The sequence below is a fragment of the Lacrimispora sp. YZC11 genome, from assembly GCF_057543815.1.
Genome location: NZ_BAAJYQ010000014.1, coordinates 115,344 through 173,014, shown reverse-complemented (window position 1 = coordinate 173,014; position 57,671 = coordinate 115,344). Strand labels below are relative to the sequence as shown.

Annotated in this window: 53 protein-coding genes (2 of these 53 cut by a window edge); 46 read left to right on the top strand and 7 right to left on the bottom strand. The window is 45.7% G+C overall.

Annotation, left to right across the window (positions count from 1 at the left end; translation table 11 throughout):
- From AC27IJ_RS14610 to AC27IJ_RS14595, 4 genes are all read left to right on the top strand, one after another.
- Window positions 1-111, top strand: the 3' portion of a protein-coding gene (locus AC27IJ_RS14610; protein WP_487149507.1) for a hypothetical protein. 63 nt of this gene lie to the left of the window's left edge; 111 of the gene's 174 nt are visible here — the last part of the coding sequence; the start codon falls outside the window, past its left edge; its stop codon occupies window positions 109-111.
- Between the two features lie 140 nt (window positions 112-251).
- Complete coding sequence (locus AC27IJ_RS14605) at window positions 252-1,334, top strand: CPBP family intramembrane glutamic endopeptidase (protein WP_312445102.1); 1,083 nt, start codon at window positions 252-254, stop codon at window positions 1,332-1,334.
- A gap of 271 nt (window positions 1,335-1,605) precedes the next feature.
- Window positions 1,606-2,901 carry a LysM peptidoglycan-binding domain-containing protein gene (locus AC27IJ_RS14600; protein WP_487149504.1) on the top strand — a complete coding sequence of 432 codons (1,296 nt, stop codon included), beginning with the start codon at window positions 1,606-1,608 and terminating at the stop codon, window positions 2,899-2,901.
- 470 nt (window positions 2,902-3,371) lie between these two features.
- Window positions 3,372-4,742, top strand: a complete 1,371-nt coding sequence (locus AC27IJ_RS14595) for a glycoside hydrolase family 18 protein (protein ID WP_312502246.1) — start codon at window positions 3,372-3,374, stop codon at window positions 4,740-4,742.
- An 85-nt stretch (window positions 4,743-4,827) separates the two neighbouring features.
- Here AC27IJ_RS14595 and AC27IJ_RS14590 read toward each other — a convergent pair whose 3' ends face one another.
- From AC27IJ_RS14590 to AC27IJ_RS14580, 3 genes are all read right to left on the bottom strand, one after another.
- Window positions 4,828-5,538, bottom strand: coding sequence for a hypothetical protein (locus AC27IJ_RS14590; protein WP_312445107.1), 711 nt, complete (start codon window positions 5,536-5,538; stop codon window positions 4,828-4,830).
- Window positions 5,522-7,063 carry a DUF1538 domain-containing protein gene (locus AC27IJ_RS14585; RefSeq protein ID WP_312445109.1) on the bottom strand — a complete coding sequence of 514 codons (1,542 nt, stop codon included), beginning with the start codon at window positions 7,061-7,063 and terminating at the stop codon, window positions 5,522-5,524. Before AC27IJ_RS14585 ends, AC27IJ_RS14590 begins: the two co-directional genes overlap by 17 nt.
- A gap of 177 nt (window positions 7,064-7,240) precedes the next feature.
- The gene (locus AC27IJ_RS14580) at window positions 7,241-8,215 is read right to left on the bottom strand and encodes a substrate-binding domain-containing protein (RefSeq protein WP_487149501.1); all 975 of its coding nucleotides are present in this window, start codon (window positions 8,213-8,215) and stop codon (window positions 7,241-7,243) included.
- A gap of 242 nt (window positions 8,216-8,457) precedes the next feature.
- On the opposite strand from AC27IJ_RS14580, the gene modA reads away from it, so the two are divergent.
- The 4 genes from modA (at window position 8,458) to AC27IJ_RS14560 (ending at window position 11,560) form a co-directional block, all read left to right on the top strand.
- Complete coding sequence (gene modA, locus AC27IJ_RS14575; RefSeq protein ID WP_312445112.1) at window positions 8,458-9,351, top strand: molybdate ABC transporter substrate-binding protein; 894 nt, start codon at window positions 8,458-8,460, stop codon at window positions 9,349-9,351.
- 29 nt (window positions 9,352-9,380) lie between these two features.
- Window positions 9,381-10,079: a molybdate ABC transporter permease subunit gene (modB, locus tag AC27IJ_RS14570; RefSeq protein ID WP_312445114.1), complete on the top strand. Its 699-nt coding sequence runs from the start codon at window positions 9,381-9,383 to the stop codon at window positions 10,077-10,079.
- Window position 10,080: 1 nt separating this feature from the next.
- On the top strand, window positions 10,081-11,133 hold the full coding sequence (locus AC27IJ_RS14565) for a sulfate/molybdate ABC transporter ATP-binding protein (protein WP_312445115.1): 1,053 nt from the start codon (window positions 10,081-10,083) through the stop codon (window positions 11,131-11,133).
- 217 nt (window positions 11,134-11,350) lie between these two features.
- Window positions 11,351-11,560, top strand: a complete 210-nt coding sequence (locus AC27IJ_RS14560) for a TOBE domain-containing protein (RefSeq protein WP_312445116.1) — start codon at window positions 11,351-11,353, stop codon at window positions 11,558-11,560.
- Window positions 11,561-11,641: 81 nt separating this feature from the next.
- Here AC27IJ_RS14560 and AC27IJ_RS14555 read toward each other — a convergent pair whose 3' ends face one another.
- Window positions 11,642-13,192 (bottom strand): oligosaccharide flippase family protein, encoded by a 1,551-nt coding sequence (locus tag AC27IJ_RS14555; protein ID WP_487149497.1) that lies wholly within the window; start codon window positions 13,190-13,192, stop codon window positions 11,642-11,644.
- Between the two features lie 252 nt (window positions 13,193-13,444).
- Between AC27IJ_RS14555 and nifS the strand changes: the two genes are divergently transcribed.
- The 6 genes from nifS to AC27IJ_RS14525 all read left to right on the top strand — a co-directional run bounded on the left by nifS (window position 13,445) and on the right by AC27IJ_RS14525 (window position 18,942).
- Window positions 13,445-14,629: a cysteine desulfurase NifS gene (gene nifS / locus AC27IJ_RS14550; protein WP_312502237.1), complete on the top strand. Its 1,185-nt coding sequence runs from the start codon at window positions 13,445-13,447 to the stop codon at window positions 14,627-14,629.
- Window positions 14,630-14,698: 69 nt separating this feature from the next.
- On the top strand, window positions 14,699-15,136 hold the full coding sequence (gene nifU / locus AC27IJ_RS14545; RefSeq protein WP_487149495.1) for a Fe-S cluster assembly scaffold protein NifU: 438 nt from the start codon (window positions 14,699-14,701) through the stop codon (window positions 15,134-15,136).
- Window positions 15,137-15,183: 47 nt separating this feature from the next.
- Window positions 15,184-16,263: a tRNA 2-thiouridine(34) synthase MnmA gene (gene mnmA, locus AC27IJ_RS14540; RefSeq protein ID WP_312445120.1), complete on the top strand. Its 1,080-nt coding sequence runs from the start codon at window positions 15,184-15,186 to the stop codon at window positions 16,261-16,263.
- A complete protein-coding gene (locus AC27IJ_RS14535; RefSeq protein WP_312502235.1) occupies window positions 16,260-17,399 on the top strand; it encodes an N-acetylmuramoyl-L-alanine amidase family protein in 1,140 nt (379 codons plus the stop codon). The genes mnmA and AC27IJ_RS14535 overlap by 4 nt, the downstream gene beginning before the upstream one ends.
- 133 nt (window positions 17,400-17,532) lie before the next feature.
- On the top strand, window positions 17,533-18,420 hold the full coding sequence (locus AC27IJ_RS14530) for a patatin-like phospholipase family protein (protein ID WP_312445122.1): 888 nt from the start codon (window positions 17,533-17,535) through the stop codon (window positions 18,418-18,420).
- Window positions 18,421-18,468: 48 nt separating this feature from the next.
- Window positions 18,469-18,942 carry a GNAT family N-acetyltransferase gene (locus AC27IJ_RS14525; RefSeq protein ID WP_312502233.1) on the top strand — a complete coding sequence of 158 codons (474 nt, stop codon included), beginning with the start codon at window positions 18,469-18,471 and terminating at the stop codon, window positions 18,940-18,942.
- 75 nt (window positions 18,943-19,017) lie between these two features.
- Here the strand turns inward: AC27IJ_RS14525 and AC27IJ_RS14520 are convergent, their stop codons facing one another.
- Window positions 19,018-20,244: an argininosuccinate synthase gene (locus tag AC27IJ_RS14520; RefSeq protein WP_312445126.1), complete on the bottom strand. Its 1,227-nt coding sequence runs from the start codon at window positions 20,242-20,244 to the stop codon at window positions 19,018-19,020.
- Between the two features lie 273 nt (window positions 20,245-20,517).
- Here AC27IJ_RS14520 and argC point away from each other — a divergent pair, with 273 nt between their 5' ends.
- From argC to AC27IJ_RS14420, 20 genes are all read left to right on the top strand, one after another.
- A complete protein-coding gene (gene argC / locus AC27IJ_RS14515; protein WP_312502232.1) occupies window positions 20,518-21,558 on the top strand; it encodes an N-acetyl-gamma-glutamyl-phosphate reductase in 1,041 nt (346 codons plus the stop codon).
- A gap of 36 nt (window positions 21,559-21,594) precedes the next feature.
- Window positions 21,595-22,041, top strand: coding sequence for a GNAT family N-acetyltransferase (locus AC27IJ_RS14510; RefSeq protein WP_487149490.1), 447 nt, complete (start codon window positions 21,595-21,597; stop codon window positions 22,039-22,041).
- 15 nt (window positions 22,042-22,056) lie between these two features.
- Window positions 22,057-22,449, top strand: a complete 393-nt coding sequence (locus tag AC27IJ_RS14505; RefSeq protein ID WP_487149488.1) for an ACT domain-containing protein — start codon at window positions 22,057-22,059, stop codon at window positions 22,447-22,449.
- A 1-nt stretch (window position 22,450) separates the two neighbouring features.
- Window positions 22,451-23,674, top strand: a complete 1,224-nt coding sequence (gene argJ, locus AC27IJ_RS14500; RefSeq protein WP_487149486.1) for a bifunctional glutamate N-acetyltransferase/amino-acid acetyltransferase ArgJ — start codon at window positions 22,451-22,453, stop codon at window positions 23,672-23,674.
- 93 nt (window positions 23,675-23,767) lie between these two features.
- Window positions 23,768-24,664 (top strand): acetylglutamate kinase, encoded by an 897-nt coding sequence (argB, locus tag AC27IJ_RS14495; protein WP_312445134.1) that lies wholly within the window; start codon window positions 23,768-23,770, stop codon window positions 24,662-24,664.
- Window positions 24,654-25,853, top strand: a complete 1,200-nt coding sequence (locus tag AC27IJ_RS14490) for an aspartate aminotransferase family protein (RefSeq protein WP_487149484.1) — start codon at window positions 24,654-24,656, stop codon at window positions 25,851-25,853. Before argB ends, AC27IJ_RS14490 begins: the two co-directional genes overlap by 11 nt.
- 327 nt (window positions 25,854-26,180) lie before the next feature.
- A complete protein-coding gene (locus AC27IJ_RS14485) occupies window positions 26,181-27,017 on the top strand; it encodes a PRD domain-containing protein (protein WP_312445137.1) in 837 nt (278 codons plus the stop codon).
- Between the two features lie 309 nt (window positions 27,018-27,326).
- Window positions 27,327-29,192 carry a glucose PTS transporter subunit IIA gene (locus tag AC27IJ_RS14480; protein ID WP_487149482.1) on the top strand — a complete coding sequence of 622 codons (1,866 nt, stop codon included), beginning with the start codon at window positions 27,327-27,329 and terminating at the stop codon, window positions 29,190-29,192.
- Window positions 29,193-29,258: 66 nt separating this feature from the next.
- On the top strand, window positions 29,259-30,728 hold the full coding sequence (locus AC27IJ_RS14475) for a glycoside hydrolase family 1 protein (RefSeq protein WP_487149480.1): 1,470 nt from the start codon (window positions 29,259-29,261) through the stop codon (window positions 30,726-30,728).
- A gap of 20 nt (window positions 30,729-30,748) precedes the next feature.
- The gene (locus AC27IJ_RS14470; protein ID WP_487149478.1) at window positions 30,749-31,453 is read left to right on the top strand and encodes a glucosamine-6-phosphate deaminase; all 705 of its coding nucleotides are present in this window, start codon (window positions 30,749-30,751) and stop codon (window positions 31,451-31,453) included.
- A gap of 514 nt (window positions 31,454-31,967) precedes the next feature.
- Complete coding sequence (locus tag AC27IJ_RS14465) at window positions 31,968-33,095, top strand: BMP family lipoprotein (RefSeq protein ID WP_312445145.1); 1,128 nt, start codon at window positions 31,968-31,970, stop codon at window positions 33,093-33,095.
- 138 nt (window positions 33,096-33,233) lie between these two features.
- Window positions 33,234-34,751, top strand: a complete 1,518-nt coding sequence (locus AC27IJ_RS14460) for an ABC transporter ATP-binding protein (protein ID WP_487149628.1) — start codon at window positions 33,234-33,236, stop codon at window positions 34,749-34,751.
- Window positions 34,748-35,779: an ABC transporter permease gene (locus AC27IJ_RS14455; protein ID WP_487149476.1), complete on the top strand. Its 1,032-nt coding sequence runs from the start codon at window positions 34,748-34,750 to the stop codon at window positions 35,777-35,779. The genes AC27IJ_RS14460 and AC27IJ_RS14455 overlap by 4 nt, the downstream gene beginning before the upstream one ends.
- A 14-nt stretch (window positions 35,780-35,793) precedes the next feature.
- On the top strand, window positions 35,794-36,726 hold the full coding sequence (locus AC27IJ_RS14450) for an ABC transporter permease (RefSeq protein ID WP_312445148.1): 933 nt from the start codon (window positions 35,794-35,796) through the stop codon (window positions 36,724-36,726).
- A 15-nt stretch (window positions 36,727-36,741) separates the two neighbouring features.
- Window positions 36,742-37,680: a nucleoside hydrolase gene (locus AC27IJ_RS14445; protein WP_312502227.1), complete on the top strand. Its 939-nt coding sequence runs from the start codon at window positions 36,742-36,744 to the stop codon at window positions 37,678-37,680.
- Between the two features lie 5 nt (window positions 37,681-37,685).
- Complete coding sequence (locus AC27IJ_RS14440) at window positions 37,686-38,969, top strand: M20 family metallopeptidase (RefSeq protein ID WP_487149473.1); 1,284 nt, start codon at window positions 37,686-37,688, stop codon at window positions 38,967-38,969.
- Entirely contained in the window at window positions 38,962-39,708 is a 747-nt protein-coding gene (locus AC27IJ_RS14435) for a glutamine amidotransferase (protein WP_312445152.1), read from the top strand. The genes AC27IJ_RS14440 and AC27IJ_RS14435 overlap by 8 nt, the downstream gene beginning before the upstream one ends.
- A gap of 10 nt (window positions 39,709-39,718) precedes the next feature.
- Complete coding sequence (locus AC27IJ_RS14430; protein WP_487149471.1) at window positions 39,719-40,894, top strand: M20 family metallopeptidase; 1,176 nt, start codon at window positions 39,719-39,721, stop codon at window positions 40,892-40,894.
- Window positions 40,878-41,909 (top strand): LacI family DNA-binding transcriptional regulator, encoded by a 1,032-nt coding sequence (locus tag AC27IJ_RS14425; RefSeq protein WP_312445154.1) that lies wholly within the window; start codon window positions 40,878-40,880, stop codon window positions 41,907-41,909. The genes AC27IJ_RS14430 and AC27IJ_RS14425 overlap by 17 nt, the downstream gene beginning before the upstream one ends.
- Window positions 41,906-42,793 (top strand): ribokinase, encoded by an 888-nt coding sequence (locus AC27IJ_RS14420; protein ID WP_312445155.1) that lies wholly within the window; start codon window positions 41,906-41,908, stop codon window positions 42,791-42,793. The genes AC27IJ_RS14425 and AC27IJ_RS14420 overlap by 4 nt, the downstream gene beginning before the upstream one ends.
- A gap of 57 nt (window positions 42,794-42,850) precedes the next feature.
- Here the strand turns inward: AC27IJ_RS14420 and AC27IJ_RS14415 are convergent, their stop codons facing one another.
- Entirely contained in the window at window positions 42,851-43,390 is a 540-nt protein-coding gene (locus AC27IJ_RS14415; protein ID WP_487149468.1) for an ECF transporter S component, read from the bottom strand.
- 308 nt (window positions 43,391-43,698) lie between these two features.
- Between AC27IJ_RS14415 and AC27IJ_RS14410 the strand changes: the two genes are divergently transcribed.
- The 10 genes from AC27IJ_RS14410 to AC27IJ_RS14365 all read left to right on the top strand — a co-directional run bounded on the left by AC27IJ_RS14410 (window position 43,699) and on the right by AC27IJ_RS14365 (window position 54,899).
- Window positions 43,699-44,370, top strand: a complete 672-nt coding sequence (locus AC27IJ_RS14410; protein WP_313257165.1) for an AroM family protein — start codon at window positions 43,699-43,701, stop codon at window positions 44,368-44,370.
- Between the two features lie 161 nt (window positions 44,371-44,531).
- Window positions 44,532-45,701 carry a M20 metallopeptidase family protein gene (locus tag AC27IJ_RS14405; protein WP_487149465.1) on the top strand — a complete coding sequence of 390 codons (1,170 nt, stop codon included), beginning with the start codon at window positions 44,532-44,534 and terminating at the stop codon, window positions 45,699-45,701.
- Window positions 45,702-45,809: 108 nt separating this feature from the next.
- The gene (locus AC27IJ_RS14400) at window positions 45,810-47,435 is read left to right on the top strand and encodes an ABC transporter substrate-binding protein (protein ID WP_487149463.1); all 1,626 of its coding nucleotides are present in this window, start codon (window positions 45,810-45,812) and stop codon (window positions 47,433-47,435) included.
- Between the two features lie 89 nt (window positions 47,436-47,524).
- Entirely contained in the window at window positions 47,525-48,478 is a 954-nt protein-coding gene (locus AC27IJ_RS14395; protein ID WP_312445159.1) for an ABC transporter permease, read from the top strand.
- The gene (locus AC27IJ_RS14390; RefSeq protein WP_312502214.1) at window positions 48,479-49,375 is read left to right on the top strand and encodes an ABC transporter permease; all 897 of its coding nucleotides are present in this window, start codon (window positions 48,479-48,481) and stop codon (window positions 49,373-49,375) included. It begins immediately after the preceding gene.
- A gap of 9 nt (window positions 49,376-49,384) precedes the next feature.
- Window positions 49,385-50,572: a M20 family metallopeptidase gene (locus AC27IJ_RS14385; protein ID WP_313257168.1), complete on the top strand. Its 1,188-nt coding sequence runs from the start codon at window positions 49,385-49,387 to the stop codon at window positions 50,570-50,572.
- Between the two features lie 13 nt (window positions 50,573-50,585).
- Entirely contained in the window at window positions 50,586-51,599 is a 1,014-nt protein-coding gene (locus tag AC27IJ_RS14380; protein ID WP_312445164.1) for an ABC transporter ATP-binding protein, read from the top strand.
- The gene (locus AC27IJ_RS14375) at window positions 51,592-52,578 is read left to right on the top strand and encodes an ABC transporter ATP-binding protein (protein ID WP_487149460.1); all 987 of its coding nucleotides are present in this window, start codon (window positions 51,592-51,594) and stop codon (window positions 52,576-52,578) included. The genes AC27IJ_RS14380 and AC27IJ_RS14375 overlap by 8 nt, the downstream gene beginning before the upstream one ends.
- 22 nt (window positions 52,579-52,600) lie before the next feature.
- Window positions 52,601-53,854 carry a M20 family metallopeptidase gene (locus AC27IJ_RS14370; protein ID WP_487149458.1) on the top strand — a complete coding sequence of 418 codons (1,254 nt, stop codon included), beginning with the start codon at window positions 52,601-52,603 and terminating at the stop codon, window positions 53,852-53,854.
- Between the two features lie 85 nt (window positions 53,855-53,939).
- Window positions 53,940-54,899 (top strand): DUF1177 domain-containing protein, encoded by a 960-nt coding sequence (locus tag AC27IJ_RS14365; protein WP_487149456.1) that lies wholly within the window; start codon window positions 53,940-53,942, stop codon window positions 54,897-54,899.
- A gap of 3 nt (window positions 54,900-54,902) precedes the next feature.
- Here AC27IJ_RS14365 and AC27IJ_RS14360 read toward each other — a convergent pair whose 3' ends face one another.
- On the bottom strand, window positions 54,903-56,534 hold the full coding sequence (locus tag AC27IJ_RS14360) for a PucR family transcriptional regulator (protein WP_312445170.1): 1,632 nt from the start codon (window positions 56,532-56,534) through the stop codon (window positions 54,903-54,905).
- 164 nt (window positions 56,535-56,698) lie between these two features.
- Here AC27IJ_RS14360 and AC27IJ_RS14355 point away from each other — a divergent pair, with 164 nt between their 5' ends.
- Window positions 56,699-57,331 (top strand): cyclodeaminase/cyclohydrolase family protein, encoded by a 633-nt coding sequence (locus AC27IJ_RS14355; RefSeq protein ID WP_312445172.1) that lies wholly within the window; start codon window positions 56,699-56,701, stop codon window positions 57,329-57,331.
- A gap of 17 nt (window positions 57,332-57,348) precedes the next feature.
- Window positions 57,349-57,671, top strand: the 5' end (the start) of a protein-coding gene (locus AC27IJ_RS14350; protein ID WP_487149453.1) for a bifunctional 5,10-methylenetetrahydrofolate dehydrogenase/5,10-methenyltetrahydrofolate cyclohydrolase. The gene runs 514 nt beyond the window's last position; only the first 323 of its 837 coding nucleotides appear in the window; its start codon is at window positions 57,349-57,351; the stop codon falls past the right edge of the window.

The following is a 57,671-nucleotide window of genomic DNA, read 5'->3' as shown; positions in this document are numbered from 1 at the left end:
GATCCAGAGCATGAACTTAACGACGATATCTATAGAAGCCAAAAGGGCGGGAATATCAATCCTAAAGAGTATTACCGAAAGATATGCCTGCTTAGAGAAGAAGAACATTGAGTCTGGAAAACAGAGAATGTCGTTTATATGTGATAAGTAATGTGGTAAAATGGAGGTAGGACATGTATTTGGCGAGGTGATAGGAATGTCGAAGCAAAACTTTGGATTGGTCATACAATTAAATTAAAAAGGAGAATGAAATGGAACGTCAAAAAAATTATGAGAAAACTCAGATGTTTATTTTTCTAGGTGTGGCTTTTGCATTACCTTATATGCTAGGGATTTTAATGGGCATTGGCTATACGAAGGGGCTTGATGTATCGGTTTTCCCCTCAGCCCAAATGTTCTACCCGGCTTCGGGGGCGATACTGGCCGCTTTAATTACACACAGAGAAGATCATCTGCTTCCTAAGAGATTTTTTATTGGTTTTTTAATACTTACTTTACTGTTATTGGTTTGTACAGTGGCAAGCATTATAGTGCCTGGATTGGGTTGGAACGTTATTTCTCAATATCTAATGATACTTGGTTCTGTTATAGCATGGATTTTATTGCTTACCGAGAAGAAAGATAAGCGTATTGCCTATGGATTGAGAGGCGGGCGTTGGAAAACAGCTGCTCACATCATTCTGCTATATTTAATTCTTTACTTTGGTAGAACCGTTATCATGTATATCTTAAGTGGTCAAATACAAACCATGACTGAAATTATGCAAAAGCCTGTTACTTGGCTGATGTTATTAACATTGCCCATAAACTATTTTTTAATATTTATTGCATTTTTGGGAGAGGAGTACGGTTGGAGGTACTTTCTTCAGCCTATATTGCAAAAAAAATTTGGAATGGTTCGCGGTGTGTTAGTTCTTGGAATCGCTTGGGGAGTGTGGCATTTACCCATTAACTTCTTTTATTATTCATCTCCATCCGTTGGTATTATTAGTTTGACTGGACAATTAATTACATGTGTTACATTGGGAATATTTTATGGTTGGGCTTATTTAAAAACCGATAACATATGGACGGTTGTTATTTTACATTTTGTCAATAATAATTTGGTCCCGATTATTACCGGAAATTATACGGAGGAAGTTCTTCAAAATCAAGACGTAACATGGAATAGTGTAATTATATTACTAGTGGTCAATACACTGTTGTTTGCAAGTGTTATTTTTACAAGTTATTATAGAGACGATAGTCGGAGACTTCCAACAATGGATGAACGAGTTGATCGTCAAATGAGGAAATTGGAAGAGCAGGCACAATGGCAGGATGCGAAAGAATGAGAAAAAATAATTAATGCTTATTGAACTGGGATGATTTGAATGACTGCTTAGCAAAAGGTAAAAAGCACTAATGGACTTTGCTATTGAACACAGCATTAAGTCACAAGATAAACAATTAGGCTGAATGTATATGATATATACTTGCCATAAGGTTGTATGAAAATGTGGTTTTAGATATAAATAATTGAGATACATATAATTTTATACTATAATGTTATGAACAAGCAAGAGTCGCATATAATAGAATTAATAAGATCATTTGAGGAAAGCCATGATCATACATATTGTTCAACCAGGTGAAACCATCTATTCAATATCAGAGTATTACAGCATCCCTGTTGACAGATTGATTTTGGAAAACGGAATTACAAACCCTGCCAATTTAGCAATAGGCCAAACTATAGTGATTGTTCAGCCTGAAACGCTCTACACCCTCCAGGCCGGCGATACTTTGGAGAGTATTGCGTTGCAGCATGGTACTACGCCAATGGAATTATTAAGAAACAATCCCTATCTTTCCGATAGAGATATTATTTACGCCGGTGAAACTATAGTCATAAGATATCAAACGAATAAAATAAGAACAATTGCTACGATTGGTTATGCCTTTTCTTATATAGATAAATCTGTTTTAATAAAAACACTTCCTTTTTTAACTTATCTGACTATATTTAATTATAGGGTTACTAGTGAAGGAGAAATTATCTTCAGAGCTGACGACACTGAACTTGTCAATCTGGCAAAAATTTATGGTGTTTCACCCATGATGTTTGTTTCCACTATGGCGGAAGATGGAATAGTCAGCCGTGAAGTGAGCTATGATATTTTAATTAATCCTGCGGTACAGGACCGCCTGATTGATAATGCTCTTAACATAATGAAAACGAAAGGTTTTTATGGTATAAATATATATGTCGAAAACATCACCTATGACAACATAAATGTCATTGCAGAATATTTGAAAAGAGCCTCTGAGATATTTCATTCTCAAGGTTATAAGATACTGATTACCATAACACCGGCTACGAATATTGATACTCCTAACGTTAGTTTTGAAAAAATAGACTATTCAAAATTATATGGTTTTGTTGATGGAATCATATTTTCATCTTATGATTGGGCAAGGTCTTACAGCTATCCAAACGCAATTTTTCCGGTTAATATCTTAAGTGGGTTTTTAGATTACATAGTTAGTATTATTCCGCCTGAAAAAATTTTTCTAGGAGTTACTGCTTTAGGTTATGATTGGACACTTCCCTATGTTCCCGGTGCCACAGAAGCTACTATAATATCTTATAACAGTGCAGTACAAATTGCAGCGGAAAATGGTATACCAATACAATTTAATGAAGCAGCACAGTCACCCTTTTTCTACTATATGAATAGTGATGGGAATCTGCATGTAGTATGGACTAAAGATGCAAGAAGTTTTGACGCAAGAGCTGGGCTGGTGGAAGAATATAATCTCCAAGGTCTATCTTTTTGGACGATTATGAGATTTGATGCCCAAATGTGGTTTGTTATTAATACTCAATATTACATAGAGAAGCTTATGGTTAATGGCTAAGCAATCATGTATTTTTAATATTCGATGTAGTTGTGGCATTTTAACTGAAATCTAAATTGCAAGCCAAGGGTCGGGCCAAAGATGTGAATGGTCTATTCAATGGGGAGTGGGGTGCGGACAACTGCCAGATAAATATCCTATGCAAAATGATGTAAACAATATCCCCACTTCTTTTGTTATTTTGGTTCACTTTAAGTAATCATACCATACATAAAAGAATGTTCCAATCGACTAAGAGCAGACTATATTTTTTGGAATTTCAGATCCTAAATAAAGTTCGAATGCCTGTAATAATTCCGGCATGCGGGCTTTTTTCTGCATGACAGGTAATGCGTCTGGAAATAACAGGAACGCAAATATTGAGGATAAATCTATCCATAAATATACATTTGATCCATTTTTTGCGCATTGTTCAAAGAATAACCAACATGTTATACTTGTAAAAACCAAAGAGAGAAAAGGATCATGTGATGAATAAAAGTAATATGAAGAAAATATTTCTGTCTGCTTCCGTTTTTGTGCTGATCATTTTTGGGTGGTTCTTAAGCTGGGTAGTATTTGCTGAAAAGCCTGACAGAATTTCTCTGGAATCGTCCCAAAGCCCCACAACGGTCACTCTTGCAGACACACCGGTTCCCCTTTCCCCGGAAACCATTGCAGATAATCTTGAAACGGCTGCCGTCTTTGCCGCAGCGGAATCATCTGCCCCACCCGCAGCAGAACCGTCTGCTCCGACTGCAGCGGAATCATCTGCTCTGCCCGCTACGGAACCCTCCCCTTTGCAGTCTGGTAAATTAGTTGGGTATTATGCGGCATGGGCGGCCTATTATAATTACTATCCAAACCAGATCGATGCCGGTAAGCTGACCCATATTAATTATTCTTTTGCCAACATTGGTTCTGACTTAAAGATTGCCCTGGGATATCCTGACGTGGATACTTCTAACATAAAGCTTTTAAATTCCTTAAAACAGACCAATCCGGATTTAAAAACCTTAATTTCCGTTGGAGGCTGGAACTGGTCGGGGAGATTCTCGGATGTGGCCCTGACAGAGGAGACCAGAACTGCATTTGCAGTCAGCTGCGTTGATTTCATTAAAAAATACGGCTTTGACGGAGTTGACTTAGACTGGGAGTATCCGGTCAGCGGAGGTCTTGCGGCAAATGCCAGGCGTGGGGAAGATAAACATAATTTTACGCTGCTTCTTAAAAAGATTCGAGAAAAACTGGATGCTCAGGGTACTGCTGACAATAAGCATTACTTACTGACCATTGCAGGAGGAGCGGATACTTCTTACATAAACAATGTGGAGCTGTCAAAGCTGGCTCAGTATCTGGATTATGCAAATGTCATGACCTATGATCTGCATGGATATTGGGATTCTAATACAGATCTCCTTGCTCCTTTATATGACAACAGTGATTCTTCTCCCCAGTATAAAGCGAGTGTGGATAAGGCTGTTACTGCCTGGCTGGGTGCATCTTTTCCAGCGGAAAAGATGGTATTGGGTATCCCGTTTTACGGGTATTTATATTCTTCTGTAAATAATTCAAACAATGGATTGTATCAGACCTTTAGCGGTTCCAATTCCATTGGTTATCAGGATATTATAGAAAATTATTTAAATAAACCAGGCTATTCCAGTCATTTCCATTCCCAGTCAAAGGTTCCCTGGTTATTTAACGGTACGATCTTCATAAGCTATGAAGATCCGAAATCCATAGGGTATAAAACAGATTATATCAAATCTAAGAAATTAGGAGGCGCTATGATTTGGGAGTTGAGCCAGGATCCAAAGGGGGAACTTCTCAGTGCACTGTATCATGGATTGAAGCAATAGAAGAAAGGCGCCAGTCCCATATCCCAGTCAGGGAATATGGGACTGGCGCCTGTTTTGTCTCCGGCCGGTCAATATGAGGATTTTCTCACTTTTTCAGAGTGCTGAGTCCAGCCACTTCATCTACGGGAAGAGAGAAAGCGATGGCATGTTCTCCAGTTTCCTTTAATACCGTTTCGCAGATGGATTTAAGAACCGCCTGCTTATCCGTAAAGGGAACCAGGATGAGGAGAATTTCCTTCTCACTGGAAAGAGTCAGACCAAAAAGCTTTTTTGAATCATCCGCAAGAGCTTCTCTGGCTTTAACCAGGGTTCCTCCCTTGCAACCGGCATTTCTGGCAGCTTCCATAATGGGAGCGGAAAGGTCGGTATTGATGACAGCAGCAATTAGTTCGTATCTGATCGTATCTGGCATAGAGCGATCCTCCTTGTGATAATCTGTGGATGTGGGCATATCCCCGCCTGACGGGGCATTTTCTAATATACAGGAAGCTGCGGCGCTGATCCCTGACAGGGGGATGGTAAATACGATGCCATAGCCTGGTTTTTCAAGCTCCAATGTTTCATGCAGAGCGGATAATAAGCGCCCGGTAGACGCTTCTTCCACAATTCCGATAACCAGATCCTTTTCCGGCTCATCAAACCCCAGGCAGTCCCTGATCGCAGAGCTTGCAGTTCCATGTCCTCTGGTAATGAGAAGCAGTTCCTGATGATGTTCTTTAAAAACGGAAGCTGCTTTTTCGCCCTTTCCCCTGGCTACGATAACCGTGATCCAGTTTATTTTACGATTGGAAGTCATCAGCCTCCTCCTTTCCTAAGTCAATAAATTCTAATTCCATATTAAGCAGCGGCTCACTCACCGGAACATTTGCTTTTTTAGTCTTGTAATTATAGGATACACCAATGAGCTGTATTATGATCAGTGGCGTCATGGCGACCATGGCCACGATGCCAAAGGCGTCGGTCACTATATTTCCTCCCAGGGCTTCACAGGCCCCCATAGCAAAGGGAAGCAGGAAGGTGGCCGTCATAGGGCCGGAAGCGACACCGCCCGAGTCAAAGGCAATGGATGTAAAAATCGGCGGAACCACAAAAGAAAGGCCAAGGGCCAGGGCGTAGCCGGGAAGCAGCAGAGCCAGTAAGGGAAGACCTGTCATGACCCTTAGGATTGACAATCCAAGGGAGATAGACATGCCGATGGATAATCCGGTCATCATGGTTTTTTCCGAGATGGAGCCTCCTGTAATTTCCTCTACCTGCCTATTTAAAACCTGTACGGCAGGTTCGGCTTTCACGATATAGTACCCGATAAGCATACCGATGGGAATCATGACCCAGTTGTAGGGAAGAGAGGCCAGCTGCTGTCCAAGATAATTGCCGGCAGGCATAAAGCCTACATTGACGCCGGTAAGGAAAAGCGTCAGTCCGATGTAGGAGTAAATAAGCCCCACCAGGATTTTGATCAGCTGTCTTTTCCTCAGCTTCAAAAAGAAGATTTGGAATACGATAAAGAACAGCAAAATGGGTAAAAGAGCCAAAAAGACCTCCCAGGCATAGTCAGGAAGCTCATGCTGAAAGGCCAGCCAGAGATCCTGGGAATTGTTTATGGAAGGAATTATCATGGGTTCATAATCAGTTGCAGAGGATTTATAAGCCAGCCCCAGGATCATAACGGAAAGAATCGGTCCAACGGAACATAAGGCGACTAACCCAAAACTGTCGCTGTCAGAATTCTTACCCCGGCCGATCGTTGAGAGGCCAACACCAAGAGCCATGATAAAAGGTACTGTAATAGGGCCTGTTGTAACGCCGCCGGAGTCAAAGGCCACAGCCAGAAATTCTTTGGGAACAAAAGCGGACGTAACAAAGAGTACGGCATAGCAGATCATAAGGATACGGGATAAGCTCCAGCCAAGCAAGGTTCTTAAAAATGCAATTGCCAGGAACAAGCCCACTCCTGCGGCCACAGAAAGGATCAGGATCATGTCAGGAACTGCCGGGGTCTGACCGGCCAGGACCTGAAGATCCGGTTCTGCTATGGTAATAATAAAACCAATGATAAAACAGGCAAAAACAATGATCGGCAGCTTTTTGGATTTTGCCAGTTGGGCGCCCGCTTTTTCCCCGATGATCATCATGGACATATCAACACCAAGTGTGAAAAAGCCCATTCCAACGGTTAAAAGGGTCGCACCTACCAGAAACAGCATCAGTGGGTCAAGAGGCATGGGAGTGATGGTTATGCACAAGATCAACACGATACATGTAACGGGCAGGACAGATGATAAGGATTCTACAATTTTTTCTTTTAACTTTTGATTCAAAGAGATACCTCCTGTTGTCCGTTTTTTATGATAGGGATTCTTAAGAATGATAATTTGCACAGAATTGTGCGTGAGCCTGCAGACTCTTTTTAGATCATTAACTAGTTTAACACATAAATAGTTGCGAGTGCAACTAAAATTTTTATGAATAATTGTCATCCCTGGAAAAAACTGCCTTTAGCAGTTCACAAACGTACATTTACCGGTCTTACCAATTTCATATCCTTTAAAAGGAAGAAGGCTGTTTTTAAATTCCTGGGAGTTTACCGTGTCAGCAATGCTTTGAAAGGCCCGATGGTTCAAAACCTCCTTAGAAAAGACCAGATCCATGGAGACGGCGGACAGAGGGATAAAGTCAAGCTGGGGATAAGCAGCCAGGTGGGAGATATCGCCGATGCCTGCATCAGCAGTTCCCGATGCGACCGCATTTGCGGCTGACATATGGGAGAGACATTCCGTCTGGTAACCGGGAATCCCGGCCTTTTCAATGTTATGGGATGAAAGGATGGAATCCATATAGATCCGGTACCCATTTCCCTTCTCCCGGTTTATGAACCGGATATCCGGGCGGCATAAGTCCTTTACGGTGTGTAAGCCCTTTGGATTGCCTTTTCTGATGTAAAAGCCTGCTAAAAGGCTGCAGATATGGAGGACTGCAGCTTCCTTTCCGGGCAGCAGGCTCTCAATCTGCCGGATTTCCTGCCCTTCCCGGCTGGTGCAGAAGGAGGTTAGGGCCATATGGGTCTTTTCATAGTATAGGGAATAAAGACTGTTATAATCATTCATATAGGAATGCAGGATGGGAAGGCTTTCCGGGCGCTGGCTCAGCTGGCTTCCAAGCAGCTCCACAACTCTGGATTCCTGGCTGCTTATAATCAGGCCGCTGGCGTTAAGAAGGTAATCCATCTGCCGGATTGCGGAATCAGCGGTAAACAGAGGGATATCCATGATCCTGGGAAGAGGCTCCTCTGCCTTGGAAGCACTGCTGGTGTCTGGAGCTTTTAAATATTCATCCAGTTGTTCCTGACTGACCCGTATCTGCTTGCCTACCTTGGTTGCCTTTAATTCTCCCCGCTTTATCAGTTCATAAACTGTGGATTTTTTAATTTTAAGCTGGTCAGCCACTTCCTGGGTGGTGTATACTTTTTCCATACGGTTTCCTCCTTGCTTCCTGTGGTTTCGATCATTTATAAATAGTTATAGCATATTTCATTTCATTGTCAATGAAAGGCTGTGAGAGCGGTCTTAATTCCCGATGTAATTATATAAATAGATTGGCATTGACTTTCCGAAAGATATCATCTAAAATGAATTGGTAATTACCAAACGGGGCAAAACCCAACAAAACTTAATTAAAATGAACAATATTGTTCGAAAAACCAGGAGGAAGTATTATGAAACAAGGAAAAAAATTACTTGCAGTAATGTTGGCGGCAATGTTTACTGCCGGTACGGTAGTGGGGTGCGGTTCAACCGGTACAAAGGCTACCCAGGCGGATCAGACAACTGCAAAAGAGGAAGCCACTAAGGCCGAAGAAACTACGAAGGCTGAAGTAACAACAGCTGCAAAAGCAGAGAAGGAAGACCTTTATGTTTTTATTGCAGCCAGCTTGAAAAACACAATGGAAAAGATCAAGGAAACTTATGAAAAAGATCATCCCAATGTAAACATCATTTATAATGCGGACAGCTCAGGAACCCTTCAGACCCAGATCGAAGAAGGCGCCCAGTGTGACATTTTCTTTTCTGCGGCAACCAAGCAGATGGACGCGTTAAAGGATGGCGGATTCGTAGTAGACGGTTCTATCTCCAACTTACTTGAGAATAAAATTGTCTTAATCAAGCCAAATGGCGGAAAAACTGAGGTAACGGGTTTTGACAACATCACAAAGGCATCAAGCCTTGCCCTTGCGGGAGAGGATGTACCTGTAGGCCAGTATGCAAGAAAGCTGTTCACCAACTTAGGAATCCTTGATCAGGTAATGAAAATGGAAATTAACGAAGGCGCCAATGTTACCGCTGTTTTAACAGCCGTTGCAGAGGGAAGCAATGAAGTGGGCGTTGTCTATGCAACCGATGCGGCTTCCATGGCGGACAAGGTTGAAATCATAGCAGAAGCAGATAAGAGCATGATCGATCCTGCTGTTTATCCGGTGGGCCTGATCATCGACAAGGAGGCATCAGAGGAGCAGGCAAAGGCAGCTGCTGAATTTAAAGAATATCTGGTTAGCGATGAGGGCGTTATGAAGCTGTTTACTGATGCCGGATTTGCAAACTCTTCAAAATAAATAATACATAAAAAAGGGGGTGAAAATCTATGTTGGATCTGATGAAAACGATAGATTGGAGTCCCCTTTTTATTTCTCTTAAAACGGGGATTCTGGCAACGGTGCTGACCTTTTTCCTGGGGATAGGCGCCGCGAGGCTGATCATGAAACTGAATAATACGGCAAAATCCATCGTAGATGGAATCTTGACATTGCCGCTGGTACTTCCGCCTACTGTGGCCGGGTTCTTTCTTCTTTTGATCTTCAGCCTTCGCAGGCCCTTCGGCAAATTTCTTTTTGAGGAATTTAATATAAAAATGGTGCAGACATGGCCCGGCTGTGTCATAGCCGCTTTTGTTATCGCATTTCCTTTGATGTACCGGAATGCAAGAGCAGCCTTTGAACAGGTGGATGTTGACATGATCCATGCGGGAAGAACCCTGGGGCTGTCGGAGAGGAAGATCTTCTGGAAGATCATCGTTCCCATTGCGGCTCCTGGACTGGCTTCCGGGACAGTGCTGGCCTTTGCCAGAGCCATCGGAGAATACGGGGCAACTGCCATGCTGGCAGGAAATATTCTGGGAAAGACCAGAACGGTTTCTGTTGCTATTGCTTCCGAGGTGGCGGCAGGAAACTGGGATACGGCTGCATTCTGGGTATGCGTGATTGTTATCTTGTCTTTTTTTATTGTTGCTGTTATAAATTATATATCCGGAAAAAATATGAAACATGTGAACAGGTGGATTTAGTATGGCACTGCAGGTAAACATCCGAAAAAAATTTACAGGATTTGAATTAAATGTGGAATTTGAGACTGACGGCGGCTGCATGGGGATCCTGGGTGCCTCAGGCTGCGGGAAAAGCATGACCTTAAAATGCGTGGCAGGAATTGAAAAGCCGGATCACGGCCGGATCGTTTTAAACGGGAAGGTGTTGTTCGATTCGGAGAAAGGGATCAATTTACCCGCCAGAGAACGTCGTGTCGGCTACCTGTTTCAGAATTATGCCCTGTTTCCTACCATGACAGTAGAGGAGAACTTAGCAATTGTGCTTCCGGGAAAGAAAAAGGACAAGCTTTCCCTTGTTGCAGAACAGCTGGGGCGATTTCAGCTGGAAGGGCTGGAAAAGAGGTATCCCTCCCAGTTGTCGGGAGGGCAGCAGCAAAGAGTGGCCCTTGCCCGCATGCTTTTATACAGTCCGGATATCATTATGTTGGATGAACCCTTTTCCGCATTGGATGGATTTTTAAAGGATACGCTTCAGATGGAAATGCTGGAGCTGATCAGGGACTATGCCGGAGACGTGCTCATGGTATCCCATTCCAGAGATGAAATCTACAAATTTTGTGACCGCATGATACTCCTTTCAGATGGAAAGACCATATTAAAAGGCAGCACAAAAGACATTTTCCGGAGGCCGGAAAGAATGGAGGCAGCAAAGCTGACCGGCTGCAAGAATATTTCATCCATAGAGAAAATAAGCGATTATGAGCTTTATGCCTGTGACTGGAAGATAAAGCTTAAGACAGAGGAGAAAATCGGAGATTCCATCCGGTACGTAGGAATAAGGGGCCATAACCTGATTCCGGTCCTGGGGATGGAGGAGGAAAACGTCATGGGAATTGAACTGGCCGGGTTCGCCGATACGCCTTTCCAAAGGCAGTATCTGTTCCAGAACACAGACGATAAAACTTCCTCAAAGATCTGGTGGATCCAGGATAAAACAGATTTTGAGGACGGAATGCTAAAAAACATTCCGTCATTTATCCGGTTCCCAAAGGAAGACCTCCTGCTTTTACTTTAGTGCTTCTGATAACCGGTTGACATTGAAGGCTAAAATGCTTACAATCAATTTATTAAAAGCAGTATAATCTTTTGGTAAACAATCCATAATTACTGCTATATATTTCCTGCTTTCAGCCCATGCTTTCTGGGGTGGAGCCCACTCCGTTTTATCGGGCATAAAAGGAATACCCTGAGGGTTTCCATGGATCAGGATTGGATGAGAGGAGGCATATGAGATGAAGCTCAGTGCAAGAAATCAGTTTAAGGGAAAAGTTATAGGAATTGAACCAGGTGCGGTAAATGCCATTGTTACCATTGATATCGGCGGCGGCAATATCGTATCTGCCACAGTTTCCATGGCAGCGGTAAAGGACTTAGGACTGGAAGTCGGAAAGGATGCCTATGCCATCATTAAAGCGACTTCTGTAATGGTCGGGATTGATTAAAAGCAGAAATTCCAAAAAAACGGACTTTTGAGGGTCCGTTTTTTATTTATGTAACTATGGATGTTCATCTAAGACAAAAACTTAAAGGTCCCTGGGTTTCTCCCCTTTCATAATATGGGCGCCAAGGAGGAGCACCAGATAGAATATGCTTAAAACGGTAATATGGAATGCCGTTTTTATAAATAAAGACATCCCCTGAAACGGATCTGCCACGGAAAACAACGCAAAGTAGATTCCAATGGCGAGCACCATCAGTGCCGCCGGCTTTGCGATCATATCCCATGCGCTCCATATAAAATCCACCTTTTTCCGCAGGGCAAGCACATGCATCATAGCCAGAAGCAGTTCGCTGGCCAGCATTCCAACCAGATAGGCTAAGATCCCATATTTGGGAATCCCAAAGAGAACAAACCCCAAACGCATTAGCAGCGCAATGGCATTCTGGACAAAGGTGACAGAGGTTTTCCCCAGGCCGTTTAAAATGCTTCCCATGGTTGTCACCAGATAGAGGAAGGGACAAAGCCAGGCTAAGATGGTCATATAGGTTCCGGCGGTATTATCTTTAAATACGCTGACGCCTAAGTCGTCTCCAAACAGAGTGAATATGCCGATGCACAGGATTCCCACGTACAGGCAGTAGCGAAGTGACATGGAAATGGCATCACCGATCCTCCGGTTATTTCCCTCTGACTGGGCTTCGGCTACCGTTGGCAGCAAAAGGACGGCAAGGGAATTAAATATGGTGGAAGGGAACAGAATAAAGGGCAAAGCCATTCCGGTAAGAACTCCGTATACGGAAAATGCCGCCGAATCGTAAAGCCCTGACATCTGCAGCCTGCTGGGAATCAGGATGGCTTCTGCGCTTGCAAGGATATTTAGGACCAGACGGTTTCCCATAAGAGGCAGTGCCAGCTGCATAAGCCCGGGAGCAGTTTCATGAAAGGAAGAGGCAACTGCCGTAACGCCTGCAGGCATCTTGGGTGAAAAAAAGCGATAGGCCACAACCGTATAAAGTGAGGAAACGATTTCTCCTATCAGATGGCCCAGGACTGCCAGCTGTACAGTGATTTTGATCCCGGATTCCATCATGATATCCGCAATAAGGAACACGGCCCCGATTCTTATGGTTTGTTCGATCACCTGTGCAAATGCCGGGACATGGGGGCGCTGCATACCATAATAATATCCATTGATGCAGGCGTGAACGGCCGAACAGGGGACGGATACCGCAATAAAGAGAAGAAGAGGGGCACAGCGGGGTTCCATCAGGATATTGGTGGCCAGGAAGTCCTTAAAACGGATGATGGCGTATGACAGGACTATGGAAATAGCCACTGAAATAATAAGGCCGGTTCGGAAAATGGAACGGCCTTTTCTCACATTAGCGGCTACGGACTGGGATATGGCAGTCTGGATGGAACCTGCGCATAAGGCAAAGCAGACGCCAAACACCGGATGGACCAGGTTAAAGATTCCAAGTCCTTCTGCGCCAATGGTCCGTGAGAGAAAAATCCGGTAAAAAAAGCCTAACAACCGGGTGATCAGCCCGGCAGAAGTCAAAAGAAGGGTGCCGGTGAGAAGCGCATATTTCCTTGGCGAAAGTTTTTGAGGAAATTTTAGAGAATCATTCATGCAATCTCCTGAAAAAGAGAATTATTATAAATATATGGAAGGGGTTTCTTCTTCATGACATCAGTTACAGTTCAGCCATGCCATTCATGATTTGGAGGATAGAACATACCTCTATTGCACAAATTTATATGCATAGCGGAACTATGATTATAATGAGAATCATTCCTATTGAAATTCTAGGAAATGTGTGTATAATAGAATTTGTAGATGAAGCTTTTAACTTTAGGACTACAGAAAGGCGGAACTAACAATATGAAACAACTGATTTATCTTGACAATGCAGCGACTACCCAAACACGGCCCGAGGTCGTGGAAGCCATGCTGCCTTATTTTACGGAGTATTATGGAAATCCATCCTCCGTATACGAGTTTTCCGGCATCTCAAAAAAAGCTGTCTCAGGAGCCAGAGAAACCATTGCAAATACTCTGGGTGCCAAGACCAACGAGATCTATTTTACAGCAGGCGGTTCAGAATCTGACAACTGGGCGCTGATTGCAACGGCACAAGCCTATGCTTCAAAAGGAAAACACATCATCACCAGTAAAATCGAACACCATGCCGTGCTTCACACCTGTGAGTATTTGGAGAAGCAGGGCTTTGAGGTAACCTATTTAAATGTAGATGAAAATGGGGTTATAAAGCTGGAGGAGCTTAAAAAAGCCATCCGCCCTGACACCATCCTCATTTCCATCATGTTTGCTAATAATGAGATAGGAACCATAGAACCGATCAAAGAAATCGGAGAGATTGCAAAAGAACGGGGAATATTATTCCACACAGATGCGGTCCAGTCATTTGGCCATGTGCCCATTAACGTGGATGAATACCATATCGATATGCTCAGTGCCAGCGCCCATAAGATCAACGGGCCCAAAGGCATTGGCTTTCTCTATATCAGAAGCGGCATCAAATCCCGTTCCTTCATTCATGGAGGCGCACAGGAAAGAAAACGCCGGGCCGGAACGGAGAATGTGCCGGGAATCGTAGGCTTTGGCAAGGCTGTGGAGCTTGCGGTTGCAGGCATGGACGATAGAGCAAATAAGGAATACGAGCTACGGAATTATCTGATGGACCGGGTTATGGCAGAGGTTCCTTTTACAAGAATTAACGGACACAGGAAAAACAGGCTGTCCAACAACGTAAATTTTGCTTTCCAGTTTATTGAAGGAGAGTCCCTGCTGATCATGCTGGATATGAAAGGTATATGCGGCTCCAGCGGTTCTGCCTGTACTTCAGGCTCCTTGGACCCATCCCATGTACTGCTCGCCATTGGCCTTCCTCACGAAATCGCCCATGGTTCCCTTCGTCTGACCTTAGATGAGCGCAACACAAAGGAAGAGATGGACTATGTTGTGGAATCCATTAAGGAGATTGTGGAAAAACTGCGCAGTATGTCCCCGCTTTATGAGGATTATATTAAGCATCAGGCGAAATAATTCATAGCACCGCCTTTTGGCGGCCGGAAACAAAGCAGATTGATTACCTGGAAATGGAGAAAATAAATTATGTATACAGAAAAAGTAATGGATCATTTTGAGCATCCAAGAAATGTAGGGGAAATTGATAACCCCAGCGGTATGGGTACCGTAGGAAATGCCAAATGCGGCGATATTATGAGAATTTATCTGGATATTGATGGAGATCAGATCATCCGTGATGTAAAATTTAAAACCTTTGGCTGCGGAGCCGCGGTTGCTACAAGCAGCATGGCTACGGAGATGGTAAAGGGAAAATCCGTTCAGGAGGCCATGGCTGTGACGAATATGGCCGTGTGCGAAGCTCTTGATGGGTTACCTCCGGTAAAGGTTCACTGTTCCCTGCTGGCAGAGGAAGCGATTCACGCTGCCTTATGGGACTATGCAAAGAAAAACGGACTTGAGATTGAGGGCTTAAAGAAACCCAAGTCTGATATCGGTGAGGAAGAAGTGGAAGAAGAATATTAAGATGCCGGGCTTTTGCTTATCCGGCTAGAAAGTGGAAACATAAAGCTATGAGCAAAGGGAAAGTAGTAGTAGGAATGTCTGGAGGTGTAGATTCTTCTGTGGCGGCATGGCTCCTGAAAGAACAGGGGTATGAAGTCATAGGTGTTACCATGCAGATATGGCAGGATGAGGATACCAGGACCCAGGAGGAAAACGGAGGCTGCTGCGGCTTAAGCGCCGTGGACGATGCCAGGCGGGTGGCCTGGGACCTGGGGATCCCCTATTATGTCATGAATTTTAAAGAAGAGTTCAAATCCCAGGTCATTGATTATTTTGTAGGAGAATACCAGAAGGGGCGTACTCCCAATCCGTGCATTGCCTGCAACCGATATGTCAAGTGGGAGTCTCTTTTAAAGCGCAGCCTTGATATAGGAGCAGATTATATTGCCACAGGCCATTATGCCCAGATCGATCAGCTCCCCGGCGGTAGATATGCATTAAAGAAGTCCGTGACAGCGGCAAAGGACCAGACGTATGCCCTTTACAATCTGACACAGCATCAGCTGTCCCATACCCTGATGCCTGTGGGGGCTTATTCTAAGGACCAGATCCGTGAGATCGCGGACAGGATCAACCTGATGGTTGCCCATAAACCGGACAGTCAGGAGATCTGCTTTATTCCTGATAATGATTATGCAGGATTCATTGAAGAAAATGCAGGGGAAAAAGCGCCGGAAGGGAACTTTGTGGATCTTTCCGGCCAGGTGATCGGCAGGCACAAGGGAATTACCCATTACACCGTAGGCCAGAGAAAGGGACTTAACTTATCCATGGGCCACCCGGTTTTTGTGGTGGAGATACGGCCTGAAACCAATGAAGTAGTAATCGGAACGGGCGATGACGTTTATGACCATACCTTGCAGGCCAACCATATTAACTGGATGGCAATTTCCGGGCTTCATGGTGAAAGCATGCGGGTGTCGGCAAAGATCCGCTACAGCCATAAGGGTGCCATGTGTACCATACAGGAAGTGGAGGATGGTGTGGTGGAATGCAAGTTTGACGAACCTCAGCGTGCCATCACTCCGGGACAGGCCGTTGTATTCTATGATGGAGACTATGTTGTCGGAGGAGGAACTATAATTTGAGTAATTTAAGAAAAGGCCGTGGGTGGTTGTTATTGGCCTCTGTCCTTCTTTGCACATTTATGCTTGCAGGCTGCGCCAGGAAATATGAAGCCGTAAAAGCACCTGCTCTGGAAGAAGCTCAGGGCGGTTTGGGCCAGGAGGAGGGAGAGGAGACGGCTCCCGTGTCCATTGCGGAGGATAAAACCGGAGAAACTGAAAGCGGAAAAGCAGCGGAGACAAGCTCCCATGAAGCCGCAGTGACCATGGAGACGGCTCCCGCCTTTGAGGCGGCCGACGAAACAGTTTATGTTACCGGCTCCCAGGTGAATATAAGAAAATTTCCTTCTGCCGGCGGAGAAGTCTTAGATAAGCTGGATAAGGGAGTTGCCCTTAAACGGACCGGATACAGCGATAGCTGGAGCCGGGTGGTCTACAAGGACAAGGAATGCTATATTTCCTCCCAGTACGTGTCAAAGGATAAGCCGGTACAGGAGACGGCGGGTGCTGTTCCTTCTGTTTCCGGAAATGGGACAGGTAAGATGATTGCCATAGACCCAGGCCATCAGGCAAAGGGTAATTCCGAAAAGGAACCCATCGGACCAGGTGCTTCTGAGATGAAGGCAAAGGTGGCTTCCGGAACACAGGGAACGGCAACCGGTATCCCGGAATACCAGCTCACTCTTGCGGTTTCTTTAAAATTAAAGCAGGAGCTTATCACCAGGGGCTATCAGGTCTATATGATCCGGGAAACCAATGATGTGAACATCAGCAATGCAGAACGTGCCCAGATGGCGGATAAAAGCGGAGCGGACATCTTTGTCCGGGTCCATGCCAATTCCTTAAATGACAGCAGCATTCAGGGTGCCCTTACCATGTGCCAGACAGCTAAGAATCCTTACAATGGAACCCTGTATAGCAAAAGCCAGTCTCTTTCCAAGGCCGTTGTGGATGGAATCTGCAATCAGACCGGATTTAAGAACCGGGGAGTACAGGAGACGGATTCCATGAGCGGCATCAACTGGTGTAATATACCGGTGACCATTGTGGAGATGGGATTCATGAGCAACGCGGACGAGGATAAGAAGATGGCTACCGAGGAATACCGTGATAAGATCGTAAAAGGGATTGCCGACGGAATTGATGCATATTATAAATAAAATCAAAGAAGAACAGTGGTTTTGAGTCTGACTCAAACCCTGTTCTTTTTTGAATTGCCGGGCCAGGCATAAATGAATAAGAAATGGCATACATTTTCCTGAAATGCGGCTGAGTAGCAAGGAGAATGGAATCATGGCAGATTATGGACTGGCGATGGCAGGCGGCGGAACCAGGGGGGCAGCTCATGTGGGAGTATTATCGGCGCTGGAAGAAGCAGGACTTCTTCCTGACAGGGTAGCGGGGGCCAGTGCCGGAAGTATTGTCGCCGGACTTTATGCAGCAGGCATGACAATAGGGGATATGCGGGAAACGGTGCGGTGGCTGTCAAGACACGGAAGAAGCCTGATTGATCCGGATATTTTAGGGATTGCCTTATTTTTGCCCCAGTTCCTGCTGGGCAGGGAGACAACGCTTCAAGGGCTTATAAAAGGGAACCGGCTTCAGCGTTTTCTCTGCGATTTAACAGATGGGATGGAGATACAGGGAAATTGCAATGGCCTGTTGGTTCCTGCGGTGGATGTTAACAGCGGGGATACGGTTGCGTTTACCAACCTGTTTCAGGCTGAAATTCCCCTTTCCGCATTAAGGCAGGAGCATGTGAAATGGGAGCGGAGCGGACTTCTTTGTGACATCATGATGGCAAGTTCCTCAGTTCCTGCTGTATTCCGTCCCAGGCAGATGAACGGCTTTTTGCTGGTGGATGGGGGAGTGACGAACAACCTTCCTGTGGACCTTTTAATCGCGGCAGGAGAAGTAAAAGTTATTGCAGTTGACATTGGAGAAGAATATGAAATGCCTCACGATCATTCCATCATTGAGACCGCATTCCATTCCTTTTCCATTATGAGCAGAGAGCTTAAGGATTGCCGTTCCAGTGGTGAGATCTTTCTGCTGAAACCGCCCATGCCCAGAGGAGCGGGACTTTTGACCTTTGATTGCATGGAAAAATGTATGGAAAACGGTTACCTTTACACAAAAAGAATGATGCCCCGGATTAAACGGGCACTGGATAAAAAATAGGATTCATAGTATTCTTTAAATAACAAATTACGGTCAGGAGGAAAAGAAATGGAATTGACATTCCGATATGCTGAAAGAAAAGATACGGCTCTTATATTAAAGTTTATTAAAGAACTGGCAGAATACGAAAGAATGCTTGATGAGGTGGTGGCTACGGAAGAACTGCTGGAAGACTGGATTTTTAACAGGCAAAAGGCTGAGGTGATCTTTGCCCTGGCTGATGGGAAAGAGGCCGGATTCGCGCTTTTCTTCCATAATTTTTCAACATTCTTAGGGAGAGCGGGAATTTATCTGGAAGATTTGTATGTAAATCCGGAGTACAGAGGTTGTGGGATTGGAAAGGCGTTATTAAAGAAGCTTGGAGCGGTCGCGGTAGAACGAGGCTGCGGAAGGCTGGAGTGGTGGTGTCTGGATTGGAACAAACCCAGTATCGATTTCTACCTTTCCATGGGAGCGGAACCTATGGAGGACTGGACGGTTTACCGGATAGCCGGTAAGGAGTTAAAGGATCTGGCGGATTAATTTAAGATGTTTGCTTTATGGTAATAAAAAAAGGACGTACCCGGAAAATGTATCTGTGTACGTCCTTTTGCTCACTTATTTATTAGCTTTTTCAATTTCCTGCATCTTCATAGCCCGCACCTTTAAGGGAAGTCCAAACAGAGTGATAAAACCATCTGCGTCATGGTGGTCATATAAATCACCTGTTGTAAAGGAAGCAAGGGACTCACTGTACAAGGAGTAAGGGGAGGTCGTTCCTGCCTTAATGATATTTCCCTTATAAAGCTTTAATTTCACTTCACCGGTCACATACTTTTGTGTGGATTCTACAAATGCCTGAACTGCTTCACGGAGAGGGGTAAACCATTTGCCTTCATAAACGATCTGTGCAAACTTATTGCCCATATCTTTCTTCACTTCCATGGTAGCACGGTCTAATACAAGTTCTTCTAACTGCTGATGAGCCTCAAGGAGGATGGTTCCGCCGGGAGTTTCATAAACGCCGCGGGATTTCATTCCCACAACCCGGTTTTCCACGATATCCACGATACCGATGCCGTGCTTGCCGCCCAGTTCATTTAACTTGGTGATGATATCAGAAACCTTCATCTTTTCCCCATTTACGCTGGTAGGAATGCCTTTTTCAAAGGTCATGGTTACATATTCCCCTTCATTCGGAGCATTTTCAGGAGATACGCCCAATACTAATAAATGATCATAATTTGGCTCATTTGCCGGGTCTTCCAGCTCCAGGCCTTCATGGCTGATGTGCCATAAGTTACGGTCACGGCTATAGCTGTTATCAGCGGAGAAGGGAAGGTCGATTCCGTGCTGCTTGCAGTATTCGATCTCATCTTCCCTGGACTGCATCGTCCATACATCGGTCATACGCCATGGCGCAATGATCTTTAAATCAGGGGCAAGAGCCTTGATTCCCAGCTCAAAACGGATCTGGTCGTTTCCTTTGCCCGTAGCGCCGTGGCAGATGGCGGTAGCGCCTTCTTTCCTTGCGATCTCCACCAGTCTCTTTGCAATGGCCGGACGGGCCATGGATGTGCCTAATAAGTACTTGTTTTCATAAACCGCATTTGCCAGTACGCATGGAATGATGTAATTGTCGCAGAAGTCATCTACCAGATTTTCAATATATAATTTGGAAGCACCGGATAATTTGGCTCTTTCCTCCAAACCGTCTAATTCATTACCCTGACCGCAGTCGATGCAGCAGCAGATTACCTCATAATCAAAATTTTCCTTTAACCACGGGATAATGGCTGTGGTATCAAGGCCGCCGGAATAAGCTAAAATAACTCTCTCTTTCATTTATAGATCCTCCTCGATTTTTATTGGATTTTTTTCGTTGAACTTTCATAAATATACACCAAAACCATGAATAATGCAAGGGAAAAATAAAAAATATAAAAAAAACTTGCATAATATACGTTATCAATGTATAATTATGAACTATCAGTAATTGAAAAACCTGGAAGGGCCTTTCTTTTGGAGGAAGAGCCTGTATAAATAAGGTATAAAGTGCCGGAATCCGGCAGAAATGAAAAACAGATCACACATGAAAGAATATAAGGAGAGATGATTATGATTAAGGCGGGAATAATAGGGTCTACCGGATATGCAGGCGGCGAGCTTGTAAAGCTTTTGCTCCAGAGAGACGATGTGGAGATCATATGGTACGGATCCAAAAGCTATGTGGATCAGAAATACGCTTCTGTTTATCAAAACATGTTTCAGATTGTGGATGATTCCTGCCGGGATGACAATGTGGAGGCCTTGGCAGAAATCGCAGATGTGATTTTTACTGCAACACCCCAGGGCTATTGTGCTTCTCTCATGAATGAGAATATATTAAAGAAAACAAAGGTCATTGACTTAAGCGCTGATTATAGGATCAAGGACGTGGCTGTCTATGAAGAATGGTATAAGATGGAGCACAAGACGCCTCAGTTTATAAAGGAAGCGGTCTACGGGCTTCCGGAAATCAACCGGGTGGATATTAAAAATGCCAGGCTTATCGCCAATCCCGGCTGTTATCCCACTTGCTCCACCTTATCCATTTATCCATTGGTAAAGGAAGGGCTTATAGATCCCGATACTATCATCATTGACGCCAAGTCAGGAACCTCAGGCGCCGGAAGAGGAGCCAAGGTGGATAATTTATACTGTGAGGTCAATGAAAACATCAAGGCTTATGGCGTAGGCGTCCACAGGCACACGCCGGAAATCGAGGAACAGCTGTCCTATGGAGCCGGCCGTCCGCTCACCGTAAGCTTTACCCCGCATCTGGTGCCCATGAACCGTGGTATTCTCATAACTGCCTATGCAACTCTCATCAAGTCTGTTTCCTATGAGGAAGTAAAGGCAGCCTATGATAAATATTATGCAGACGAATACTTTGTCCGGGTATTGGAAAAGGATGTTGCCCCCCAGACCAAATGGGTGGAAGGGAGCAATTTTGTGGATGTGAATTTCAAAATTGATCCAAGGACCAACCGTGTGGTCATGATGGGCGCTATGGATAACCTGGTAAAGGGGGCCGCGGGACAGGCGGTGCAAAATATGAATATCCTGTTTGGATTGCCGGAGAATAAGGGACTTAAGCTCATTCCCATGTTTCCGTAAGGTCTGTAAATGAATACTTAAATAAGGGAAAATACTATGATGATTCGTGGAATGACATTAGAGGATTATGACCAGGTTTATGTACTGTGGTCAGGTATTAAAGGTTTTGGAATCCGAACTGCAGACGATTCCAGGGAAGGTGTGGAAAGGTTTATCGGGAGAAATCCCGGAACCTGCGTGGTGGCGGTAGAGGGGGGAAGGATCATTGGTTCTGTTCTCTGCGGCCATGACGGGCGGCGGGGCTGCATGTACCATGTGTGCGTGGCAGAGGAATACCGGCAGCAAGGCGTTGGGCACAAGTTAGTCCTGGAAGCCATGGAAAGGCTAAGGAAAGAAGGGATCAATCAGGTGAACTTAGTTGCCTTCCGGTCCAATGCTGTAGGCAATGAATTCTGGAAAAAGAACGGTTGGGTCTTTCGGGAAGACATCAATTACTACGAATTCAGCTTAAATGAGAATAATATCGTAAGGTTTATTGGATAAACAGGGGGTATGAAAATGAATCTAAAAAGAATATCTGCAGAATTTTCCGTCTGCAAGCTGTCCGGTCCGGCGGATCTTGGAACACTTGACATGACCTCCGGATTCTGGTTTCTGGGAAAAACAGACGAGGAGATGTCTCTGGTATGCGAGACTTCCTCAGTGCCCGAAGATACCATGGAACGGGAGGACGGTTTTTCAGCATTCCGGATAGAAGGAATCCTGGATTTTTCCCTCATCGGAATTTTATCGAAAATATCGACGGTACTGGCAGATCACGGAATCGGAATATTTGCAGTATCCACATTTAATACGGACTACATTCTTGTGAAAAAGGAAAATTACGAAAAGGCGTTAAAGCATCTGGAGGCCGCAGGGTATACGGTCACCGGAACTAAGGAGGAAATTTGACATGAAGCATATAGACGGCGGTATAACAGCGGCAAAAGGATTTAAGGCGGCATCTGCGGCGGCGGGAATTAAATATAAAGACAGAAAAGACATGGCAATGATTTACAGTGAAGTGCCCTGTAAGGCAGCGGCAACCTTTACCACCAATATTGTAAAAGCAGCCCCTGTAAAATGGGATAAAGTGATTGTGGAAAATTCTCCTTACGCCCAGGCAGTCATTATCAATGCGGGAATCGCCAATGCCTGCACCGGAGAGGAAGGGCTTCGTTATTGTATGGAAACGGCAGAAGCAGCGGCGGAGTGCCTTTCCATCTCTGTTAGTTCCGTTCTGGTGGCCTCCACCGGAGTGATCGGCAAACAGCTTCCCATGGACCACATTGTGGCAGGCGTGAAGGACATGGCCCCGGTTCTTGACGGCAGCCAGGAAAGCGGGACGGACGCAGCCATTGCCATTATGACCACGGATACCGTAAAAAAGGAAGTTGCAGTTCAGTTTGAAGCAGGGGGAAAGACCATTACCATGGGCGGCATGTGCAAGGGCTCCGGCATGATCCATCCCAACATGTGCACCATGTTAAGCTTTGTTACCACAGATGCGGCTATTTCCAAAGAGCTTTTGCAGGAAGCCTTGAGAGAGGACATCAAAGACACCTACAATATGATTTCCGTAGATGGGGACACATCCACCAATGACACTGTGCTCCTCCTTGCAAACGGCATGGCAGGGAATGAGGAAATCCAGTCGAAGAACGAAGATTATGAGGCATTTTGCAAGGCGCTCAATTTCATTAATGAAACCCTCGCAAAGAAGATGGCAGGTGATGGGGAAGGCTGTACTGCATTGTTTGAGGTAAAAATCGTCGGAGCGGAAACAAAGGAACAGGCTGTGACCCTTTCAAAATCCGTCATCACTTCCAGTCTTACGAAAGCCGCCATTTTCGGCCATGACGCCAATTGGGGACGGATCCTTTGTGCCATGGGTTATTCCGGAGCCATGTTTGACCCGGAAAAGGTGGATTTGTATTTTGAAAGCACAGCAGGAAAGTTGAAAATCATTGAAAACGGTGTCGCCCTTCCCTATAGCGAAGAGGAGGCCACAAAGATCTTATCAGAACCGGAAGTGACCGCAACTGCGGATATTAAAATGGGAGAAGCAACTGCTACGGCCTGGGGCTGCGACCTGACATTTGACTATGTGAAGATCAATGCGGATTACCGCTCATAAGACCAATGGGGTTAACTGCCGTGAGTAGGAAACACCTTACAGGTATCCCTTTATGCCAGAAAGCAGGCAAGAAAGAGGAAAGGAGAAATTCATATGGAACTGGATCACAGCATTATGGAAAAAGCGGAGGTACTGATTGAAGCCCTTCCATATATACAACGTTTCAACCGCAAAACCATTGTGGTGAAATACGGCGGAAGCGCCATGGTGGATGAGGAATTGAAAAAGCAGGTCATACAGGATGTGGTGCTTTTAAAGCTGGTCGGCTTTAAGCCAATCATCGTCCATGGCGGCGGAAAGGAAATCAGCAAGTGGGTGGAAAAATCGGGCATGGAGCCACATTTTGTCAATGGCCTCCGGGTAACTGATGAACCAACCTTGGAGATCGCAGAAATGGTGCTTAACCGGGTCAACAAAAGTTTGGTGCAGTTGGTCAATGAGCTGGGAGTAAAAGCCGTTGGAATCAGCGGAAAGGATGGCATGATGTTAAAATGCCAAAAGCGCTATTCTAACGGAGAGGACATTGGATATGTGGGAGATATTACGGAGGTGGATCCTCAAATCATATATGATTTACTGGAAAAGGATTTTCTTCCTATCATCTGTCCTGTGGGCTTTGACGGGGATTTTGAGACCTACAATATCAACGCCGATGATGCGGCCTGTGCCATTGCCACGGCAATGGAAGCAGAGAAGCTGGCTTTTTTGACGGATGTTGAGGGAGTTTATAAGGATTTTCAGGATAAGGACTCCCTTATTTCAGAAATGTCCATGGAAGAAGCGCAGGAATTTGTGGAAAGCGGGATGCTTGGAGGGGGTATGCTCCCCAAGCTTCAGAATTGCATTGATGCCATGAAGCAGGGAGTATCCAGGGTACATATCATGGATGGACGGATTCCCCATTGCCTGCTTTTGGAGATATTCACGAACAAGGGAATCGGAACAGCCATTATAAGTGCGGGAGAGGAGCGATTTTATCATGCGAAGTAAGCAGGAATACATTGAGAAAGTGGAATCAGAGATTTATAAGATTTATAACCGTTTTCCTATTGTTTTTGACCATGGGGACGGTGTCCGTCTTTATGACACGGATGGAGAGGAATATCTGGATTTTGGAGCCGGGATCGCGGTGATAGGCCTGGGTTATAATGATCCGGAATTTAATAAAGCGTTAAAGGAACAGGTGGATAAACTTCTTCATACTTCCAATTTATTTTATAATGTTCCGGCTATGGAAGCGGGAGAGCTGATCTTAAAGGCATCCGACATGGATAAGGTATTTTTTACCAACAGCGGGACCGAAGCGGTGGAAGGTGCTTTAAAGATAGCCAGAAGATTTGCTTACAATAAGGACGGCAGCCACGACCACGAAATAATCGCCATGAAACACTCCTTCCACGGCAGGAGCTTTGGAGCTCTTTCCGTAACAGGAAACGACCATTACCAGGAACCTTTTAAGCCATTGCTTCCGGGAATCAAATTCGCTGAATTTAATGATCTGGACAGTGTAAAGAAGCTGGTAAATGATAAGACCTGCGCCATAATCATGGAAACAGTCCAGGGTGAAGGGGGCATCTATCCGGCCAGCGAGGAATTTTTAAAGGGTGTAAGAGCACTTTGTGATGAGCATGACATGCTGCTGATCCTGGATGAAATCCAGTGCGGAATGGGGCGGACCGGTACCATGTTCGCCTGGCAGAAATACGGAGTAAAGCCGGATGTGATGACTGTGGCAAAGGCTTTGGGAAACGGCGTGCCAGTGGGAGCGTTCCTGGCAGCAGGTAAGGCCGCGACAGCCATGTCCCCCGGTGACCATGGAACTACCTACGGCGGAAATCCTTTTGTTACAGCTGCAGCGTTCAAGGTACTGGAATTGTTTGAAAAGCGGAAGATCGTGGACCACGTAAAAGAGATGGGAGAGTATCTTGCAAAGAAGCTTAATTCCCTGTCGGAGCGGTATGATATCATAACCGGTCAGAGAGGCGTGGGGCTGATCCGGGGCCTGGAGTTTTCTGTGCCGGTTGCCCCCATTGTGAGTCAGGCCTTGTTAGAGCAAAAGCTGGTGCTCATCAGCGCCGGGACGAATGTGATCCGCTTTGTTCCTCCCCTGGTGATCGAAAAGGAACATGTGGATGAGATGGTGGAGAAGCTGGAGGCGGTACTGAAGGGTCAACTATAACGATTCTGCCGGAGTTTTAAAGACTCCGGCTTCATGCGTGATGATATCACAGAGATTAATCATGTGATCGTTGATAAGAAACGTGATATGAAACTGTGCTATGTGCACAAAAAAATAGTATATAATAAAATAATATGATAATTATGCCTTAAAAATCTTGACGAATTATTTTTGGTTTAGTATAATAAACAAAAAGAATGAAATATAATTTTACTGGAAGTGTTACTGTTTGGCAGGCCTGACCAGGATGATGTAATGTTGCAGATAATAATGTTTAACTGCGATTTTACATGATCTTGGTCTTTTTTATTTGGGAAGGTGAACTTTTTGCATGTAGAAAAGCGTATCAATAATAATGTACTATTGGCGTCAGAGGATGGACAGCAGATGGTTCTGGTGGGGAAAGGTATTGGTTTTCAGGTTTACCCTGGCAATGAGGTTGATAAAAGCAAGATTGAGAAAACCTTTTATCCTACGAACAACATGTCCTTTACTCAAATGGCAGCCCTTATGACCGGTTGTGGACCAAATGAACTAAAGGCAGTGTTCAAAATTGTAAATATGGCCAAGGAGATTTTTAAAGAATTAAATGACAATATGTTCTTTTCCTTACTTGACCATTTATCCTTTGCCCTGAAACGCCGCGAAAATCAGATGGATATTGTAAATCCATTGGAATGGGAGATAAAGAAGTTCTATTCCAGAGAATACCAGATGGGTATTAAGGCATTAGAAATCATAAAGGTTGATTTAGGAACACAGCTTCCTGACAGCGAAGCAGCATTTTTTGCACTTCACATTGTAAATGCACAGATAGATAGTGTAACGGGTGATGAGATTTTTGGAATCACTGAAATGACAAATTCCATTTTAAAACTGGTCAAGTATTTCTATCAGTGCGAGTTTGATGAGGACAGTGTGTTCTTTAACCGTTTTATAACTCATGTAAGGTATTATCTGATGAGACGGTTAAAAGGAGAGAAAGTCGCCCCTACAGAGAGGGGGATTATTGACTCGGTCCGTAAGGCGGATTCTCAGGCTTACGAATGTGTAAACAGGATTGCACAGTATATTTATGAGAAGCAGAGATGGGAAACTTCAGAAACAGAGAAGATGTTTTTAATGCTGCATATTATTAATTTAGTTAAAAAGGTGAATAAATAAGGGATTCGTTACAGTTCGGCTGGCAAGACCCAAAACTGTCTGACGGCAATCCATTCGTCAGGTAGGTTTGGGTCTTTTGTTTTATAGGCACATTTCAGTGCCCGTAGATATATCATGTTCTGTATCTTCCTGCACTCTGCGCAGAGGAAGTTCGGCCACATAAGGCATCTGGCATTTATAAACAGCAAGATGTGGCCATGCTCCGGCGGGGATTTGACGGAACTGAGAATCTGCTGTTTTAGCTGTATAAGCGCGCGGCAGCCTGGCAGATAGAAAGAAGCAATTTCATGATGCATAAGGAGGAAAAAGATGGAACGAGATGAATTATCGAGAAAAATTATAGAGCATGTAGGTGGGATAGGAAATATCAAGTCTCTGTCTCATTGTATGACACGGCTACGCTTTTTCTTAGTGGATGACAATAAAACCAATAAATTGGAATTAAAAAAACTTTCTATACTTGGCGTACAGAAGCAGGGCGGTCAGTACCAGGTGATTGTCGGGAATGACGTATCCAGGGTTTATAAGGAAATCATAAAGCAGTATCCAAGGATTGCAGGGGGAGAAAATATCTCAGTTGATACCGGAGAGAAAAAGGGGAGTATTTTTAACCGTATGCTTGCAACCTTGACTGCAATTCTGGTTGCGCCGCTTTCCGCTATTATCGGTGGTGGCTTAATCTTGGGTATCCGGTATATGTTTACTACCCTGCACATTTTTCCGGGTGACAGCCCGCTGGTTTTCCTGCTTACGGTAATCGGTAACTCATCCCTTTATTTCTTTCCATTCCTGCTTGCGGTTTCGGCTGCCAAGCGATTCAATACCAATATTTATATGGCCATGGGGATAGCGGCTGCCATGCTTGATCCCAATATCATTGCTAAGGTTGGAGAAGATCCGGTAAGGCTTTTGGGGGCAATACCCATTCCTATGATTAATTATGGAAGCAGTGTTATCCCCATTATCCTGGCGATATGGTTTATGAGTAAAGTATATGGCTGGCTGGATGACCATTTACCATCTATGATCACTGTTATATTTGTTCCTCTGCTGACTTTTTTGATTGTTATTCCTATAAACTTAATTTTAATCGCTCCTATGGCTACTTACCTGACAACGTATGTATCCAATGGACTTGAGTGGCTGATAAACTTAAACCTTGGAATTGCAGGCTTTGTGATCGGTTCGACCCGTCCGCTCCTGGTACTGGTTGGTATGCATCATGCCATCCGGCCCCTTCAGTATATGCAGTTAGAGACCCTTGGCTATACCACAATTGCTCCGGCAACCTTTATATCCACCATGTCCCAGGCAACCGCAGCATTTGCAGTCGCGATACTTGCGAAAGACCGGAAGAATAAGCAGATTGCAACCTCTTCCACCATTTCGGGCTATTTAGGCATTACCGAGCCTGCTCTGTATGGAATTATCTTTAAGTACCGGGCAGCTCTGTTTGGTTGTATCATAGGCGGTGGTCTTGGGGGGATGGTTAGTACCATGATGGGGGCGAAGGCCTTTTCGTCGGGAATGCCAAGTGTATTAACAACTCCGGTATTCATGGGAGACAAGCCTCTATCCATTGTTTATGGCCTTATTGTGATGTTTGTGTCTACATTTGGAATCACATGGTTTCTTTCGAAAACCGTATTTCAGCTGGATGATAACATAGTCTTTACCGATGGAATCTCAGAAGTCGGGGCAGTAAAGGGGGAAACTGCCCCAGGGCATCTGGTGTTCAGCCCTGTCGGCGGGCAGATATGCAAACTAGAGGATATTAAAGACGAAACATTCTCCAGTAAAATATTGGGCGAAGGAATCGGAATCATTCCAAGTGAAAACCTGATTGCCGCCCCTGCGGATGGTACGGTCAATACTGTTTTCCATACCAACCATGCACTTGGGTTAATTACGGAGGATGGTGCGGAAATACTTATTCATATCGGTTTAGATACTGTTAAACTGGAAGGGCAGTTCTTTACTGCCAGATGTAAAGCAGGGGACAAAGTGAAAAAGGGGGATGCTCTTATTGAGTTTGACCGGGAACAGATTGCAGCAGCCGGGTATGATACTACAGTCGTTGTAGTGATTTCCAATACCATGGCGTATGGGAGAATCCAGCCTGAATTTGAAGAGGGAGCTATTTTTGCTGGCGAAAAGATTATAACTGCCAGATAGAAACACCCTACGGGTATACCTCTATGTCCCAAAAGCGTGGACAGTAATAATGAAAGGAGAATGGATATGATAAAACATGCACCTAACGGCTTTCCAAAAGGATTTCTCTGGGGAAGTGCGACCGCGGCTTGCCAGATAGAGGGCGGCTGCAGAGAAGGAGGGAAGGGCTTGAGTGTAGCAGACGTGGCCATGAAACAGGGAAAGGGAGTTCCACGAAAAGAGTATAAAAACGTTACAAAAGAGCAGATGAAAGCAGCAGAATGCTGCGTTGGGGAGGAGTTCTATCCTAAGAGGCATGGTGTGGATTTCTATCATCGTTTCAAGGAGGATATTGATTTGTGTGCCCAAATGGGATTTACCGCCTTTCGGATGTCGATTGCCTGGAGCCGGATTTTTCCAAATGGTGATGAATTAGAGCCTAATCCTGAGGGAGTAGGATTCTACCATGAGGTATTTAAAGAACTGAAGAAATATAAGATAGAGCCCATTGTGACTCTTTCCCACTTTGAGATGCCTCTCCATCTGGTCACTCAATATGGAGGCTGGGCCAACCGTAAACTGATTGACATGTTTGTGCGTTACTGTAAAGTGTGTTTTGACGAATATGGGAGCTATGTCACATATTGGATTAATTTTAATGAAATGAACGGTACCCGCTTTAATACTTTTTATTCGACTGGCATCGTCCGGGAGGATTGGGGGGATAAGTATGAGCAGGCAACCTATCAGGCCGCCCATAACCAGTTCGTCGCTTCTGCAAAAGCTGTCAGATATTTAAGGGAGACAAGACCTGATGCCAGAATGGGCTGCATGGTGGTACCTTTTACCCGTTATCCCGGTACATGCAAGCCTGAGGATGTGATGAAGTCGCTGCATGACATGCATCTGGACTGCTATTTTTATACAGATATTTACATGAGGGGAGAGTATCCGGGATATGCGTCTCGCTACTTTGATGACCATCAGATCCAGATTGAGACGGAGGATAAGGACTTTGAACTGATCAATACGTATAAAGTCGATTACCTGACTTTCAGCTATTATTCCACCGGCATATCCAGCGTAGAGCAGGAGGGTTGGGAAACAACAGACGGGAATTTAGGCCAGCAGCTTAAAAATCCCTACTTGAAAGCCTCAGAATGGGGCTGGCAGATTGATCCCATGGGACTGCGCTATCAGCTTAGTTGTTTTGCTGACCGGTATCCTGGCGTAGAAATGATGGTAGTTGAAAATGGCCTTGGCGCCCAGGATATTGTAGAAGCAGACGGTAGCATCCAGGATGATTACCGCATTGATTACCTGCATCGCCACATTGAGCAGATAAAGGAAGCTATTCGTGATGGGGTGAATGTAATTGGATACACATCCTGGTCTTCTATGGATTGTGTCTCTTCCGGAACGTCTGAAATGGCAAAACGTTATGGGTTCATTTATGTTGATTTGGATGATAACAATGAAGGGAGTCTTGTAAGAAAACCCAAGAAATCGTTTTACTGGTATAAAAAGGTGATCCAGACTAACGGAGAGGAATTATAAAAAAGAGAGGAGTATTTTATATGCAATTAATCATCGCGAAAGACTATGAAGCTATGAGCCTTATTGCTCTTACCCATATGCAAGCTCATATGTACACAGGGGATAACCGGAGGGTTAATCTTTCCATTACGGCAGGAAAGACCCCGGAACGGCTGTATCAGTTGCTTACAGAGGAGTATAAGGGGAATCCCTGTTTTAAACATATCCATTTTTATAACTTTGATGAGATACCGAGAGAGGGGGAGAAAACCGGTGTTACTATGAATGATTTAAATCGTATGTTCTTTAGCCCGGCAGAGGTACCCGGGGAGCTGATCCATGTTTTGGATACAAAAAACTGGAATAATTATGACAAGAAGCTTAAAGAGGATGGCGGATTAGATATGCTCATTATGGGGCTTGGCACGGATGGACATTTCTGTGGAAATCTTGCAGGTACGGTAGAACATTTCGGCATGGAGACCCGGATGGTAACAAAAGGGAAATATCCGATCCCATATTTTGAAAAAGAGACCAGTCCGGACCATTATGTGACGTTTGGTCCGAAAACTGTGATGAATGCCCGGCATCTCATCATGATTATTAATGGCAGCCACAAAGCAGAAATCGCAGAAAAAGCCTTATTCGGCCCGGTTACGCCAGAGGTTCCTGCCAGTATTTTCCAACTGCATCCCAATTATACGGTCATCATGGACGCGGAAGCAGCATCCTTGTTGGATAGATAAAGCAGAGGGAGTATAATGAAACCTATTGGTGTTGTTTTACGATTTAAAGCTTTAAAGTATCAAATTGAGCTTGTTCCGGAGTCTCATCATGAGCAGCCGGAATAGGCTCTCTTTTTATGGTACCTTTTTGTGTTTTTAGAAGAGACCGAAAGTTTTTGCCTGTTTTTGGTATACTCTGATCTGTGTAGATAATAAGTCCTGGCTTAGAATGTTTTTTTTATAACAAAGAATATAACAAATAATGAGTAATATTAAGTTGATAATGTGGAAGATATGTGTATTTGTCAATAAGTGATAGGTAGGATGTTAACAAAACAATATAAGAAAACAGTTTAATAAAATATTTTTCTGTGCAAAAGTACTTGACATCTTATTCTGAGGATGGTAGCATTGGCATTAAAGAAATGCAGATATTGAAGCTGTTTTATTTTTAGGCAAAAAGGAAAAACGTTTTACCAAAAGAAAATAGTAAAATGATATCCTTTTACACTATATTATTAAAGGAGGTATTTCAATGAAAAAAAGAGTTTGGAGCATTCTGATGACGGCAGCACTGGCGGTATCGCTGACCGGCTGTTCCGGTGGGGCAGGAGCGGCAAAGGAGGCCGGGAAGACGGTTGAGACAACCGCTGAGACAACGGCAAAGGCCGCATCAGAGAATGGGGCAGGAAAGGAAAAGGCAGGGGCCGGAAAAAGGGTTTGCATTGTGTATTCCGGAAATTTAGGGGACAAGTCCTATAATGATTCCTGCAATGAGGGGGCAAAAGAGGCTGCCGCGGATTATGGAGTGGAAATTAAAAATCTGGAAGGTACATCTGCGGAGGAATGGGAGGCAAACTTTTTATCTGCCTGCGAGGACGGTTATGATCTTGTTATCTGCTCTTCCTCTAACTTTGAAGAGTACATGAAAGAGCATTGTGCCAGCTATCCCAATGTGAAATTTGCCATTATTGACACCACGGTGGAAGGCGATAATATCGTATCCATCAGCTTCGCACAGAATCAGGGTTCTTTTCTGGCAGGTGCGGCAGCAGCCATGTTTACCCAGAAAACAGACATTGAAGGGGTAAACCCGGACAAGATCATTGGCTGGGTAGGAGGAATGGATATTCCGGTTCTTCATGATTTCTTCACCGGATTTGAGCAGGGAGCAAAATACATAGACCCGGATATTAAGGTACTTCAGTCTTTTGCAGGAACATGGAACGATCCGTTAAAGGGCAAGGAGTTGACTCTGGCGCAGTTTGATCAGGGAGCGGATATCGTTATGAACGTAGCCTCCGGCACAGGCCCTGGAATTCTGGAAGGAGCAAAGGAAGCAGGAAAATATGCCATAGGCGTAGATTTAAACCAGGATAATGACCAGCCGGGAAGCGTGCTGACCTCTATGGTAAAGCGTGTGGACACAGCCTGCTATCTGGCAATCCAGTCAGTGGTTGAAGACACATTTAAGGGAAATTCCACTTCTTATCTGACCATAAAGGAAGAAGGCGTCGGCCTGACCGATTTCAGTGTGATGAAAGAGCATCTGGGAGATAAATTCCCCGAAGATATTGTGGAAAAAGTAAAAGAACTGGAAGAGAAGATCGTTTCAGGAGAAATTGTCGTAGAGAATTATACCGGTTTCGGTGCAAATAAATAGCAGGAACTGAAAAAATGCAGAATGGTTTGGATTTCCTGATTCCCCTCGGGTTTCCAAACCATTTTACAATCATAAGGTACGGGAGAAGGCTACTAACATAAAGAAGAGGGTGAAAGTTTGAGCGAATATGTAATTGAAATGAAGGATATTGTAAAGTCATTCGGAAATGTCCATGCAGTAAGGAACGGGCAGTTCACCTTAAAAAAGGGTGAGATCCATTCTCTGATCGGAGAAAACGGAGCTGGAAAATCCACCATGATGAAGCTGCTTTACGGTATGTATCCCATTGATGACGGAAGCATACGGATCCATGGAGATCATATCCCATCCATCTCTCCTAAAATTGCCATTGAAAAAGGCATCGGAATGGTGCATCAGGAATTTATGCTGGTCAATGAACTGACGGTATTGGAAAACATTATTTTGGGATTTGAGCCCCGGCATGGAATCACCATTGATTTTGATAAGGCAAGAAAAACGGTGGAACAGTATGTCAGCCAGTATGGAATGGATATCCAGCTTGGGAAAAAGATCAATCAGATATCAGTGGGTGAGGCACAAAGGGTTGAGATCATCAAAACCTTAACCAGAGGAGCCAATGTGATCATTCTGGATGAGCCTACGGCAGTTCTGACACCTCAGGAAACCAGACAGCTTTTTGTAATTCTTCAAAATTTAAGAAAAGATGGAAAATCCCTGGTATTTATCTCTCATAAATTGAATGAGGTCATGGAGATTTCTGACCGAATCAGCGTAATGCGTCAGGGTAATTATATTGGAAGCGTAAATAAGGAAGAGACTTCCCCTGTAGAGCTTGCAAAAATGATGATCGGAAGGGAAGTATTTTTAAATATTGAAAAAACCCAGACAAAGCCGGGGGAAAAGGTTCTGGAAGTGAAAGATGTATGGGTCTCCGGAGAAAAGGAGATCTCAAAGATCCGGGGGGTATCACTGGATGTCCGGGAGGGAGAGATCGTTGGTATAGCGGGAATCGACGGAAACGGGCAAAGTGAGCTGATTGAAGCAATTGCAGGACTCCGGCAGGTTGAGAAAGGAAGCGTGCTCTTGGACGGAAAAGAGATAGCGGGCCTTAGTCCAAAACAGATCCGGAAGGCCGGCCTGTCTCATATTCCGGAAGACCGCAATACAAGAGGCTTAAACCGGTCCATGAGCATCAAGGAAAACCTCATAGCCGTACAGGTAGGGGAAGCTCCCTTTTGCCAAGGGGTCGTACGCAATGATAAGGAAACGCTGGAATATGCAAAAAAGCTGTCTGAGGTTTTCGACATCCGTCCCAGAGACCCGGAGATATCCACCCAGTCACTGTCAGGCGGAAATGCGCAGAAGGTAGTGGTTGCAAGGGAAGTTTCTATTGGGGGGAAGCTGCTGGTTGCATCCCAGCCCACCAGAGGTGTTGATATCGGAGCTATTGAATCCATCCGGAAAATTCTGCAGGAGGTCAAATCCAAAGGAATGGGGGTTTTGCTGGTTTCCGCTGACTTGGAGGAGATCTTGTCCCTTTCAGACCGGATCGTTGTCATGCACGAAGGCAGGATAACAGGAAGGCTGAAAGCAGAGGAAGCCAACGAGGATAACTTGGGATTACTGATGATGGGCGGAACTGCATCGGCTGAGGAAAGGGGAAGTACAACATGAAGGTAGCGGTAAAGAGCATACAGAAAATTTTACTTACCATGCTGCTCGCATTGGCAATCGGAGCCCTATTTATCCTATTCATCGGGGAAAATCCCCTGGAAGCCTATGGGGCACTGCTGCGTGGAGCATTTAACGGGAAGCTTAAGATAGGTACCACCCTGGCCAGCTTTACTCCCCTTCTCCTCACCTCCTGTGCTTTTGCGGTCGCTGCAAAAGCGGGAGCATTCAACGTAGGAGTGGAAGGTGAGGTGTTTCTAGGAGGTATTACTGCCGCATATATCGGAATCAACTGGACATTTCTTCCGGCCCCTATCCTCTTAATCGTCTGCTTTCTGGGAGCTATGACAGTGGCGGCATTATGGGCCTTTATCCCGGCAGCGCTGAAGGCTTATTACCGAGTGAGTGAGGTTTGTGTGACCATTCTCATGAACAGCGTAGCCCTGTACATAACCTCTTATCTGGTCAGCGGTCCCATGAGTGCGGGCGTGGCCAATGCCCAGTCTCTGCCGGTGACGGTGAACCTGCCTCAGTTTATGAAACCAAGCAGTGTCAATGCAGGACTTTTCATAGCCATTATCACAGTGGTTCTTATGATCTGGATCTTAAACAAGACCACCTTTGGATATAAGGTAAAAACAGTGGGAACCAACCCGTCTCATGCGGAGTATGTGGGCATCAGTCCCAAAAAGGTTTTCATTCAGTCCATGATGCTAAGCGGAGCATTGGGCGGTATGGCAGGCTGCATTGAGGTTTTGGGAGTTCACGGATATTTCCTGAATAATTTTGCGGCAGGGCTTGGTTCCAACGGCATGCTGGCTTCTCTGATCGTTAAGAACAATATGGTTTTTGCGCCCTTTATGTCCTTCTTCCTGGCGGTATTAAAATCAGGAGCCATGGGGATGCAGCAGAGTACCGGTGTACCAAAATCGATTGTTGACACCATAACAGCAGTTTTCATCATTGTGGCAACCATGGAACTTTTGTTTCAGTTTAAGGATAAGAAAAATAAAAAGGAAAAGAGCAAATAGATGGAGGCAGGACTATGGATTTAGGAAAAATTTTCAGTGTATCCTTGATATATGCAACCTTTCGTTCTGCCACGCCTATTATTTATGCGGCATTGTGTGCAGCCATTACCCAGCAGGCAGATATTCTGAATATCGGAACGGAAGGAATCATGCTGACCGGTGCATTTGCGGCAGTAGCGGTCAGCTATTTAACCGGAAGCTGGCTTCTGGGAGTCGTAGTTGCCATGATCGCAGGGCTTATCATGGCCATGATCATGGCAGTAGGCCATATCCGTTATAAAGCGGAGATCTGTGCTATCGGCATGGGAATCAATTTATTTGCACTGGCGATCACCAAGTTTCTTTTAAACAGCGTTTTGGGAAAAAGCGGTACGTTTTCAGAACCGGGAATCATTGCAATCCCCAGAGTCAGCCTTCCTTTTCTGGCGAAAGTCCCATTTTTAAAAGAAATCTTTGACAACTGGTGCATTACCGAATGGTTTGTTATTGTACTGATCATTCTGATCTGGTTTGTATTTTATAAAACAGTCTGGGGCCTTCGCTTAAGGGCAGTAGGCCAGTTCCCAATGGCAGCACAGACAGCAGGGATCAATGTAAATTCCATGAAATACCGGGCCATTGCCATATCGGGCCTGATCGGAGGACTGGCAGGTGCCCATTTATCCTTGGGATACAGTAAAATGTTTACGGAGAATATGACCAATGCCAGGGGGTTTATGGGAGTGGCTGCTATGTATTTCGGAGGCGCCCACCCAATCCTGACTGCAGCCGGATGTCTGGTGTTCGGATTAACAGATTCCATAGGAGCCAGGCTGCAGGCTTACGGAGTGCCGTCTCAGCTGGTACTATTGATGCCTTATGTGGTGACCATAGCCACCCTGGCAGTATCCATGGCATCTAAAATGGCAAGGGAAAAGAAAAAAAAGAGTGCATTGGCAAAAGCTTAAAAAGGAGAATAATCAATGGAAAAACAGAAAGTTATCCTGGACTGCGATCCGGGACACGATGATGCGGTGAACATATTACTTGCAGGAAAAAACAGCGGGATAGAGGTGCTGGGCATCACAGTGGTGGCAGGAAACCAGTCCCTTGAAAAAACTACAAGAAATGCCCTGAATATCTGTCAGTACTTAGGGTTGGATATCCCAGTCTATGCCGGCTGCGGGCAGCCCATGATCCGGGATAAGCAACTCCTTGCAGGAGATATCCATGGAGAAAGCGGGCTTGACGGTCCGGTTTTTGAACCGTTACAGAGTGAGGAAGAGGCGGAGCACGGGGTACTGTTTCTCGTCCGCACACTGATGGAATCGGAAGGTGACATTATTCTGGTGCCAACGGGTCCTCTGACCAATATTGCCATGGCCATGAGAATGGAACCTCGCATTATACCGAAGATAAAAAGAATTGTACTCATGGGAGGCTGCTATCAGTTGGGGAATGTGACTCCGGCTGCTGAATTTAATATTATAGCCGATGCAGATGCAGCCCATGTGGTATTTACCAGCGGCCGCCCCATTACCATGGTAGGGCTTGATGTGACCAGGAAGGTGCTCTGTTATCCCCAGGTGGTAAAACGAATGGAAGAGATCGGCACCCCGGCCGCCCGCCTGTTTACAGAGCTTATGGGACATTTCAACAAGAGCCAGAAAGAAGTTTTCGGCTGGGAAGGCGGGCCTCTCCATGACCCGGTGACCATTGCCTCCATCATTGATCCGGAGCTCCTGGTGACAAAACCTATGTATACGGAAGTGGATATCAGAAGTGTACAGAGCTACGGCAGGACCAATTGTGACTTCTTTGGCTACAGTCACAGAGAAGCCAATGTGGATGTGGCCGTGGATGTTGATGTGGATCGTTTCTGGGATCTGATCGAGACGGGAATCCGGGCTTACGGTTCGTGAGGTGGATGATGGAAAGGTTAAAAGAAGTACTGGAAAGAAACAGGGAAGAATATGTTAAGTATTTATCAGAACTGATTGCCATAGATACCCAGGATCTTGGACATGGGATCGCCGGAGGAAGAGAAAAAGAGGGACAGGAATATTTAATCCGGCTGCTGGAGGAGATGGGGGCGGATAAAGTAGAAAGAGATCCCATGACAGAAGAGACGATCACAGCCTCCATAGAAACATATGGGGAAGGCAATCATGGCCATGATTATAAGGACCGCTATAATGTTTATGCCGTTTTTAAAGGTCAGGGAAGCAAGAGCCTGATGTTTAACGGACATATGGATACCATGCCTCCGGGGGATGAATCCTTGTGGAATGTGCCTCCTCATGTTCCTGCAATAGTTGACGGCAAGCTGTTCGGCCTGGGAGCTGCGGATATGAAAGGGGGGCTCATGGCTTCCGTCATGGCAGTAAAGCTTTTAAAGGATGCCGGTATCCCTCTTCCTCTTCACGTTCACATCTGCTCAGTGTGTGATGAAGAGGGCGGCGGCAACGGCTCCATTCAGGCGGTCATGAGAGGAAAACGGGCAGATGGAGTGGTGGTCTGTGAACCAACATCCGGAGAGCTGATTCTGGCTCATATGGGATTTGTATTTATGAAAGTCCGGGTCACCGGGAAATCCAACCATTCCGGCGCAAAATGGCTGGGCGTGAGCGCCATTGAAAAGGCAATAAAGATCATAGAAAGACTGAACGAACTGGAGCATGGCTGGCTCCTTGGCCTTAAACACCCCCTTCTTCCTGCCCCTAATTTAAATGTAGGGACCATTCATGGAGGAAGTGCGGGATCCACGGTTGCCGGGGATTGTGAATTTGAAATGTGCATCCACTACCTTCCTGGTCTGATGAGCCATGAGCAAGTGGTAGCTGAGGTCACAGACGAGATCAGGCGCCTGGCAGAAAGCGATTTATGGCTGCGGGAGCATATGCCGGAAATCAGTATTTATCAGGCCGGAGGTCCTTTTGAGATGGAAAAGGGGCCGTTTGTAGACAGCTTTGAAAGAGCGTTTGAAAAAGCGGAAGGAAAACCAGTGGCCATAAAGGGCTCACCGGCTGGCTGTGACTCCAGGCTGTGGAGGAACATATCCGGTTGTCCGACCATTCAGTTTGGACCCGGAAATCTGGAACAATGCCATTCCGTAAATGAATATATTCAGATAGAGGAATATCTTAAGGCAATTCATATCTATGCACAATTGATTTTAGAATGGGGAAAGGAAGACAGGACAGATGAATAAGAAAATACTATTGGCAGGAGAATCCTGGATGAGTTATACTACACATGTAAAGGGGTTTGATTCTTTTTATACCTCTTCCTATGAGACAGGAGAAAAGTGGCTGAAAAAGGCACTGGAGAATGCTGGTTATGAGGTGACATTCCTTCCGAATCACCTGGCATCGGACGAATTTCCATTTACCATGGAAGAATTAAAGCAGTATGATGGGGTCATTCTGTCCGATATCGGAGCAAATACCCTGCTGCTTCCCGTGGCGACCTTTACTCACAGCCGGAAGATGCCGGACCGCTGTAAGCTGATCCGGGATTATGTTCTGGATGGAGGCGCACTTTTGATGATCGGGGGTTATATGACATTTTCCGGCGTGGATGCAAAGGGTAAGTGGCATGATACCGCTGTCCAGGAAGTTCTTCCTGTGGAGGTTTTGACTGTGGATGACAGAATGGAACACTGCGACGGGGCAAAGCCTGTTGTAGGGGAAGCCCATGAAGCCATATCCGGGCTTCCGTCAGACTGGCCGGAGGTATTGGGATACAATAAAACAGTGGCAAAGCCGGAAGCAATTGTACCCGTTACCATAGAAAATGATCCGTTCCTGGCACTGGGAACCTACGGAAAAGGAAGAAGTGCGGCATTTACCACGGATTGCGCCCCTCACTGGGCTCCTCCGGAATTTTGTGAGTGGGAATATTACGATCAGCTTTGGAAGGGGATCTTTGACTGGCTGACGGAGAAATAGAGGGCTTGGAATGAAGAATGAAGGCTGGGAAAAGGAAGCGGTACAGCTTTTAAAGGATTTGATGGGAATCAGGACAGTCAACGGAAAAGACGGAGAGAAGCCGGCTGCGGAATATATCTGTCAATACTTAAACAACCGTGGGGTGAAGGCCTTTGTTCAGGATATTGGAGATGAAAGGGGAAACGTAATTGCCCTGCTCCCGGGAGAGGATACGGACAATGGAATGATCTGGAACGGGCATCTGGACACGGTGGATTACGGACAGCTTGAGAGCTGGGACCGGTCACCATGGACCCCGGTGATACATAACGGGTTCCTCTTTGGACGGGGAGCCAGTGACATGAAGAGCGGACTGGCGGCCATGGTATATGTTCTCGGAATGCTGGGGGAGGCCGGAAAGAAGCCGAAAACCTCCATCCAGTTTCTGGGAACATGTGACGAAGAGCGGGGTGGGACCGGAGCAAAGGCCATTATTTCCGGCGGACATATGATGGAAGCATCGACTTTGCTGATCGGAGAACCTACGGGCTGTACCGTGGGGATCGGACAAAAAGGCTGTATCTGGCTGGAACTAGAGGTAAGAGGTAAGACCAGCCATGGAGCATATCCGGAAGAAGGCTGCAATGCAGTCACCTGTGCATATGAAACGGCCGAGCGTCTGGGAGGCTGGATCCGTGGGCATGACCATCCGTTACTTGGAAGCGCTACCGCCCAGATTACAGAAATCCGGGGAGGGATTCAGCCAAACATGACACCGGATTTATGCACTGTTTTAATGGACATCCGGACCGTGCCGGGACTTACTTATGAAAAGATTCTCTGCCGGCTGGAGACGGTATTTCAGGACATCAGCCAGAGATCAGGAGGAATCCCCAGTCTGGCTATCACAATTAAGAATCACAGAATAAGCATTGAGGCGGACAAGGCTTCCTGGGGAGTTTCCCAGCTGGTAAAGAGCATGGAGGCTGCCGGAATTAAGGAAGCCTATTCAGGAATCTCCTACTTTACGGATGCCTCCATACTGGCGGAAGGAAAAGAAGGGATGACGACCGTCTTATTTGGACCAGGTTCGGCGGATATGGCACACAAGCCCAATGAATGTGTACGCATTGCGGATTACCTTAAAGCAGTACGGGCATTGACAAATATGGCAGCAGTGAGGATAGAGGATGAGAGCGACAATTAAGGACATTGCGAATGAAACGGGACTATCTGTGACGACTGTATCTCTGGTATTAAATGGGAAAGCCCATAAGATACCGGAGGATACAAAAAAACGGATTATGGAATCGGCGCGTAAGCTTAACTATCGGCCGAATCAGCTGGCAGTCAGTCTGGTTAAAAAAAGAAGCAAAACCGTAGGCCTTATTATTCCTGACATCGGAAATGTCTTTTACGCCCATATGGTAAAGGGGATAGAGGAGTGCTGCAGGGAGTATGGCAGAACGCTGATCTTGTGCAACACCAACGATCACCATGAGAGGGATATGGAATATATCCATCTTCTGGCTGACCAGGGCGTAGACGGAATCATCTATGTCATGTCCAGAGAAAGCGATGAGACAGCCGGTAAAGAATCGGTTCGCTTATTAGAACAGCTGCAGCTGCCGTTTGTGCTTCTGGACCGCTTTCTTACGGATGCGGACTGCGCTGAAATAATCCTGGATCATGAACTTGGAGGGTATCTGGCAGCTAGACATTTAGCAGAGCTTGGCCATAAGAGGATCGCCTGTGTAACAGGTCCTGCAAATCTGGCGGATTCAGAAAGAAGATTAAAAGGATATGCCCGCGCTCTGCAGGAATTTCATATTCCTTTTGATGAAAAGCTGGTCTATGAAGGCGATTATACCATGGAATGCGGGGAGCGCGCCGTAGCAGCGCTGATGCAGTATGGATTTACGGCGATATTTGCATGCAACGACCTATCTGCTTTTGGAGTGTGCAGGCAGCTGTCCCAATATCATAAGAAAGTACCAGAAGATATATCGGTGGTAGGATATGATGATGTTTTGTATGCGGAGATGATGGCAGTTCCTCTAACAACGGTCAGACAACCTGTATACGAGATGGGAGTGGAGTCAGTCAAACGGCTGATTTCCCAGATCAAGAAGAAAAAAGTAGAAAATAAGATTGCGGTATTTGAACCGAAATTGATGATAAGAAGCAGTACCGTGGGAATTGAACAGGAGTGCAGTATATGAAAATATTGAATTTTGGTTCTTTAAATATTGATTATGTTTACCAGGTGGATCATTTTGTCAGAGAGGGAGAAACCATATCCTCTGATTCTTTGGAGATATTTTGCGGTGGAAAAGGCTTGAATCAGTCTCTGGCGCTGAGCAAAAGCGGCGTCAAAGTCTGGCATGCAGGAGCGGTTGGGGAGCAGGACGGTGAAATATTGACCCAGCAGCTGGAGCAGTTCGGCATAGATACTAGGAATATTAAGCGGGTAAAAAATAAGACAGGTCATGCCATTATACAAAAGAATCAGGAAGGACAAAATGGCATTCTTTTGTATGGCGGAGCGAATCAGGAAATAACAAAGGATCAGGTGGACCATGTTTTAAATGAGTTTGGGGAAGGGGATTTTCTCATTCTTCAAAACGAAATCAACGAAGTTGGATATATCATGGAGCAGGCATACGGGAAAGGAATGAGAATCGTTTTGAATCCTTCCCCCATGAACCGCAAAATATGGAGTTACCCTCTTCATTGTGTGGAGTTTTTTATATTGAATGAGATTGAAGCCGGGGATATCTGTCAAAAGTCCGGGAGTGGAAGAGAACTCCTGGGTCAGCTGGCTGAAAAATTCCCCAGTGCAAAGATTCTTTTGACTCTGGGACAGGATGGTTCTTTATACAAAGACGGGGATCAGGTGTTTGAGCAAGAAATCTATCGGGTACAGGTGGTTGATACAACCGGGGCCGGAGATACCTTTACCGGCTATTTTATAGGCGGACTTGCTCTGGGAGAAACACCCGGACAGGCTTTGGATCATGCGGCAAAGGCCGCCTCCATTGCAGTATCCAGAGCCGGTGCTGCACCTTCAATTCCCACGAGGGATGAAGTTTTAAATGGATATTAAAGTTAAATGCAAAAAGAGGAAGCACCCGGGAGATCGGATCCCAGGGCTTCCTTTTTATTATGAAGCCGTCTCTCGATCCAGTTCCCGGATCTCACGAACACGCAGCAGAACAGGAAGCAGGACTCCGGCTGCAATCAAACTGAACAGATTCTGCACCAGATTGAACGGAACATTAGAAATAGCAGCCGGCCAGCTGTATACTGCAAGTTCAAATATGAAATAGCCGCCTGTGACGACAGCGCTGCATACGATTCCGGCGGCCAGAAAAGGCAGTACCCGAAAGCCGCCCGCCCGTCCCTTGGAAGGTAGATGTCTGTACAAATATCCTCCTGAAAATGCTGCCAATGCCTTAATGATCAGGGTAGCCGGTGCATAAAAGGCGTAACCGGACAGCAGATCCGCCATCATAGAGCCGATCCCTCCTGCCGCCGCGCCGGCCATTGGTCCTAAGAGCATTCCGCTTAGCAATACCATCCCGTCTCCCAGATGAATATAACCGCTGAATGCAGATGGTATATGTATTACCATAGTAGCTGCAGTGGTAAGGGCTGCCATCAAAGCGCTGAAAACGATTTTTTTCGTTCTGTTGTTGTTCATGTTTTCTCCTCTCGCAGATCATCTTATAATTTTATTAAACTTATCATATAGAAAAACTGGCATTTTATAAATATCCAATTTGAATAAAATTATACATACCAGTTTTGCTTCGGCAGTTTTAGATGCTTAATGAAGAAGGTGCACACACAGCCATACCCGTTTGAGAAGCGGAATGGCTGCGTGTTTTTCCATGTGAGGTTGACAGCAGGAAATGTCCCTGTTAAAATCAAAAAAATCATTTTATCTTTCAAAGGAACCAATGGACGGTACAATAAGCGGTATTTATTATAAGAAAGGAGCGTTTAAAAATGAAGATTGGCGCCATAACGGTGGGGCAGAGTCCGAGAACAGATGTTACAGCAGATATCATGGATATTTTTAACGGCAAGGCAGAAATCCTGGAAAAGGGAGGACTGGATGGTCTGACAAGAGAGCAGATAGAGGAATTTAGCCCAAAGGAGGGAGATTATGTGCTTGTCTCCAGATTAAATGACGGAACCTCCGTTACCTTTGGGGAACGCCATATCATCCCAAGGCTTCAACATGCAATTGAAGAACTGGAAGAGCAGGGAGCGGCCTTTATTATGATGTTTTGTACGGGAAAATTTCCGGATACTTTAAAAGCAAAGGTTCCCCTGATTTATCCCTGTGAAATTTTAGATAGAACCGTTCCTCTCCTGACAGCAGCCTCCTCGATTCTTGTAGTGACGCCATCTCCTTTGCAAATAGCCCAAAGCGAGAAAAAATGGTCCCGGATCGTGAATAAGGTTAAAGTTGTCTCCGGCTCCCCTTATGGAGAATGGAAGAAGCTGGAAGAAACAGCCAGGCTTGTGAAGGATACGGAGGCGGATCTGGTGATTTTAGACTGCATTGGCTTCAGTCGGGAAATGAAACGGCTGTTTACGGAAGAGACTGGAAAGCCGGTGATTCTTCCCAGAACCTTATTGGCCCGCCTTGTTTCTGAATTGACAGATGTTTAAAGTAAGGGAAAAACCGGCAGATATTTATATCTGGCTTCATTACTGTGCATGATGTTTAAATTGTGTATAAAAAACCGTGCAATCTGTTATTTACAAAAAAAATTCTGCTTGATAAAATACTTATCAAATATTCGACAACAGGAACAGAGAGGATTGATAGGATGAGTGACCTGTTATCCAGGGCAAAAGAACTTGAGGATTATGGAATTGATATCAGGCGACGGATACATAAAAAACCGGAAATCGGCTTTGACCTCCCGGAAACCGTAAAGCTTGTAAGGGAAGAGCTTAAGGCCATTGGTTATGAGCCCGCTGCCTGCGGAACTGCAGGGATCACGGCGCTTGCCGGAAAGCCTGGAAAAACTTTTTTATTAAGAGCTGACATGGATGCCCTGCCCATGAAAGAGGAAACAGGGCTGCCTTTTGCATCGGAGAATGGCTTCATGCATGCCTGCGGCCATGATATGCACACCAGTGCATTGCTGCTGGCTGCACGGATATTGAAAGAGAGAGAAGGGGAATTGAAAGGGACGGTGAAACTCATGTTCCAGCCCTGTGAGGAAGGGGTAGGAGGCGCTTTGGACATGGTAAAGGCAGGAGTTCTTGAAAATCCTTCCGTAGATGGGGCAATGGCTCTCCACGTGCTCCACGAGAAGTCCGGAATCGTTGGATATTCCCGGGATACAGCATGCGCTTCCAGTGATATCTTTACCATTACGGTAAAGGGAAAGGGCGGTCATGGAGCCGCACCCCATCTCTGCATTGATCCTATTCATATAGCAGTCCATATTCATTTGGCACTGCAGGCCTTAAACAGCCGCGAAGTAAATCCTGATGAGATGCTGGTATGCAGCATCTGCCAGATAAACGGGGGAACAGCCTCCAACGTTTTTCCGGAAACGGCGGTATTAAAAGGAACCATACGCACCATGAATGAGAAGGTGAGAAGCTTTGCCAGAGAACGTCTGGTTCAGATTGCAGAACAGACTGCCGGCACATTCCGGGGAGAAGCAGAGGTAGAATTTCTCCATGAGGGCGTTCCGCCCATGGAAAATAACGGGGATCTTCTGGAGGCTTCCATCGGTTATATCGAAGGTCTACTGGGAGAAGGAACTTCTAAGGAACTGCCCAGAATGACTGGTTCGGAAGATTTCTCCATTATCTCCCAGATAGTTCCCTCTGTTCTGTATTGGGTGGGAACCGGTTCAGAGGAAGAGGGATACCTTTACGGCGTTCACGATCCAAGAGTCACCTTTAACGAGGAAAGCCTTCACAAGATGGCTGCCATTTATGCCAATACAGCCATCTGCTGGCTGAGAGATCACTCCTGATAACCAGGAAAAGAAAATATCATATGTTACGGATATAACGATAGTTAAAGGCGACTATGCTTTCTTTGACTGTCGTTTTATTAATATACAAGGAAAAGAGGAATCATTATGAAAAAAAGAATTTTAGCAGCAATCCTTACGGCAGCTGTCTCAGCCGGATTAAGCGCATGCGGTTCCGGTTCTTCGGTCACAACGGCGGAAACGACAGCGTCAGCTCAGGTAACAACGGAAGAAGCGAAAGCTCCAGCGGGGGAGCCGGTTTCCGGCGGTGTTATGACTATTTCCCTTTCTTCCTCACCCAAAAACTTAGATCCTGTAAAGTATACGGGAACCTATGAATCTCAGATCATCGGCACAGTATGCGATACGCTAGTGGAATACAATACGGATCTTACGGAAATCCAGCCTGCTCTGGCAAAATCCTGGACCGTAAGCGACGATGGGCTTGCTTATACTTTCACGCTGCGTGACGATGTATCCTTCCAGCCCGGTAAGTATCAGGAAGGAAGAAAATTGACAGCAGAGGATGTGAAATATTCCCTGGAGCGTTCCCTGGAGCTTTCTGCCTTGAAGAGACTGGACATGCTGGATCACTGTGAAGTTACCAGTGATACGGAGGTGGTCTGCTATTTGTCCGAGCCTAATGCTGTATTCCTGACCGCACTGACTGATGCAGGCAATGTGATTGTACCAAAGGAAGAGGTAGAAGGCTGGGGAGAAGATTTTGGTTCCCACCTTGTAGGCACTGGCGCCTTTACTCTTCAGTCCTTTGAGCTGGATCAGCAGGCTGTCCTGGTACGCAATGATAAATACTGGGCTGCAGTCCCTTATCTGGATGGAGTTACCTTTAAGCCGGTCAGTGACGGAAACCAGGCGGTAAATGCCCTTCGCACCGGAGAGGTCAATCTGGCCACCAGCTTAAGCGGCGAAGCTGTTAAAATAGCAAGAGAGGATCCGGCCGTAGAACTTATGGAGATGCCTGGCCTTCACGTTGCTTACATTTATTTTAATCAGGTAAATGGCCCAACTGCAGATATCAAGGTCAGAGAAGCGATCATCAAGGCGGTTAATATCAAAGAGCTTACGGCAGGTGTGTACCAGTATCAGGAAGCACAGCCGGCCAGTCTGCCTCTGCCTCCTGGCTCCTGGGGATATGATTCCAGCCTGGAATCAGAAGTACCCGCTTATGATCCGGAAGGGGCAAAAAAGCTTCTTGCAGAAGCCGGATATCCTGATGGGTTTGATATGAATATTTATATTTCCAACACAGAAGCCAGGATTAAGATGGCAACCTTATTCCAGGCGTACTTAAAAGAAAACTTAAATATCAATGTGAACATTAATACCAGCGAATGGGGCACCTTCAGCGAAATCGCAGCATCGGGGAAAGCAGATGTATTTGCAATGTCATGGACCTGGTATCCTGATCCATATTTCTTTTTAAATAAAATATTCCATACAAGCTCCATCGGCTCCCTTGGAAACGGACAGGGCTTCAGCAACAAGGAAGTGGACCAATATCTGGATGATGCGCTGCTGACCACAGACCAGGAAAAAAGAGCGGAAATTTATAAGAAGGCGCTTGCGGCAATCGTAAAGCAGTGTCCGGGCATCTTCTATGCAAATGAGAATGTAAACTGGGGCGTAAGTCCCAAGGTCCAGGGGCTGGAACTGCGCGCCGACGGCAAAGTTAAGATCTGTACCCCGGATATAAATGTCTGGTTATCCAGGTAACGTTACAGTATAGCCATGCCATTCATCATTTGGCGGATAGGGATATTGCTTAGCAATATCCCTGATTTAAAAGACACAGGAGGAGATATATGTTAAAGACAATTTTAATCAGATGCTTACAGATTATTCCGTCTCTTTTTGTGGTCGTCACGCTGACTTTTGTACTGACCAGAATGATACCGGGTGATCCTGCCAGAGCGGTACTTGGACCTCAGGCATCCGTAGAAGATGTGGAGAAGATGCGGGAAACCATGGGACTTAACCAGCCTTTGGCAGCTCAATACAAGGATTATATGATAAACATTGTAAAAGGGGATTTCGGGACATCTTATTCCTACAATCAGCCTGTGTTTTCATTAATCGCAAGGCGTATCCCAAGTACGCTGCTGATCGCTCTGCCTGCGGTCTTGATCGCTTTAATCGCGGGGCTGTTCATAGGGGTTACCTCTGCCGTGCACCAGGGAACGCTCTTTGATTATGTATTCATGATACTCGCTCTGGTAGGCGTCTCCATGCCGATTTTCTGGCTGGGGCTTATGCTTGTTTTAGTATTCAGCGTAAATTTGGGCTGGCTGCCGGTTCTTGGCATGGGAGATATCTCCAAAGGGCTGGGTGATGTGATCCGCCATATGGTACTTCCCTGCTTTTGCCTTGCAACCATCCCGATGGCCACCTTTTCCAGAATTACCCGTTCCAGCATTTTGGAATCTATTCACGGAGACTCTATCCGTGCGCTGCGGGCCAGGGGAATCAAAGAGTCTGTGGTGATCTGGAAGTATGCCTTGAAAAGCGCTCTGCCTCCCTTAATAACGGTGCTGGGATTGCAGCTCGCCGGCTGCTTTGCCGGTGCAATCCTTACGGAAACCATATTTTCCTGGCCGGGCATGGGAACGCTGATCGTAGGAGCCATTGACAACAGAGACTATGTTTTGATCCAGGGGGCAGTTTTAGTCATTGCCCTGGCCTTTGTAATGATCAATATGTTTGTAGATGTGATTTACATGATCATCAATCCAAATGTAAATTATGAAGGAGGATACTAAATGGCGAAATCACTTGGATTGGATCAACGGTCCCACGAAGAGATATTAAAAAAAGAAAGAAAGTCCAACAGTGCCTGGAGCAAGCTAAAGAGAAATAAGACAGCGATTCTTGGATTGTTTGCCGTCAGCGTAATGATCGCCCTTGCCATTCTGGCTCCGGTAATTACAAACGGAAAGCCAAATGAGATTCATCCCATCGATGCTTATTTGAAATTTTTTGAAAAAGGCCATCTGTTGGGGACCGATGAGTTTGGGAGGGATTTATTTACCAGGGTCTGCTACGGAGCCAGGGTATCCTTACTGGTTGCTGCCGGAGCCACCATTGTCGGCGGAGTGACCGGAGTGATTCTGGGCCTTATTGCAGGCTATATGGGAGGAATTGTGGATGCTGTCCTGATGAGAATCATGGATGGAGTACTTGCCTTTCCCTTTATTTTATTGTCCATTGTTCTAATGACGGTCCTGGGTTCCGGTATTATCAATGTGATCCTTGCCATAGGCATAGCGGAGATCCCACGGTTTGCCAGAGTCGTAAGGGGACAGGTGCTGATTGTAAAAAAGGAAGAATACTGCAATGCCGGAAGGGTGATCGGAATATCCCATTTCCGTATGCTGTTACACCATATTCTGCCAAATACTGTTTCAGAGGTAATCGTGTACGGGACTCTTAATATAGCCAGCGCCATTATTTCGGAAGCGGCCTTAAGCTTTTTGGGGCTTGGCATTGAACTGCCTACCGCCTCCTGGGGCAGCATCCTGCGTTCCGGAAGAAACTGCTTAAATACGGCTCCTCATATTGCAGCCGTATCAGGTACGTTCATATTGATCACTGTGATCGGTTTTAATCTGCTGGGAGACGGAATCCGGGATGTGCTGGATCCTAAAATGAAAAAGTAGGTAATGCATATGGATATTAACAGGATAAAAAAAGATGTGGAACAGTGCATTGAGGAAAAAGGGGAAGAATTATGGGGACTTGCCAGATACCTATGGGAAAATCCTGAGTATAATTTTAACGAATTTAAATCCAGCAGAGCTGTCAGTGAACTTTTGGAAAGCGATGGATTTAAGGTGGTAAAAGGGATCTGCGGCCTGGATACAGCCTTTTGCGGAGAGTATGACAGCAAAAAGCCAGGACCTCATATCGGCTTCCTGGCAGAATACGATGCGGTTCCCGGAATGGGGCATTCCTGCGGCCACAACCTGATGGCAGCAATGGCTGTGGGAGCCGGCATTGGCGTAAAGTCTGTTATCCACCGGCTGGGGGGAAAGATCTCTGTGTTTGGGACCCCGGCGGAAGAAGGGGGAGGGGGGAAGGTTATCATGCTTGAAAAAGGAGCATTTAAGGGCCTTGACGCGGCAATGATTCTCCATTCTGCCAATGAGACGGTAGTCAACGACATTTCCTATTCAAAGACAGATTTAATCATTGAATATCACGGCAAAGGCGCTCATGGCGCCACCTGGCCGGAGGAAGGAAACAGTGCCCTGGACCCTTTGCTCCATTTATTCCAATACATGAATGAACAGCGCCTGCGCTGGAACGGCAGGGGAACAATTCTTGGGGTTATTACAAACGGAGGGAAGGACCCCATCCATATTCCTGATTTTTGCCAGGCAAAATTCACGGTCAGGTCCTTTGATAAGAAGTTTAAAGAAAAGATATTGCAGGAGTTTCTGGAGGCGGGTCAGCTCATTGGGGCCATGACAGGAACCAGATTCCGGTATGAATGGGATGGATATACCTATGAAGACATCCGCAACAACAGCCAGCTTGAAAGGCTCCTTTTAAAGAATCTGGAAGATCTTGGAGAAAAGGTTATGCCAAGGAGAAAAGAACTTGGAATTGGCTGTACGGATGTAGGAAATCTCACTCATGTCATTCCCGCACTCCAATCCTATATTCAAATAGTTCCCGGCTTAAGGGGCCATACAAAGGAATTTGAGGAAGCCTGCGGCAGTATGGCCGGCAAAAGAGCTATGCTGGTGGGTGCCAAGGCCTTGGCATTTACTGCGGCAGATTTACTGTTCTCTCCCAGAACCATGGAAAATGTAAATCAAAGTTTTTCGGAAATGAGGAAAAAATATGAGTAAAGGAGGTGCTGCTGTGGGTGATGTATTATTGACTGTGAATGACTTAAAAACATATTTTTATACGGCAAGCGGCGTAAGCAAAGCAGTCGATGGAGTAAACTTTCGCATAAACCGGGGAGAGATCATGGGAATTGTGGGAGAGTCCGGGTCAGGAAAAAGTGTTGCCTCCTCTTCAATCATCCGGCTTTTGCCGGCCAGAACCGGAAAAATAGTAAGCGGCAGCATAGACTTTGACGGTACGGACGTATTGAAGCTGGGAGATAAGGACCTTCTGGCCTTTCGTGGGCGGGATGTTTCCATGATATTTCAAAATCCCATGACCTCCCTGTCACCGGTATTTAAAGTGGGCCATCAGATGGTGGAAATGATCTGTGCCCATCATAAGGTCAGCAGACAGGAGGCTTACCGCATGGGAGAAGAAGCCTTAAGAAAGGTGGGAATACCGGATGCCGGACGCCGGATGGATTCTTATCCCTATGAACTGTCAGGCGGTATGTGCCAGCGGGTAATCATAGCAATGTCCCTGTGCAGCAATCCCAAGCTGATCATTGCGGACGAGCCAACGACAGCTCTGGATGTGACCGTTCAGGCCCAGGTGCTGGAGCTTTTAAAGGACATGCGGGAGAAAAACGGGATGGCAATCCTGCTGATTACCCATAATCTGGGCGTGGTATGGCAGATGTGCGACAGCGTTATGGTGATGTATGCGGGAAAGACCGTTGAGTATACATCCTGCAGGGAATTGCATCATAATCCCCTTCACCCTTACACCTGGGGACTGCTGGATTCCATGCCAAAGCTGAGCAGCAATTCCGGGGAAGAGCTGGCAACCATACAGGGGACCCCGCCGGATTTAAGATTGACGGGGACCTGCTGTAATTTTTCCAACCGATGTCCTTATGCAGAGGAGCTGTGCAGAAACCAGGTTCCGGACTTAAAGGAACTTGAGCCGGGACATTTCGTTGCCTGTCACAGGCAAAGGGAGGGAAGCCGTCTTTTGCGGGGAGGTGTGAAGCAACATGAGTGAGAAAAGGGTAATTTTACAAGTGAAAGGGCTGTCTAAAGATTTTCAGATAAATGGAAAGAGGCTGGGAAGCAAAAAAGCGGTTCTTCATGCGCTGCAGGAAATCGATTTAGAAATTCATGAGGGTGAGGTGCTTGGCGTTATAGGAGAATCCGGATGCGGGAAATCCACCCTGGGAAGATGCCTTGTAGGCTTACATAAACCAACAGAAGGGGAAATTCTGTTTGAAGGAAAAAGCATACTTGGAGTCAGGGCAAAGGAAAAGCTAAAATTGTGTAAAAACATACAGATGATTTTCCAGGATCCTTATTCCTCCCTGGATCCCAGGCATACTGCGGCTGATTCTGTTTCCGAGCCTATGGTGGTTCACAAAACCGTTAAGGGAAGGGCGGCGATGGAGCAGAGGGTTTTGGAGCTTTTAAAACAGGTGGGGCTGGATGTGCAGCACATGAACCGGTATCCCCATGAGTTTTCAGGCGGGCAAAGGCAGCGTCTGAATGTGGCCCGTGCCATATCCATAAATCCCAGGATGATCATATGTGATGAGCCGGTATCGGCCCTTGATGTGTCCATACAGGCCCAGGTGATCAATCTTTTAAAGAAGCTTCAAAAGGAATATAATCTTACCTATGTGTTCATATCCCATGACTTAAGCGTTGTAAAATATGTCAGCGACAGAATTGTAATCATGTACCTGGGGCGGATCGTAGAAATCTGCAGCGGAGGAGATATCTATAAGAATCCCCTTCATCCCTATACCCAGGCGCTTTTGTCGGCCATTCCTCCGGAAAGCCCTGATGAGGGAAAGGAGAGGATCGTGCTTCAGGGAGAGGTTCCAAGTCCCATTGGGGAGCTAAAAGGCTGCCCAATGGCTGGACGGTGCCCTCAGTGCATGGAACGGTGCAAAAACGAAATGCCGAAGCTGAAACAGCAGGATGAAGAAGGACACCAGGTAGCCTGCTTCTTATACGAAAAAAAGTAAACCGGAAACGGAGGATTATGGGATGACGAAAAAGGAACTTCTGCAATATGTGGATGAGCATAGCGAAGAATTGATAAGGCTTGTATCGGAACTGATTCAGATAAAAAGCGAAAATCCTACGGGCACCCAGAGGGATGTGATTGATTATGTGGAAGCATTTCTTGGGGAAGCAGGGATCGGGTTTAAAGAGACCGGGTGTAATCCGGATTATCCCTGCATAGTAGCAGGGATCGGCAGTGAGGCAGGTTTTTCCATGATTATAAACGGTCATGTGGATGTAGTGCCTGCGGGTGACTTAAGCCAGTGGGATTTTGATCCCTTTTCCGGTGAGATCACAGAGACCCAGATATTAGGAAGAGGGACCTCTGATATGAAAGCAGGGGTGGCCGGTGTACTTTTTGCCCTTTCCCTTTTGGCAAGGGAGCGTGTTCCGCTAAAAGGGAACATCAGGCTCCACATTGTTTCCGATGAGGAAAGCGGAGGGCAGTTCGGAACCCAGTGGCTGTGTACCAACGGGTATGCGGATCATGCCGATGCCTGTCTGGTGGCGGAGCCAACATCCATGAATACCATTGAGATCGGACAAAAGGGAGGGCTTCTTTTGACCTTGAAGGCCTATGGAAAATCGGCTCATGGAAGCCTGGGGAATTATAAGGGAGAGAATGCCATTTTAAAATTATCAAATGTCCTTCCCCATGTTTCCCTGTTAACGGAAATAGAGGGACATTTTACAGAAAGGCAGCAAAAGCCTTTAAGGGACTCCCAGATGCTGGCAGAGAAAGAAAACAGCATTCCCGGATTAGGGAGGGTCATCGATCATGTGACCACAAATGTAGGCCTTATAAAAGGAGGAACCAGGCACAATATGGTTCCTGATTATTGTGAGGCAACTGTGGATGTGCGGCTGCCAATCGGAGTCCGCAAAGAAGAAATCGAAGAGGCTTTAGAACGGATTATGGAGGCCAGCGGAGCGGAGGGGGTGGAGTACGAGCTTCATTATAAGAGCGAAGCCAATTACACCGACCATGAAGCTCCCATTGTTCTGGCATTTAAGAAGAATGCAGAAGAATTATTGGGAAAAGAGGTCATACCTGCCTACCAGTGGGCATCAAGCGATGCAAGAGATTACCGGTTGATTGGAATTCCCACCATCCAGTTCGGCCCTTCCAATACGTTAGGGATTCATTCCTATAATGAAACGGTCCAGATTCAGGACGTGATTACGGCAGCCAAAACTTATATAGGGGCCATTTGTGATCTTATGGAGGTTCGGTAAAACACCCCGCGGGCAGCCGCCAGGGTTAGGCTCACCTGACCTTTGCCCGCTGCTTTCGCGAGAATAAATTTTTGGAGGATTCGCAATGTTGATGAAGCAATTGATAGAGGTACATGACTTACTTGACAGCAGCTATGCCAACGGAAAGGCGGCCATGGAGTATTTAAAAACCATCAGGCCGGATGCTGACGTGGAAGTGTATACCTTGGAGGGACAAAAGGGAAAAACCGATATGATTAAGGTAAGGATTCCAGGAGTGAGAGGAAAGGGAAAGGGATTAGATGCCCCGACCATCGGCTTGCTGGGAAGGCTGGGAGGCTTAGGAGCCAGACCGGAGAGGATCGGTTTTGTTTCCGACGGCGACGGGGCCCTTATCGCCTTATCCTTAGCGGCGAAGCTGCTGGACATGCAGAACAAGGGAGACTATCTGGATGGCGATGTTTTTATATCCACCCATATTTGTCCGGATGCACCCACCAGAGAGCACAAGCCGGTTCCGTTTATGGATTCCCCGGTCAATATGGCACAGGTGAATCAGGAAGAGGTAACGGAGGAGCTGGATGCCATTTTATCTGTTGATACCACAAAGGGAAACAGGATCATCAACAACAGAGGCTTTGCCGTCTCCCCTACCGTAAAGGGAGGATACATATTGCGGGTTTCCGAGAGCATTTTGGATCTGATGCAGACAACAACAGGAAAATTGCCTTATGTATACGCCCTTTCCCAACAGGATATTACGCCTTATGGAAACGGGCTGTATCATTTAAACAGCATTCTCCAGCCTGCAACCGCCACAAAAGCGCCTGTGATCGGAGTTGCAATAACCACAGAGACTCCGGTCGCAGGCTGTGCAACCGGTGCGACCCATATCACGGATTGTGAAGAGGCAGCAAGATTTATGCTGGAGGTTGCAAAGGCCTACGGCCGGAGAGAATGCAGTTTCTACGATGAGAGGGAATTTGAGAGGATCCAGTATTTGTATGGAACTATGGAACACTTTCAAACGTTGGGCACAGGAAACGAATGCGACGATGATGCCTAGGATTTAAGTGTTTTTCAGCAGCTCCCAGGCGCAGATTCCCAAATACAGACGGAAGATATCTTCAATGGAAGTGATATCGCTGCACAGAAGCTTTCTGATGGAGGATAACCGGGCAGTTAAGGTATTCCTGTGGATGAAAAGCTTTTGGGCAGTTTCAGTCAGGCTTAGGGAATTTTCCAAATACGCCTTAAGGGTTGCAAGAAGCTCGCTTTTATTATCCAAATCATAGATAGCAAGGGTGCTGACGGTATCCTCGTATATTTTTTCCCTTTCATAAGAGGTCAGCTGGTTTAAAAGATGAAATGCAAACTGCCTGGTATAAGAATGAATGAGGGCGGTTTGATCGGAGGCGGTCTGCAGGTGCAATGTCTGCAGGCTTTCTTCATATGCCTTTGCAATGGCAGCGCAGGAGGTATGGCAGCGGCTGATGCCCAGTCTGAAAAAGGTTTGATAATCCTTTAAATAATCCGATAGCTGAAGGGCAGCCTGATCGGACAGCGAGAGCGCTTCCACATTTGGCGTCTGCTTCGGATACAGGAGAAAAATAACAATACGGTTTTCGTTGTGGCATAAGAAATATTTATGGCCCAGATGGATCAGCCCCTGGTTTACTGCATGGTAGAGGCCGCGGAAAAGCTTGCTTTCCTTTGACTGGCATTCCAGGGTGATACAAACCTTTTTTAAGTCACTGGGAAAGGAATAAGCATCGCAAACCACCCGTATTTCATCAATGGACTTATTTTTAATGTCTGTAAGCATATAGAAAAAAGAATCATAATAATTTTTTTGGGAAAAGGCTCTGCTCTGAATCTGCATGGAGGTGAGCTCCAGCGCGAGAACGGAGAATATCTGCTTAAGGATTTCCATGGTGGTGGTGTCGATTTCTTTTTTGGTGACATCAATACATAAGTAATGCTTGTTGTCGGGTAGCAGAAAGGTATGAAAGGTAAGGAGCGTGTCATTGCAGTAAAAATTGCATTTTCTGGAGTGCTCTTTTGGTGTTTTCTCCGGCAGAGAATTTAAGGGCTGAACCTGCAATTTGTGAATTTGGGAAAAATCCCCGTATTCCTTGGGTGGAATGCAGTAATATATGGGAAAATCAGAAGTTGTGGTTATCATTGTCATGGAATTGGTATAATTGGATATCCGCTCAAGCATTTTCATAATTCCTTCTTTATTAAAGAAGGATTCGTGAAATTTTTCCGCCTCCTTAAGGATGAATTGCTGCCTTAAAATTTTCTGCTCAATAAGATTTTCGTTTACTATATTTATAATGTTGGAATAACCATGATAAAAAGGCACCGAAACAAGCGCAAGTCCATACTTGGCGGCCTCTTCGATCAGGGAGTCGGGAATCCTGTCAAAAAAACGTTTGACTTTAATGCAGAAAGCAGTACAGTCAATGGCATGGAGATCCGCAATTATTTTTTTCTGGATTTCAAAATCATTATAAAAGATGTAACCCGTTGTAAGAACGATTTCATTCTTTTTGATCCACTTTACACCGTCAGGATTATCAAGCACGCTGATACCGGTGATGGTTTTATGAAGAGCTTCATCTTCTCCAATGAATTCCAGATTATCTATGGGGGTTTCATATAAAAACCATCCAAGGGTCAAGGGAGGATATTTCATTTCATGCTCCTTTTCATTCGAAACAAAAATTAACCGGGTATATTAACTATTTTTGACAATCATAGCATTGACTGTTTTACTTGACAAGTTAATCTTGTTTTTTTATAGAAAGCCTTATATAATAATGGAAAATAAAATGCGGTTGGAAAGGCGGATCAATAGTTATGATACAAGACTTTACAATTCACACATTCCTTGAAAAATTATCTTCAAAAAGCCCAACGCCGGGCGGCGGCGGAGCGGCGGGCCTTGGCGGCGCCATAGGGGCGGCTTTGGGGGAAATGGTGGTGAACTTAACCCTTGGTAAAAAGCGGTATGCCGATGTGGAAGAAGAAATGCAGTCATTCCTTGAAAAGCTGGAAACTTTAAAAAGCGAATTTTTAAGGCTTGCAGATGAAGACGAAGTTGTATTTGTCCCCTTGGCGGCGGCATACGGCCTTCCAGCCGTCACGGTGGAAGAAAAAAAACATAAGGAGGAAGTCCTGGAAACTCATTTACTTGCTGCTACCCTGGTTCCTCTCATGGTCATGGAGCGGGCCCTTGAAACTCTTGATATCATGGAGATTCTGGCAGAAAAGGGAAGCCGCCTGGCTGTCAGTGACGTAGGTGTTGGTGTGCAGTTCGTACGTTCTGCCCTGCTGGGAGCCAAGATGAATGTTTCCATCAATACAAAATCCATGAAGCAGCGGGAAAAAGCCGGGCAGCTTCAGGATCGGGCGGATAAACTGGCAGAGGATGGGATCGGAAAGGCAGATACCATTTATGCAAGAGTAGAAGCAGCATTAAAGGCAGAATAAAGAGGAGGAAAACTGACGTGATAACCTTAAAGGGTGCAGCCGTGTCTGCAAAAATCAAGGAACAGGTGGAAGAGCTTTTGACCGGCTTAAAAGGAAGGACTCCAAAGCTTGCCATTGTGCGTGTGGGAGAACGTCCCGACGACTTATCCTATGAGCGGGGAGCTTTAAAAAAGATGGAAAGCTTCGGCCTGGAGGGAGAAAGCTATCCATTCTCCCAGGACATAACCGATGAAGCGTTTAAGGAAGAGTTTGCAAAAATCAATGATGATCAGGACATTGACGGCATACTTCTCCTGCGCCCTCTGCCAAAGCAGATAAAAGAAAAAGACATTGAGCATAT

Coding starts and splice junctions, on each gene's coding strand:
- AC27IJ_RS14605 (WP_312445102.1), top strand. CDS start 252: ATGGAACGTCAAAAAAATTATGAGAAAACTCAGATGTTTATTTTTCTA.
- AC27IJ_RS14600 (WP_487149504.1), top strand. CDS start 1,606: ATGATCATACATATTGTTCAACCAGGTGAAACCATCTATTCAATATCA.
- AC27IJ_RS14595 (WP_312502246.1), top strand. CDS start 3,372: ATGAATAAAAGTAATATGAAGAAAATATTTCTGTCTGCTTCCGTTTTT.
- AC27IJ_RS14590 (WP_312445107.1), bottom strand. CDS start 5,538: ATGACTTCCAATCGTAAAATAAACTGGATCACGGTTATCGTAGCCAGG.
- AC27IJ_RS14580 (WP_487149501.1), bottom strand. CDS start 8,215: ATGGAAAAAGTATACACCACCCAGGAAGTGGCTGACCAGCTTAAAATT.
- modA (WP_312445112.1), top strand. CDS start 8,458: ATGAAACAAGGAAAAAAATTACTTGCAGTAATGTTGGCGGCAATGTTT.
- modB (WP_312445114.1), top strand. CDS start 9,381: ATGTTGGATCTGATGAAAACGATAGATTGGAGTCCCCTTTTTATTTCT.
- AC27IJ_RS14565 (WP_312445115.1), top strand. CDS start 10,081: ATGGCACTGCAGGTAAACATCCGAAAAAAATTTACAGGATTTGAATTA.
- AC27IJ_RS14560 (WP_312445116.1), top strand. CDS start 11,351: ATGAAGCTCAGTGCAAGAAATCAGTTTAAGGGAAAAGTTATAGGAATT.
- AC27IJ_RS14555 (WP_487149497.1), bottom strand. CDS start 13,192: ATGAATGATTCTCTAAAATTTCCTCAAAAACTTTCGCCAAGGAAATAT.
- nifS (WP_312502237.1), top strand. CDS start 13,445: ATGAAACAACTGATTTATCTTGACAATGCAGCGACTACCCAAACACGG.
- nifU (WP_487149495.1), top strand. CDS start 14,699: ATGTATACAGAAAAAGTAATGGATCATTTTGAGCATCCAAGAAATGTA.
- mnmA (WP_312445120.1), top strand. CDS start 15,184: ATGAGCAAAGGGAAAGTAGTAGTAGGAATGTCTGGAGGTGTAGATTCT.
- AC27IJ_RS14530 (WP_312445122.1), top strand. CDS start 17,533: ATGGCAGATTATGGACTGGCGATGGCAGGCGGCGGAACCAGGGGGGCA.
- AC27IJ_RS14525 (WP_312502233.1), top strand. CDS start 18,469: ATGGAATTGACATTCCGATATGCTGAAAGAAAAGATACGGCTCTTATA.
- AC27IJ_RS14520 (WP_312445126.1), bottom strand. CDS start 20,244: ATGAAAGAGAGAGTTATTTTAGCTTATTCCGGCGGCCTTGATACCACA.
- argC (WP_312502232.1), top strand. CDS start 20,518: ATGATTAAGGCGGGAATAATAGGGTCTACCGGATATGCAGGCGGCGAG.
- AC27IJ_RS14510 (WP_487149490.1), top strand. CDS start 21,595: ATGATGATTCGTGGAATGACATTAGAGGATTATGACCAGGTTTATGTA.
- AC27IJ_RS14505 (WP_487149488.1), top strand. CDS start 22,057: ATGAATCTAAAAAGAATATCTGCAGAATTTTCCGTCTGCAAGCTGTCC.
- argJ (WP_487149486.1), top strand. CDS start 22,451: ATGAAGCATATAGACGGCGGTATAACAGCGGCAAAAGGATTTAAGGCG.
- argB (WP_312445134.1), top strand. CDS start 23,768: ATGGAACTGGATCACAGCATTATGGAAAAAGCGGAGGTACTGATTGAA.
- AC27IJ_RS14490 (WP_487149484.1), top strand. CDS start 24,654: ATGCGAAGTAAGCAGGAATACATTGAGAAAGTGGAATCAGAGATTTAT.
- AC27IJ_RS14480 (WP_487149482.1), top strand. CDS start 27,327: ATGGAACGAGATGAATTATCGAGAAAAATTATAGAGCATGTAGGTGGG.
- AC27IJ_RS14475 (WP_487149480.1), top strand. CDS start 29,259: ATGATAAAACATGCACCTAACGGCTTTCCAAAAGGATTTCTCTGGGGA.
- AC27IJ_RS14470 (WP_487149478.1), top strand. CDS start 30,749: ATGCAATTAATCATCGCGAAAGACTATGAAGCTATGAGCCTTATTGCT.
- AC27IJ_RS14465 (WP_312445145.1), top strand. CDS start 31,968: ATGAAAAAAAGAGTTTGGAGCATTCTGATGACGGCAGCACTGGCGGTA.
- AC27IJ_RS14460 (WP_487149628.1), top strand. CDS start 33,234: ATGAAGGATATTGTAAAGTCATTCGGAAATGTCCATGCAGTAAGGAAC.
- AC27IJ_RS14455 (WP_487149476.1), top strand. CDS start 34,748: ATGAAGGTAGCGGTAAAGAGCATACAGAAAATTTTACTTACCATGCTG.
- AC27IJ_RS14450 (WP_312445148.1), top strand. CDS start 35,794: ATGGATTTAGGAAAAATTTTCAGTGTATCCTTGATATATGCAACCTTT.
- AC27IJ_RS14445 (WP_312502227.1), top strand. CDS start 36,742: ATGGAAAAACAGAAAGTTATCCTGGACTGCGATCCGGGACACGATGAT.
- AC27IJ_RS14440 (WP_487149473.1), top strand. CDS start 37,686: ATGATGGAAAGGTTAAAAGAAGTACTGGAAAGAAACAGGGAAGAATAT.
- AC27IJ_RS14435 (WP_312445152.1), top strand. CDS start 38,962: ATGAATAAGAAAATACTATTGGCAGGAGAATCCTGGATGAGTTATACT.
- AC27IJ_RS14430 (WP_487149471.1), top strand. CDS start 39,719: ATGAAGAATGAAGGCTGGGAAAAGGAAGCGGTACAGCTTTTAAAGGAT.
- AC27IJ_RS14425 (WP_312445154.1), top strand. CDS start 40,878: ATGAGAGCGACAATTAAGGACATTGCGAATGAAACGGGACTATCTGTG.
- AC27IJ_RS14420 (WP_312445155.1), top strand. CDS start 41,906: ATGAAAATATTGAATTTTGGTTCTTTAAATATTGATTATGTTTACCAG.
- AC27IJ_RS14415 (WP_487149468.1), bottom strand. CDS start 43,390: ATGAACAACAACAGAACGAAAAAAATCGTTTTCAGCGCTTTGATGGCA.
- AC27IJ_RS14410 (WP_313257165.1), top strand. CDS start 43,699: ATGAAGATTGGCGCCATAACGGTGGGGCAGAGTCCGAGAACAGATGTT.
- AC27IJ_RS14405 (WP_487149465.1), top strand. CDS start 44,532: ATGAGTGACCTGTTATCCAGGGCAAAAGAACTTGAGGATTATGGAATT.
- AC27IJ_RS14400 (WP_487149463.1), top strand. CDS start 45,810: ATGAAAAAAAGAATTTTAGCAGCAATCCTTACGGCAGCTGTCTCAGCC.
- AC27IJ_RS14395 (WP_312445159.1), top strand. CDS start 47,525: ATGTTAAAGACAATTTTAATCAGATGCTTACAGATTATTCCGTCTCTT.
- AC27IJ_RS14390 (WP_312502214.1), top strand. CDS start 48,479: ATGGCGAAATCACTTGGATTGGATCAACGGTCCCACGAAGAGATATTA.
- AC27IJ_RS14385 (WP_313257168.1), top strand. CDS start 49,385: ATGGATATTAACAGGATAAAAAAAGATGTGGAACAGTGCATTGAGGAA.
- AC27IJ_RS14375 (WP_487149460.1), top strand. CDS start 51,592: ATGAGTGAGAAAAGGGTAATTTTACAAGTGAAAGGGCTGTCTAAAGAT.
- AC27IJ_RS14370 (WP_487149458.1), top strand. CDS start 52,601: ATGACGAAAAAGGAACTTCTGCAATATGTGGATGAGCATAGCGAAGAA.
- AC27IJ_RS14365 (WP_487149456.1), top strand. CDS start 53,940: ATGTTGATGAAGCAATTGATAGAGGTACATGACTTACTTGACAGCAGC.
- AC27IJ_RS14360 (WP_312445170.1), bottom strand. CDS start 56,534: ATGAAATATCCTCCCTTGACCCTTGGATGGTTTTTATATGAAACCCCC.
- AC27IJ_RS14355 (WP_312445172.1), top strand. CDS start 56,699: ATGATACAAGACTTTACAATTCACACATTCCTTGAAAAATTATCTTCA.